This window comes from Gymnodinialimonas sp. 202GB13-11, from assembly GCF_040932485.1.
Classification (GTDB): Bacteria; Pseudomonadota; Alphaproteobacteria; order Rhodobacterales; family Rhodobacteraceae; genus Gymnodinialimonas; species Gymnodinialimonas hymeniacidonis.
Map to the genome: position 1 here is coordinate 3692119 of NZ_JBFRBH010000001.1, position 55477 is coordinate 3747595.

Sequence of the window (55477 nt, forward strand, 5' to 3'; positions counted from 1 at the left end):
GGCTTCGGGGGTCGGAAAGGCGAGGCCTTTGCGTAGCTTCTGCAACTCGAAATCGTTGACACGGCGGGTATGATCGCCGCGCTCCGCACCGGTATGACACAGGGGATGTTTGAGCAAGGCGACGAGCGTTTCCGCTGTCATCGGTTCTGTCCGTGCCTCGGCGACTTGGCGCAGTAAGCGACCGGGTGCGGTTTGGGCCAGCACGTCGCCCGCGGAATCGTCGGGCTTTACCCGCCACCGATCAAGCTGAGCCGTGACCTTCCGCGCCAGCCGTCTATCGGGCGTGACAAGGGCGGCGCGCTGCCCGTGTTCAATCGCGTCGCGCAACCGCAAGGCAATCGCCGTTGCCTCGGCCTGGGGGGAGGGGGCCTCCAGTAATGTGACGCCTGCCATCGCGCCAGTAATGTCGGGAAGTTTTGGGCCCTCCGTGCGCCATTGGTTGGTCACGGGCGCGGGTCGTAGCGCTAGCGAGACAACTGCATTCCGCGCGGGCTGGGCAGGCGCACTCTCGCCCCAAAGCGTGACGGCCGCCGGGTCAATCCCGGCCTCATCCAGCACGCGGGCAAGGCGGTATTGGGGATGATCTTCGCCCGCCAGTTCCCGCTTGCGATCCTCCAGCAGTCGTCGCCACACCGCGCGCGGCAGATCAGTATCAAGCCCCGGCAGGATTACAGCGCCTTGCGGCAGCGCTGCCACCGCCTGCATCAGCCGGAACGTTGCACGGCGTGAGCCGGTAGAGCCCGCAACAATCATCGGATGGTCCGGCGGGTCTTGCCGCCACTGGGCGATCAGTCGGTCCACCACCATGGCCTGCCGCGCTTCGGGGATCAGACGGTCATCTTGCGCCATCAGGGCCGAGGCGATGCCGAGGAACTCCCGCGCGCGGTCCCAATGCTCAGAATGCCCACCCATATCGAGAGCCATCAGGTCGGCGGGGCTGGCACCTTCTTCCACCATCTCGCCCATGAAATCAGCAAGGCTGTCGGCCAGATCATACAGCGCCGCGCGGGGGGCGAGGTCGGGGTTTGCGTCGATCAACTGGGCGATCAACTGCGCAAGCTCTAGCCGCACCTCAAGGGGCGATTTGACCGGGGGAAGCGCGTCCAGGTCAGCCGTTTCGGACAAGGACAGGATCGGCCGGATGCGCGGCAGCAGCCCCGGCCCACGCTGCATATAGAGCGCTTGAAGCCGCCTCTGCATACGGGCGTTTGCGACGAAAATCTCGACGCGGGCGAGTGCCTCTGGCCCCTGGCCCGCCAGACGCGCATCCACGCCGTCCATTAAGCTGGCGCAGAAATCGACGCCTAATGGTGTCGCGTAAATGCGGGGCGTGTCGCTGGGGTCAAACATGGGGTGCCTCCAGCATGGCTTCTGCCAGAGCTATGCCTTCTGGGTGGCCGACATCGGCCCATTGCCCCTCGTACACTAGGCCAAAGAGCCGCCCCTGATCCTCTAGCCGCGCCCATACGTCCCTCAGCGAGAAGACGTCGCGCGGGTCGGTTGCGCAGGGCCTAGGGTCAAGCATTTGCGCGCCCAGATACACGTAGTCGCCGTTTGCTTTATCCAAGGTCAGGCGTCCATCGGCGTCCATGTTGAAATCCCCGCCCTCCTTGCGGCCCACGACCTTTTCGCGCGGCGACAGGAGCAGAAAAGCGCCCATACGCCCCGGGTCAAAGGCTGTGCTGAGGGCAGTCAGTGGGTTTGGTCCGCGCCAGACATTGTCGGCGTTCAGCGTCAGCATCGCATCGAGACCCAGCGTGTTTGCCGCGTTCTTTACCGCCCCGCCAGAATCCAGAATGTTGGGCGCTTCGATTAGAACGTGAACGTCTTCGGCCCCCGTCAGGTGACCCTCAATCTGGTCGGCCCGGTAGTGCGCATTCACTGCGATCTTGGGGCAAGCAGCCTCGCGGGCAAATCCCAAGGCATGGTCCAACAGGCTTTGGCCACCAACCTCGATCAGCGGTTTGGGGCGATTGGCCGTCAGCGCGCCCATACGCGTTCCGAACCCGGCGGCGAGGATGAGGCAGGGAGCGGTCATGGCGCGGCCCAATGGGCTGTCCGCTCCAGCAGCTCCGCCACCGGTACGCGCAATGCTGGCAAATCTTGCGCGGCGCGTTCCATCAGCGTGGCCGTGCGGGGCAGGAAAGTTCGGTAGTGCGGTTTGCCGTACTGCGTGGCGAGACGGTGGAAGATGCCAAGGATGCGCAGATTGCGTTGCAGGGACAGTGTGGCGAACCTCGGGCGGTCGGTCACGAGCGCTGCCTTCCACGTCTCAGGCAAATCGCGGCGCGGATCATCGAGGAGGGAGGCCAGATCATACCCGTCCGGCAACAACATCGCGTCCTGATAATCCAACAGGCCGATCCGGGCGGAACCGTCACGTTCCGGCAGCCAAATCAGGTTGTCCGCGTGCACATCGCGCAGGGACAGGACGGGCGGGCCAGCGGCGTGGCGGGCCAGTGCGTCGGCGAGGGCGGGCATGATCTTTTGCCGAAGCGCGTCACTGTCCGGCAGCAAATCGAAGGTCAGGCCCGTCATCGCGGCCATGCCGTCCGCGTCCGGCGCGTCGAGCCCGTTTGGCGGAGGGTTGGCAAGCAGCGGAAGCATGTCAGCGGTTGCGTGATAGGCTGTTTCCGCAATGCCGATATCCTCGGCCAGCAGACGGGAAAGGGTTTGATCGCCGAGATCTTCCAGCAGAAGCAGAGCATGTTCGTAATCGGCTGCGAGGCTTTGCGCCGCTGAGAGGCCGAGGTCACGCAGATGCGCGCCGATCTTTTGGAACCGTGCGAGGTTTGCCAGATCGGGATCCTCCATCAGGATCGCCTTTCGATCGCCTTCCTGCAGGCGCGTGTACCGACGGGTAGAGGCATCGCCTGCAAGCGGAGCGCGGGCTGCGTCGCCCCAGCCATGCCGTTCAAGGAAAGCGTCGATCATGCCGCGAATGCCTCGATCAGACGGGCAGCCATCGCTTTGCCTTCTGGGGCCAGCAGGACCGCGCGGCGAGTATCATCTGGCTGGCGTTCCAGATGGAGTAGGCATGCATCCGGCCAATCGGGTGCGAGACGGTCGGGCCACTCGATCAGGCATAGGTCGGTGCCAAACGCCTCATCCAGCCCCAATTCATCAAGCTCCTGCGGGTCGGACAGACGATAGAGGTCTGCGTGCCAGATGTCGCCGCGTTTGGTCGCATAGGTCTGCACAAGGGTGAAGGTTGGGCTGGGAACGGGCTCGTCTGCTTTGCCCATCCAGCGTCGGATCAGCGCGCGGGCGATGTGGGTTTTGCCGGCCCCGAGCGCGCCTGACAGAAGCAGGGTATCTTCTGTTTCTAAAACGTCAGAAATACGCTGCGCCAATGCGTTTGATACGTCTTCATCTCCCAAATCAAGCTGTGCGGCAACGGGCCAATCTGGCAGGATCGGCGCATCGTCACTGGGCAGGGAGACTGGGTCGGCAGAGGTCATGGTTCGCCGGAGGTTAGAGCACTTTGGGCGGAACATGAATCGGAAAAGGCAGGATGCGAAATGCTTCGTTCAGCCGAACGCTCAGGCCGTTTTTGCAGCGTCACTGCCCTCAGAAACAGCGCGCGCCGCGTCCAGCAGAGGTGTGGGTTCATTCTCCGCAAGCTCCGCCAACGGATCGCTCAGGCTTTCGTCCATTGGCACGAATTGCACGACCGTGGCGCGCCCCTTGGCAGGAACCATCCGCACCGAAAGGCGAACACCGGCGCGGGAACAGACCTCGTCCAGCCATGGCCCGCGTTCAACTTCGTGAGCAACAAAGGATCGGATGTCAGCCCAAACACCGGAGGGTTCACAATTGGCCGCCCAAAGCGCGGTGCATTCGCCGAGGCTTGGCATATGGTCAAGCGCCGTGGGATCCTGCCCCCAAAGGCGCGCATAGCCACTGTTGCAGCTGAGCATGGAGCCATCGGCTTTGAACACGGCAAGGCCAACGGGCAGTGTATCCAAAACGGCTTGGAACATTGCCAAATCAGCACGAAACTGCCGGGTCAGCGAAACCTCGGCGCTGATGTCTTCGAACATGAAGGCAATGGCCCCGTCAGGATGGGGACGGCCCAACACCCGGAAGGATTTGCCGTCGGGCAGTTCCCATAGCTCCTGATAGGTGCCGTTTTCGGCGCCTTCTTCGAGACGGGTAATCTCATTGCGCCAGGCTTTGTAATCGCGCGGCTCAGGAATGCGCTGGCGTTCGCGAAGGGCATCCAGAAAGCTGCTGAGATCGGGTCGGGTCGACAGGAAATCGAACGGAATCTCCGAAAGGTTCAGGAGGGCGGGGTTGAAAGTGACCAATTCGCGCCGCCTGTCGAATACTGCCAAACCGATGGGAAGGGCGGCGAAGGTCTTGGTGGAGGTTTGCAGAAAGGTCCTGAGTGAGGTCTCAGCGGCAATCAGGCGGTCAATCCGCTGTGCAGTAAACAGGGCTGTGCCACCCGAAAGCGCCTCACGGCTGACTTCGAACCATGCGGGGTCTTCCCTATCGGGAAGGTTCAGCTGACACCTGCGCAAAGTACCGTCTGACGGAGCAGGTTCCAGTTGATCGGCGAACAATTGCGGCAGCGGCCATCCCGGGGTTTCGCCATCACGCATCCGCTCGACCATGGTCACGTAAGCAGCATTGCCCCAGATCACGCGGCGACGCTCATCTTCGCGCCAGATCAGGGCTGAATTGCTGTCGAGCGTCGCCCGCAGATCAGCGAGTTCGGATTGTAGCGTTTCGAGTGTCGCTGTTTCCACAACTTGACGCCCGGCTGTTTCCCCCCCGGGGCCAACGGTCAGAACCAGTTCACCGCTTTCCTCACGCCCACCAATGGACACCAAGTCGGAGCCCATGCGCGCATCAAGCAAGAAAGGTTCACCCCGTTCCTGCAGGGCTTTGATCCGATCCGTCATCTCCGGATTGAGCGGTGTCAGCATGCTTAGGAGTTGTCGGAAGGTGTTCGAACGATCTGCGTCGGCATCCAGAAAGGGATCATCCGGCGAAATATCGGACAGCAGATAGCCTTCGCGAAATTTGTAAGTGTGGAATAAACCGGTGGAGAGGCCCCCATGGCCCGTCGCGAAAGCCTTTGCATCGCGACGCCTCAAAAGGCGTGTCGTAAGCGCAACGGCCACAGCGGCTGTGCAAAGCACGATTGCCAGAAAGATGAGTGTCGCCGCATTGTCCAAGATCGGCACCGTTTTCTACCCCAATCCCGACCATGGGCAGAAACGGTTAATGGGTGGTTAACGCTGGAGCGTCGACGGCAAGTTCATTGTGCCGGAATTGGAAACAATCCAACCGCCTCAGTTGATGATCTGCTCGTTCTCGCCGAGTGCCTCGACTGGTCGATCAGCGTCAAACGCGCCGTCCGGCCAAGTCACCTCAACCATGGCACCGGTCAGCCCGGTCGCGTCATCATCGGTGAGGAACGGATCGCCCGCATTCAGGAAACGGACCTTCGCGCCGGATCTTTCGAGCAGTGTTTTTGCGATGAATAGCCCAAGGCCCATCCCCTCATAGCCCGGGCGTGCGTCACGCGGGCCGGGGCTGCGACGGCGCAGGAACGGGTCGCCCAATCGCCCCAGAAGGTCCGATGGAAAGCCCTTGCCATCATCAGTGATGCGAAGCCGAAGCGACGTGTCATCCCATTCGCCCACGATCCAGACCTGATCCTGGGCAAAATCGACGGCGTTTTGCACCAGATTGCGGACACCGTGGATGACCTCGGGCTTGCGCCAGATATGTGGCTGCTGCGCCGGATCACCCGTGTCGTCCGCATCGACAGAGTGAAAGTCGTAGTGCAGTTCGATGCCCCGGTCGGAATGGGGATCGGCAGCCTCTTTAATCACAGCCCCGAAGGGCGCGCGGCGCAGATGCAGATCGTCTTTGCCCGCCCGCCCCATGGAGTGCAGGATGTCGCGACAGCGATCGGCCTGATCGCGGATCAACGCGGCATCCTCGGCCAGTTCCGGCTGGCCATCCAATTCATCCAAAAGCTCGGATGAGACGAGCTTAATGGTGGCCAGCGGGGTCCCCAACTCATGCGCTGCTGCGGCAACAACCCCGCCGAGATCGGTCAGTTTCTGCTCTCGCGCCAAGGCCATTTGGGTGGCGAGCAAGGCTTGGCTCATCCGGTGGGTTTCCAGCGCGACGCGGCGGGCATAGGCGGACAGGAAGAGGATGCCGATGACGATTGAAGACCAGAAGCCGAGGATGAACAGGCTTGGCAATTGCAACACCTCCCCCGCAACGGTTGTCAGCGGCAAATACCAAAGGCCCAGGCAGGAGATCAGGAAGATCGCCAGTACACCAAGGATAAAGGTGGATCGCAGCGTGAGGGCCGTGGCCGAAATCGTGACGGGGGCGAGGATCAGCAAGGCGAAGGGATTGTTGAGGCCGCCCGTCAGGAACAGCAGGAAAGCCAGTTGTGACAGATCGAACAGCAAGGTCAGCATTGCGTCCCGGTCGCTGAGGCGCTGGTTTTCTGGGAAAATCGTCATGGCAATCAGGTTCGACACGACCGACGCACCAATGGCCATGAAGCAAAGTCCCAGCTCCACCCGCAGCCCCAGATAGAAAGCGGCAATCACAACGGCGATGGTCTGCCCAAGGATCGCCAGCCAACGCAGCACCAGAAGCGTGCGCAGGCGGACCCAATCCACGCGGCTTTCCTGCTGGACCAGCTTCAGGGCCGGATCGTTCAGAGGCTCGGTCACGGCCATGCGGGTCATCCTGTCACATCAACGGGTTCGTGAATTGATAGGGCGGCGTGCTTAGGTATTCAACGAAGCGACACACATGACACGGGAGCGAAGCAGATGACACGGACATATGCACTGGCCTCAGTCGCATTGATCGGCACGCTGTTGGTCGGGACGGGCACCGCGATCTACATGGCGCGGGCCGATGGTGATGATCAGTTCGCCCAATGCCGTCAGGGCGTGGTGGCCGGCGGGGCCGGCGCAATCGGCGGGCCGTTCACGCTGGTCAGCGAAACCGGAGAGACGGTGACGGATGCCGATGTCATCACGGAGCCTACGCTGATGTATTTCGGCTATACCTTCTGCCCCGATGTCTGCCCGCTCGACACGGTGCGCAACGCTGAGGCCGTCGATATTCTGGAAGGGCAGGGGATCAGCGTGCTGCCGACCTTTGTGACGGTGGATCCGAACCGTGACACGCCCGAAGTAGTCGCGGCCTTCACGGACAATATTCACGAGCGGATGTTGGGGCTGACCGGAACGCCGGAACAGACGGATGCCGCAGCAGATGCCTACCGCGTCTATTACCAGAACCACGATGATGGGACCGACCCATATTACCTCGTGGATCACACGGCGTTCACCTATTTGATGTTGCCCGAGATTGGGTTTGTGGAGTTCTTCCCACGCGAAACATCACCTGCCGATATGGCAGCGCGCACGGCCTGCTTTGCGAATGCCGCAAGCTGATCCGTAGCACATCCCGGAACGAAAAAAGGGCGCCCGGTTGAGGCGCCCTTTCAGTTTGATCCGGGCCACAGGGAGGAGTGGCCCGGAGGGTCTGTTTGACCTTAGCGGTTGGTGAAATCCGGATAGGCTTCCATACCAAGCTCGGTCACGTCGAGGCCGTTGATCTCTTCTTCCTCGCCCACACGGATGCCCATGATGGCTTTGAGGATGAACCAGATGATCAGCGAGGCGACGAAGACAAAGCCGCCGATGGCCGCAATGCCGAGGATCTGAGCGCCCCAGCCGCCGGTGTAGAAGGCGACGGCGAGCGTGCCCCAGATACCTGCGAAGAGGTGAACCGGGATGGCACCGACCACATCGTCGATCTTCAGCTTGTCGAGAAGCGGAACGGTGAAGACCACGATCACGCCACCCACAGCACCGGTCAGGAGCGAACCGAAGAGCGACGGCGCAAGCGGTTCAGCGGTGATCGACACCAGGCCAGCCAGCGCGCCATTGAGCACCATGGTCAGGTCCGACTTGCCATACATGATCTGCGTGAGGATCAAGCAGGTCACGGCACCGGCGGCAGCCGCCATATTGGTGTTGGCAAAGATGCGCGAGACGTCAGTGACATCGTTGATCGTGCCCATGGCAAGCTGCGAGCCGCCATTGAAGCCGAACCAACCCAGCCACAGAATGAACGTACCCAGCGTGGCCAGCGGCATGTTGGAGCCCGGCATCGGGTTTACGCGGCCATCTTTGTACTTGCCCAGACGCGGGCCGAGGACGATGGCACCTGCGAGGGCTGCGAAGCCACCTGCGGCGTGCACCAGGGTCGAACCGGCGAAGTCCGAGAAGCCTGCAGCCGACAACCAGCCGCCGCCCCACTGCCAGGATGCCTCGATCGGGTAGATCAGGCCGGTCAGGACAAGAACGAAGATCAGGAAGGGCCACAGCTTAATGCGTTCGGCCAAGGTGCCCGAGACGATCGACGCAGTGGTTGCGCAGAACATCAGCTGGAAGAAGAAGTCCGAACCATCGGAGGCGTAGGACAGATCCACTTCGGTGGTGCCGACGGGCTGGAGTACAGCCGTGCCAAATGCACCAAGATAGCCGATGACGCTTACGGTGCCATCTTCGGCCTCGGACAGCGAATAGAGCGTCCAGTTGATCAGGCTTGTGTCGACCGCATCCATGCTTTCAAACGCCATCTCACCCAGCGGATACATGACATTGTAGCCGACCAGCCAGTACATGATGGCAGCCAGCGAGAAGAGCGCGATGTTCTTGGTCAGCTGCATTGTGACGTTCTTGGAGCGCACGAGGCCTGCTTCGAGCATCGCAAAGCCCGCAGCCATCCAGAACACGAGGAAGCCACCGATCAGGAACAGCAGGGTGGTGAAGATATAGCCTACATCATCAAGCGACGAGGGCGGGTCGTTGGCCCAGGCTGCAGCCGGAAACGCGGCGATTGCAGCGGCCAGCGGAAATAGAATTTTCTTGTTCATGTCTCTCATTCCCCTTGGAGAAATCCGGGCGCTGTTTACAGCGCGTCGTCGTTGGTCTCGCCGGTGCGCACGCGAACCGCGCTTTGCACATCGAGAACGAAGATCTTGCCGTCACCGATTTTGTCGGTCTTGGCGGTGGTCTGGATGGTTTCGACAACCTGATCGGCCATGGACGCAGCCACGACGATTTCCAGTTTCACCTTCGGCACGAAATTCACGGCATATTCGGCGCCGCGATAAATCTCGGTGTGGCCGGACTGAGAGCCGAAGCCCTTGATCTCGGTCACCATCATGCCGCGCACGCCGATGGCGGTCAGGGCTTCGCGGACCTCCTCCAGCTTGAACGGTTTGATTGCTGCAATGATGAGTTTCACGTTTTGTCACCCCTTGCGGTTGTTGACTGTCCCCACGACCAGATGGTCGGGCCTTTTTGTGCGACCCAAGGACCGGGCCGGATACGTGGGTAAGTCAGGCCGATGGTGCGGGAAGGGCAACGAACGGCCCGTGTTTTTGCAGCGCTTCTGTGAGGCATTTGCAAAATTTTTGCGCAAAGAAGCGTAGATGCGTATTTTTTGTGCGACAGGTTAATCGAAGGGTTGGCCCTCCCCCCTTCGCAAGCGACTCGAATTTGCCTATCTTGATGCCCAAATGAGGTTGGCCCCGGCATATGCCGCAATCGGGCCCCCGACAGAGGCAAGAGACAAACATGAGCCCATCAGGAAATGGCAGGCGTCGGCTGGTGGCCGACCGCCGCAGCACACAGACCCCCAAGCGCCCTGCGAAGAAAAAGCGCGCCTCCTCGGGCGGGAGCGGCGGTGGCGGTCGTGGCTCGGGCAACGGCGGACGGCGGCGCAGGCAGCCGCGGCGCAAGGCTCCGCAGCGCGGCGGTATCATGGGGTTCTTCGCCCGCGTGATCCGTTTCTTTTTTCGCGTATTGTGGAGTGTGATCTGGCGCGGCGCTGTCGTTGTGACCCTGCTGGTCGCCATGGGGGTCGCCTACTACTATAGCCAGTTGCCCGAAGTGGACGAGCTGCTGGACGCCCGTGCGCGCGGCTCCGTCACGATGCTGGATCGACATGGAGAGATTTTCGCCTGGCGCGGGGAACAATTCGGCGGCGCGATTGATCCGACCAATACCTCCATCCATCTGGTCAACGCCGTGGTCGCCACAGAAGATCGCCGGTTCTGGTGGCATCTCGGCGTCAGCCCGCGCGGTATTGCCAGCGCCATGCGGATCAACATGCGCGAAGGGCGCAGCCCGTTACAGGGCCATGGCGGCTCCACCCTGACGCAGCAGACGGCCAAATTGATGTGTCTGGGCCGCGATTTCGACCAAGAGATCTGGGACAGCGAGGCCGCGTACGAGGCCGACTGTCGTCGCACGACCTTGTGGCGCAAGGTGCAGGAGATGGTCTTCGCCTTCGCGATGGAACTGCGGTACACGAAGTCGGAAATCCTCTCCATTTACCTCAACCGGGCCTATCTGGGCGCCGGTGCACGCGGGTTCGAAGCCGCATCGCAACGCTATTTCGGCATCTCCTCGACCGAGGTGAACCCGCAGCAGGCCGCGATGCTGGCGGGTCTGCTGGTCGCGCCGACGCGCTATGCGCCCACAAACAACCTCGAACGCAGTCAGGAACGGGCGAACCTCGTCCTCGGCCTGATGGAGCAGCAGGGCTATCTGAGCGAGGAGGCCGCGGACCGCGCCCGCGCCAACCCCGCAACGCTTTCAGCGGCGGCCCGGCAGGAAACGGGCGGCTATTTCGCGGACTGGATCATGTCTGTTGGCCCTGATTTCCTGACTGGTGAAACAACCGAAGACGTCATCATCCGCACGACGTTCGACCCTGAGATTCAGGCGGCGGCCGAGGCCGCGATTGCCAATGTGTTCGCAAATCAGGTGCGCGAAGGGTCCGAGGCGGAAGCCGCGATTGTGGTGATGAGTGCGGACGGCGCAGTGCGCGCCATGGTCGGCGGGCGTGATCTGGAAGGCGGTGGCGTGTTCAATCGCGCGGTGCAGGCGTTCAGGCAGACGGGATCGGCGTTCAAGCCGTTTGTCTATGCCACTGCTTTGGATCTGGGCTTCCGCTTTGACGATCTCGTGTTGGACGCAGAGCTGACGATCAATGTGCCGGGTTCCGGGCCGTACCGACCTGAAAACTACGACGGCCAGTATCGCGGCGAAGTCACCCTAACTGATGCCTTGCGCCATTCGCTGAACACGCCTGCCGTGAGGTTGTCTGAAGAAGTGGGCCGCGATCTGGTGCGCACGGTCGCTTCTCAATTCGGGATCGAAAGCGATCTTGCGGCTGGCCCGGCGCTGGCGCTTGGTGCATCGGAATCGACGTTGATCGAGATGACGGGCGCCTATGCGGGCATCCTCAATGGTGGCTCAGCCGTGCGGCCCTTTGGCCTGACGGAGCTGCGGTTGATGGGGGAAGACACCCCGATGTTCGAGCAAGACACGGGCATCCGCGAACGCGTGATCTCGGAATTCTCGGCACAGCAGCTGACCTACATGATGAGCCAGGTCACGGCAGCGGGTACCGGAACGCGGGCGGCTTTGTCTGACCGGCCGACGGCTGGCAAGACCGGCACTACGAATTCGGCCCGTGATGCCTGGTTCGTTGGCTTCACCGCGGATTACGTCGCCGGTGTATGGATGGGATATGACGACAACCGCCCGCTAAGCGGCGTGACGGGCGGCGGCTTGCCTGCTGAAATCTGGCGACAGGCGATGGAGGAGATCCACGCCGATCTTCCCCCGCGCCCGCTTCCGATGATCGACCCGATTGCCGAGGCCCGCCCGCCGGAACAGCCGCAGGTCTTGAACGCGGATGGCTTGGTGCGGGACGGCACAGGTCAGTTGGTGGGGCCTGTCACGCCGCGCGGCACGCGCATCCCGATTGGGAATGCGCAAGGCCAAGGCAATCTGGGCAACGCAATCAATGATGTGCTGAACCAGATCTTTGGGCCTCGGAACAACTAGGCAGGCGTTTCAGTAACCCAGAGCGATCCCGTCCTTGCGGGGGTCGCTGCCGCCCTCCAGTACGCCATCGGGCCGAATGCGGATCGCCTGCGCGCCGCCCACCGCTGTGGCCGGGATCTGCACGTCATGGCCTTTGGCCGCAAGCCCATCGTGAACAGCTTGCGCGTAGCCACGTTCCACCTTGATATGGCCCGCCTCCGCAAAGCTGCGCGGGGCGTCGATGGCGGCCTGCGGATCAAGCCCGTAATCGACCACGTTCGACACGAAGCGCGCATGACCGGTCGATTGATAGGCGCCGCCCATGACGCCGAAGGGCATCAGGCTGCCATCGCCCAGTTTGAGCATGCCGGGAATGATGGTGTGCATCGGGCGTTTGCCGGGGCCGACCTCATTCGGGTGGCCTTTCTCAAGCGTGAAGCCGCCGCCACGGTTCTGGAACAGCACGCCGAATTTGTCCGAGGCAAAGCCGGACCCGAATGAATGGAAGATCGAATAGATCAAGCTGACCGCGCGGCGATCCTTGTCGACAACCGTGATGTAGACCGTGTCCTTGTGGACATTGTCGGAGGCCGCTCGCGCGTCTGGCATCGCGGCATTGCCGTCGATGAGACCGGCGAGTGATTTCGCGGTGTCCTTTGACAGCATGTGTTCCAGCCGCGTGACATGGTCCATATCCGCGATGAACCGGTCGCGCGCGTCGTAGCCAAGTTTCGTGGCCTCAGCCTCCAAGTGCGCGCGCATCGTGCCGAACGGATCGTCCTGCGGGTCCATCGTTTCGAGGATGTTGAGGATCAGCATGGCCGTCGCGCCTTGCCCATTGGGCGGGAGCTCCAGCAGTTCGGCGTCGCGGTAACTGGAGCGGAGCGGTTCGACGTAGTTGCTTTCGGTCGCCGCAAAATCCTCAAGCGTGTGGGTGCCACCCAGCGCACGAAGAGACGCAACCATGTCTTCGGCAACTTCGCCTTCATAGAACCCGGCCCGGCCTTCGGCGGCGACGCGGCGCAGGACCTCGGCCTGGCCGGGGGCCGTGAAGCGCGCGCCGACTGGTAGGGGCTTGTCGTCTTGCAGGAAGATGCTGCGAGCATGGCCAGAAAGGACGGAACTGCTTTGCTCATAATCGAACGCGACGCGCGGGGCGACGGGTATGCCGGCTTCGGCGTAGTGGATCGAAGGGGCCAGCACGCGGTCGAGCGGCAGTTGCCCGTGATCGGTGTGGAGGCGGCAGAACCCATCAACCGCACCCGGCACGGTGACGGCGGCGACATCATAAAGCGGCATCTCGTCGTGATTGGCCCGAATGGCGTCCGCGTCGATCCCGGCAGGCGCGCGGCCCGAGGCGTTCAGGCCGATGATGTCTCCATCGGGTTGGGCCACAAGCGCGAACATGTCGCCGCCAATGCCGGTGCTTTGCGGCTCGCACAGACCTAGAAGGATTGCAGCGCCGATAGCGGCGTCTACAGCGTTGCCACCTTCCTGAAGTAGGGCAATGGCCGTTTGCGCGGCCAGGGGGTGCGATGTGGCGCACATCCCTTGGTCGGCGTAAACGGTCGAGCGGCCCGGTTTGTGAAAATCGCGCATGGTTTGTCCCCCTCTTTCAGGAGGGGAACCCTAGGCAGCGACGCGCAAAGGACAAGGGCAGAAACGCTTTTGCTGCGACCGAGGTCGCGCGTTGATTGGCGTTGGGGGGATTGTCGCCGCAGAGGACCTCGACGCCACGCACTGGGTGGGGGCTTTGACACGCGACGTCGAGGGAAGCCTCTGCAGCTACATGTCTGGTATCGACCGTCTTCGCGGCTTGCTTTTGCTCGAAATGGGGCATTCTCGTGTCGGGAGGACCGATCTTGTCGACAATGCCTCGCAATTCGCGGGATTGGCCATCAATATCGGCAAACACAGGTCTTTGAACCCGTTTGGCCGGGTCAGTTCAGTGTATTGGGAATCGAAAAGAACAATTCATTGCACCCGTCTTTTCGGGTGTAAGATAGGCCATCAGTCATCATGTGGATCATGGCCCATCCAAAGCCGCCTTCCGGCAGATCGTCGGGGCTATTTGGGTCGATTTCGGGCATCCCACCGTTCGGTGGTTTTCCCTTGGGCATGGCAACACCTTGGTCCACCACGCGGCAGTTGAGCGCCTCTTCCGCAAACGAAAGCGTCACCTCGATCGGGTGGCCGGGCTGAAACCGGTAGGCATGCTCCACGACGTTGTTCAGCACTTCCGCGAGGATGATCTGCGTCGTATCGCCGATGGCTTGGAACTCTGGCATTTCGTTCAGTTTGTCGCGCACATCGTCCAGGGCGCGACGCACATGGTCGGTCTCGGACGACAAAGTGGTGACAAGGTCAGGTCGGGCCAATCTGAATGATCCTTCTTTGGCACCCGGTACGGGCAAACAATCACTCGGCAGCGTGGGGTGCCGCGGCGGCGGCAAGGGCATCGTCCAGCGACGGGAAGATGGCAAAAACGGTATTCATCCGCGTCAGAGTCATCACTTTTTCAACGGCAGGCTGCAATCCGGCCAATGCCATGGCGCGATCCGGGCCCAGACCTTTGAACACCGCGACGATGGAGCCAAGGCCGCTGGAATCGAGGAATTCCACCTGCGACATCTCAAGGATGATGTCGCCACCACCTTCCGTCAGATTGCGAAAGTCTTCCTTGAACTGAATCGCGATGCTCGCGTCGAGCCGGGTGTCATCCACATGGACAACCTGTGCATAGTCATGATCACTGGACGAAAGAGGCATGTCGTGTTCTCCAACAAGTCGATTTGTTGGAAACGCTAGACGCCAAGTCTTACAAATTCGTTGTCATCCCCTCGAATGCAGGAGGCAAACATGGATCAAGTTGTCATTACCGGGGCGTCGCGCACGCCGATGGGCGGGTTTCAGGGAGGGCTGTCACCCCTGGCCGCGTCCGAGCTCGGCGGTGCCGCGATCCGGGCGGCCCTTGATGGCGCTGGCGCAAGCCAGGTTGACGAAGTGCTGATGGGATGTGTCCTGCCTGCGGGCCAAGGGCAGGCCCCGGCGCGTCAGGCCGGGTTCCATGCTGGCCTCGATGACAGCGTGCCCGCCACGACGCTGAACAAAATGTGCGGTTCTGGCATGAAGGCTGCGATGATGGCGTTCGACACGCTGGCGCTCGGGCAATCAGACGTGATCGTGGCCGGTGGCATGGAATCGATGACGAATGCGCCCTACCTGATGCCGTCCATGCGGGGCGGCGCGCGGATCGGGCACCAGAAGACGCTCGATCATATGTTCCTCGACGGGTTGGAAGATGCCTATGACAAGGGCCGCCTGATGGGCACCTTTGCCGAGGATTGCGCCGAGGCGTTTCAGTTCACCCGTGAGGCGCAGGACGGCTATGCGCTTGGGTCGCTGGAAAACGCCGTGCGGGCCATCGAAAGCGGGGCCTTTGAGGCGGAGGTCGCACCGGTCACCGTCACGACGCGCAAGGGTGCGATTGAGGTCGATGTCGATGAGCAGCCCGGCAATGCCCGCCCCGACAAAATCCCGCAGCTCAAGCCCGCGTTCCGCGAGGGTGGCACGGTCACGGCGGCGAATTCATCGTCGATCTCGGACGGTGCGGCGGCCCTGGTTCTGGCCCGTGCGGACGTGGCCGAGGCGCAAGGGCTTCCGGTGCGCGCGCGCATCCTTGGCCATGCCTCCCACGCCCATGCCCCGGCCCTGTTCCCGACGGCTCCGGTTCCGGCCGCGAAAAAGCTGCTCGACCGGTTGGGATGGCGCGTCGAGGACGTCGATCTGTGGGAGGTGAACGAGGCCTTCGCCGTTGTCCCCATGGCCTTCATGCACGAGATGAATATCCCACGCGAGAAGGTGAACGTGAATGGCGGCGCCTGCGCTTTGGGTCATCCGATTGGGGCATCCGGCGCGCGGATCATGGTGACGCTACTGCACGCGTTAGAAGCGCGTGGCCTGAAGCGCGGGATCGCAGCGATCTGCATCGGCGGCGGCGAAGGGACAGCCATCGCGATGGAACGGGATTGAAGGCCATGGCCGATTACGCAACGCTTGCGAAAACCATCGCCGCGCTGACCGAAGGCGAAACCGACACGGTCGCGTTGATGGCAACCTTGGCCTGCGAATTGCACCACGCGGATGACCGGTTCGATTGGACCGGGTTTTACCGTGTGACGGCACCGGGATTGCTCAAGATCGGCCCCTATCAGGGCGGTCATGGATGCCTGGTGATCCCATTCGACAAAGGCGTCTGTGGCGCGGCGGCGCGCACCGGCGAGGTGCAGTTGGTGCCGGATGTCGACGCGTTCCCGGGCCATATCGCCTGCGCGTCCTCCACCCGGTCCGAAATCGTCCTGCCTGTCCGCAACGCGGCGGGAGAAATCATCGCCGTGCTCGACATCGACAGCGACCAGCCCGACGCGTTCACCGAGGAAGATGCGACGGCGTTGGAGGCGATCCTAAGCGCGACCTTTGCGTCTTAGTCTTAGTCGTCGTCGCTGTTGACCACGGTCAGTTCCGGGGCCGATAGCGTGCGCGGGACAGCCTCCACCCTCGGCGCGTCCTTGAGGTCATCCGACGGCTCTTGCACCACCTGCATCGCCTCCAGTTTGCGGGCCGAGGGGAGTACCCGCGCCTCTAGCGAGCCCATGGCCTTGTTGTAGCTATCCACGGAGCGGTTCAGGTTGGTGCCGACCTTCTGCAAATTCGCTGCAAAGGTGGCCAAACGCCCATAAAGCTCTTTCGCTTCCTTGTGGATGGTGACCGCGTTTTCGGCAATCGCCTCCTGCTGCCAGCCGAAGGCAATGGTGCGAAAGAGCGCAACGAGGGTCGACGGCGTTGCGATGACCACACGGGCCTCCAGCGCGCGTTCGATCAGGTTCGGGTCGGCCTCGACCGCCGCAGACAGGAACACGTCGCCGGGGATAAACATCACCACGAAGTCTGGCGTGTTCTCTAGTAGGTCATGGTAGCGTTTCGACGACAGCGCGCGGACATGGTCGGCCACCTGCCGCGCGTGGCGGGTGATGGCGAGGTCACGGGCCTCGGGCGTCTCCGCCTCCAGCGCATCGAGATAGCCGTCGAGCGAGGTCTTGGCGTCCACAACCAACGACCGCCCGCCGGGCATGTTCACGATGGCGTCGGGCCGTTGCAGGCCGTTGTCCGTCTGGTGGCTGACCTCGGTGTTGAAATCCACATGCTCGGTCATGCCCGCCATTTCGCAGACCTGCCGTAGCTGCATCTCACCCCAGCGACCCCGCGTCTTGGGCGCGCGCAGGGCTTGCACCAGCTTGCGCGTCTCACCGGTCAGCGCGGATTGGCCTAGCTTCAATTCTTCCACCTGCGTGCGGATGGTCGAATAGGCCTCCGTCCGTTTCTGTTCCATATCGCGCAGGACGGTGTCAAAGGCGCCGAGCTTTTCGTTCAATGGTTTGACCATGCCGTCGATGGCCTTCTGGCGCGCATCAAGCTCCGCCTTGGCAGTCTCGGAATGGGTCGCGAAGCGCTCAGACACACGGTCGAGGAAGGCCTTGGAATTGCCCTCCAACACCTCGCCCGCAAGGTTTTTGAACTGCGATTTCAGCGCCTCGTTCAACCCGTGCAACTCCTCCAGCCGCGCCTTGTGCGTGGCCTGCTCCGTCTCTAACCGCGCCTCGGCTTGGTTCAGTGCCCCAAGCAGGCGGTCGCGTTCCTCGCGCTCGTCGGACAGGGCCTGTTCCAATTGCGGCAACCGCTCTGCCCTAGCCTCCATCGCGGCCATATGGCGGCGCATATCTTCCAGCCCGGAGAGGTCGCGATTGGCCCGCCGCAAACGCGCCCCGCGCAGGATCCAGGCGACGAACAGAAACAGCGCGGCCAACAGCACCAGCAAAAGATAGGCCGGCAGCGGGTCGACCTCCGGCCCAAACGGGCTGGCGGCGCGCAGGCGGGTGGCGACGCCATCGAGGAAGGCAAAGAAGGGCGCGTTTTCCATGGCTCAGGTCCGCCCGAACAGGCGTTCGATGTCGCTGAGTTTCAGCTCCACATAAGTCGGTCGCCCGTGGTTGCACTGGCCCGACATCGGCGTGGCCTCCATCTCGCGCAGAAGGGCGTTCATCTCATCGGCGCGCATCTGGCGGCCGGAGCGGATGGAGCCATGGCAGGCCACGCGGCTCAACACCGCCTCCACACGAGACTGCAGGGTCTGGCTGTCGCCAAGGTCATCCAACTCGTCTAGCACGTCGCGCAACAAGGCCTCGGCGTTGATCTCACCCAGAATGGCAGGCGTCTCGCGCACGGCCACGGTGCCCGGTCCAAACGCCTCAACCAGCAAACCAGACCGCTCCAACTCTGCCGCGTGATCGAGAAGCCGGTCGGCATCCGCACCAAGTGTGATGATCTCAGGGATCAACAGGGCCTGCCGCGCAACACCGTGCTCGGCCATTTGCGCTTTCAGCTTCTCATAAACCAACCGCTCGTGGGCGGCGTGTTGGTCCACCAGAACGATCCCGTTCGGCGTCTGCGCGACGATGTAATTCTCATGCACCTGCGCGCGGGCGGCCCCCAAGGGGCCATCGCTTTCGATAACCGCCTCATCTACCCGGGCCGACGGCGCGTTGCCCCAATCGGGAGCAGCCTCGGCAAACCCCGCCATTCGGCCCTGCTGCGGGCGTTCCATCTGGTAGACGCGCGGTTCGCCGGAAAATGTCGGCTGCGAGGAGGGGGGCGCCCCTAGCGGGGGCAAGTCCCGAGGAGGGGCCGCGAACGCCTGCAACGTCGCATCGGCCACAGTCGATGAGGCGCGATGCCCGGCCTCGGCCAAGGCATGGCGCAGGCCGGAAACGATCAACCCACGCGCGACGCCCGGCTCCCTGAACCGGACCTCGGACTTGGCGGGGTGGACGTTCACATCCACCCGTTCCGGCGGGCAGTCGATGAACAGAACGGCCGCCGGGTGGCGGTCACGGGACAGCACATCCATATAGGCCGCGCGCAGAGCGCCGATCAGCAGTTTGTCGCGGACGGGGCGGCCATTCACGAACAGGAACTGCGCCACCGCAGAGCCGCGCGAATAGGTCGGCAGGCCCGCATATCCGGTCAGGCGGATGCCCTCACGGTCAGCATCAATCGCCAGCGCGTTTTCGGTGAAGTCCCGCCCCAGGATCGTGGTCAGCCGCCCGCGCAGGGCGTCGAACAGATCGCCGGTTTCCGGATCGGCACGGAACGTCACACGCTCGCCATCGGTCACATCCTTCAGGGTGAAACCGACGGCAGGCTCTGCCATCGCCAGCCGCTTCACGACATCGCTGATCGCCTGCATCTCGGCCCGGTCTGAGCGCAGGAACTTCAGCCGTGCAGGGGTGGCGTAGAACAGGTCGCGCAGCTCCACCACTGTGCCCCTGTTCAAGGCCGCCGGCCTCACCGCCTCATGCGCGCCGCCTGAGACGCGGATGACGTGACCCGCATCCGACGCCCGCGAGGTGATCGACAACCGTCCGACGGAGCCGAGCGACGGCAGCGCCTCCCCCCGGAACCCGAAGGAATGGATGTTGAGCAGATCGCTGCCGTCGATTTTCGACGTCGCGTGACGGCTGAGCGCCATCGGCAGGTCATCCGCCTCCATCCCCACGCCATCATCGGTCACGCGGATCAGGGTTTTGCCGCCATGGGCAACCTCGATCACCACGCGCCGCGCCTGGGCGTCGATGGCGTTTTCCACCAGCTCTTTCACGGCTGACGCGGGCCGTTCCACAACCTCACCTGCCGCGATGCGGTTGATCGCTGCTTCGTCCAGCTGACGGATCACCGGGCGCGCATCTGCGCTTATGTTGGGGTTTGGGGCGGCCATGCCCCTAGGGATAGCATGGCCGCCACTCTCTTGGAACCGATTCCCTGTGGAGAAGGATTAGTTTGAGGGCTCCAACCCATCAGGCCGGCCAACCACAACAAATTGCAGCGTTTCCGGGTCTATCACCCGCTCGGCCACGCGCTGGATATCCTCCAACGTCACGGCCATGACACGCTCATTGCGGGTGTTGATGTAGTCGATCGGCATGTCATCGGCCTGCATCGCGGCCAGTGTCCCGGCGATAGAGCCGTTGCCGGAGAACCGCAGCGGATAGGCCCCGGTCATGTAGCGTTGCGCGGCCTCAAGCTCTTCCGCCGTCACGCCGTTCTCAGACAGGTCCTCCCATTCGGCGAGCACCACGTCGATGGCCTCGGCCACCAGATCGTTGGAGGAACTGAACGCACCCTGATGCATCGCGATATAGTCCGACAGGCCGGTCCACGTGCTGATCCCATAGGTCAGGCCACGCTCTTCGCGGACCTCCTGGTTGAGGCGAGACCGATAGCCGCCTGCGCCGAGGATCTGGTTCATTACGAAATACGGGAAGAAATCGTCATCCGTCCGCGTGATGCCTTCATTCCCGAACAGGACGGAGGATTGCGGGACGGGAAACTCCACCACTTCGATGCCGCCGGGGGCCATGAACTCCGCCTGTTCCGGCAGCGGCAGGTCCGACCCCGGCAGATCACCGAGCAACTCATCCAGCAACGCGCCCAGTTCCTCCGGCGTGATGTCACCGGCAACGCCGACCGACACCCGGTCCCGCACCAAGGCAGAGCGATGCGCGGCAACGATGTCGTCACGGGTCAGGCCCGCCACGCTTTCCACGGTGCCGTCGAGGCTGGTGGCATAGGGATGGTCGCCATAGGCCAACGCATTGAAGGTGCGGCCAGAGATCGTGTCAGGGTCCGTCAGGTCGTATTCGATGCCTGAGATCACTTGCTGCCGCACACGTTCCAGCGCGCCTTCGTCGAAGGAGGGCTCTACGATTGCGCCGCGCAGGAGCGCCAAAGCCTCGTCCCGGTTCTGCGTCAGGACCTCCGCACTCACCACAACCTCATCGCGGTAGGTGTCGAAGCCAAAGCTCGCCGCCAGCCCTTCCTGGGCGGCTGCGAATTCCTGCGAATCCAGATCGCCGGTGCCTTCTTCCAGCAATGCCATCATCAGGTTCGTGGCCCCGCGCGCGCCGGGCCGGTCGAGTGAACCGCCGCCGTCAAACCACATCTCGATGGCCATGAACGGGATGGAATTGTCCTGCACCAACCACGCCTCGATCCCGCCGGGGGAGGTCACAAGCTGGATGTCGATTATCGCCTCGACCGGTTCGATCTCCTCGGTCGCGGGCTGTGCTTGCGCGTGAAGCGTGACCGGGGCCGTCAGCATCGTGGCGGCAAGAAGCGGGGTGACAAAACGGGTGAAGGTCATTGCGACACCTCCTCTTCTTCGGTTTCAGGGGCAGGGCGGGTCAGATGGCCGATCACGGCAGGGTCTTGGGCAAACAGGGCGCGCGCCATCTCCATGACCTCGTCTGTGGTGATGGAGGCCGTGACCTCCAGCCAGTTTTCCCAATCCTCAACGGAATATCCCGTGGTCAAAGCCGTGCCGAGGCTGCGGGCCTGTCCGGCGGCATCGTCCTGCGCGTAGATCTGGCTGGCCTGCCACTGGAACTGGATGCGGTCGAAAGCAGCCTGATCGATCCCCTCTTCAAGGAAATCCTCCACGACGCCAAGAATGTCGGCCTCTGCCTGTTCAAGCGAGCGGCCCGGGATCGGCATGTTCAGCAAGGTGAATGGCCGATTGTCCAGGTTGGTGGAGCTATAATAGGCGGCGGCGAACAGCGAGACCTCATTCTCGATCTGCAATTCACGCGCGAAGACCGAGGTGAAGTCACTGTCGCTCAACACGGCGCGCAACAATTCCAGCGTCGCCTGCGAGCGGAGATCGTAGGCAAGTGTCTCGTCAACTGGGAACAGCATCGACACGTAGGGGTTCGCCACGCGGGGATCTTCGTAGATCACCCGTCGCAGGGCGTTTTGTGGCGGCTCCGCTGGCCGAACGCGCGATTCCTGATCGTCGGTGTCGGGATTAGCCGGGATCGGGCCGTAATGCTCTTCAGCCAGCGCGCGGACCTCTTCCGGGGTCACATCGCCTGCGACAACGACGATTGCGTTATTTGGGTGGTAATGCAGGTCATACCAGTCCTGCAGCATCTCGATCGTCAGTTCCCGGATCTCATGCCGCCAACCGATGATCGGCTGGCCGTAAGGATGGTTGCGATAGTAGGCGGCGGACATTTGTTCGTTGAACAAAGCGCCGGGTGAGCCATCGGTGCGCTGCGCGCGTTCTTCGAGGACCACCGAAATCTCAGTCTCGACCTCCTCGGGCACCAGAACCAGATCGCGCATCCGGTCCGCTTCCATCTGCATCATCAGACCCAGCCGGTCGGCGGCCACGGTCTGGTGGTAGGCGGTGTAATCCCACGAGGTGAACGCATTGTCCGACCCGCCATTGGCCTCAACCGTTTCCGAGAACTCGCCCGGCGCCATGTCGTCGGTGCCGTTGAACATCAGATGTTCCAGCAGGTGCGCAATGCCGCCCTGACCGGGCAATTCATCGGCCGCACCGGCGCGGTACCAGATCATGTGCGTGACAGAGGGGGAGCGGTGGTCTTCGACGACAACAACCTGCAGGCCATTGTCGAGGGTAAAGTCGCTGATCTCACCCGTGGCCTGAACGGCAAGGGGGGTGAAGGCCAGGCCAAGCGTCAGGCCGAGGCGTCGGAACATGTAGGTTCTCCGGCAATAATGGGTCTGCCGGTGAATGTATGGGAATGCAGGGGCGCATCAACCGCCATGACGCAGACGTTATGCGGAAACCGGGTCGGGTTTCCCGCACTGGCGCTGTGCGCGGTTATTCCGGCGGTGGGGCAGACGGCGTCTGCACGCCCATGCGGCGTAGGCGCTCAAGCTCCGCGTAGCGGTCCAACGACTGGTCTTCATAGGCGTCGAAGTAGACGTTGTTGCGGAACAGGCGTTCCAGCAAACGGCCATCGTTTTCGCGACGGAATTGCTCGTCCTCGGCCGCCAATGTCCCGCGAATATCGCTCGCTACGCCAAAGCGCCCTGCGTAAGTAACCAAGCCACCCGCAGACGGCGCGGCATTGATATTGCCGCCAAGTGCCGCGATGGCGTCAGCTTCCGGATTTGGGTCCGCGCGGTTGATGCCGCCCGGCGTTGGTGCAGGCAGATCGCGCGACGAGGGCATTTCCAACTCGCGCGTTGGAACGACGCTGAATTCATCCGGGCCGGATTCCGTGTTCCGCAAATTCATCAGCGTTGGCACACCATTCGAGCATGCCGACAGAGCCAGCACAGCAACGGTCAAACCCAAAATCGTAACGCGCATTGGCATCCCAATCTCTCCTTGCAGGGTCGGTCTAGCGCATCTTCGCAGGGGCGTCACGGGGTATCAGGTCGCCTCTTGGCGAGAATCTGCAAAGAAGATCAGCCCGAACGCACCCGCAAAGATGCCCACATCAGCGATGTTGAAGGCAAAGGGGTTCACGATCCCGCAGCAGGACATGTTCAGAAAGTCGATCACTGCCCCATGGATCGCGCGATCCAGCGAATTGCCAAGCGCCCCGCCGATCACGGCACCTGCGGCCAGCAAAGCAATCGGGCGCGAGAGGCCGGTTTTTGCCCAATATAGCAGCCAGCCGATGATCACGGCGGCCACGCCGATCAAGACCCAGCGCATAACCTCGGGTCCGCCGCCGAAAAGGCCGAAGTTGATGCCCGTGTTCCAGCCCAGGTGGAAGTTCAGAAGCGGCGGCAGCACTTCGAGGTGCCGCAACTCGATCAGGTTGAGGCCATAGAGCACGCCATATTTCGACCCCTGGTCGAGGGCGAACCAGATCAAGGCGCTGAAGAAGACGAGGCGCATAGGTGGGCCTTTCGAAATTCGGTTGCGTCCTAGATAGGTCAGTCTTGCGCGGCTTGCACCTCGGCAATCAGCGCTTCGACCGGGCTGCTGAGGATATGGACCAACGTTTCGCACCCCTGATGTGTCAGGGCGAGGTTTGACGCCCACATCCGTGCACCGGCCTGCGGGTCCCCGTCATAGATCATTCCGATGATCGTATCCGAGTCGCGCAATCCCATGACGTCGCCGATGACCCCATCCAATGCAGCGGCAAGCCCCTGAGGATCCACGGGTTCATCGCGATAGGCGCAGGGGCTGCGCGCGATTTCCTGCAATCCGGCCAGTGCCAGGGCGCCGTCCGCAAAAGCGGGCGACGCTGCGAGGAGGGTCTGCGCTATGAGCAGCGCGGAGCCGAGGAGGGGTAAGGGACGCATGGGACGCTCCTTTAGTGGCGGAAGTGGCGCATGCCGGTGAAGACCATGGCAAGCCCGGCCTCATCAGCGGCGGCAATCACCTCATCATCACGCATGGAGCCGCCGGGTTGGATCACCGCGGTTGCTCCGGCCTCGGCTGCGGCGAGAAGGCCATCGGCGAACGGGAAGAACGCGTCTGATGCCACGACGGAGCCCTTGGCGGGCGTCTCGGCCAGCCCCAGCTCATCGCCCATCCGCGCGGCTTTCAGCGCGGCGATGGTCGAGCTGTCCACGCGGCTCATCTGGCCAGCACCGATACCCACAGTGGCATTGCCCTTGGTGTAGATGATCGCGTTGGATTTCACGTGTTTCGCCACCGTCCACGCAAAGCGCAGATCGGCCATCTCCTTCTCGGAGGGTGCGCGCTTGGTCACAACTTTCAACGCGTCCTCAGACACATGGCCGGTGTCCTTGTCCTGCACCAACAAACCACCCGCGACTTGCTTGAACGCGGTGACTTGGGTGCGCGGGTCGGGCAGACCACCGGTTGTGAGAAGCCGTAGGCTCTTTTTCGCCGCAAATATCGCCTTGGCGTCGTCGTCGGCATCGGGCGCAATCACGACCTCGGTGAAGATCTTCACGATCTCTTCCGCTGTTGCACCGTCGAGCGTCTGGTTGAGCGCGATGATCCCTCCGAACGCACTGGTACGGTCACAATCGAACGCGGCTTTGTAGGCCTCCAGCACGGACTCACCCTTGGCCACACCGCAGGGATTGGCGTGTTTGATGATCGCCACGGCGGGACCGTCTGCTGGCGGGAACTCCGCCACCAGCTCAAACGCCGCATCCGTGTCGTTGATGTTGTTGTAGCTGAGCGCCTTGCCCTGATGCTGTGTGGCCGTCGCAACGCCCGGGCGGTCGGAGCCGTCCAGATAGAAGCTCGCTTTCTGATGCGGGTTCTCGCCATACCGCATTTCCTGCGCCAGCGTGCCCGCGAACGCGCGGTGGGGCGGTGTCTCAATCTCCGCTGCACCCGCCATCCAGCTGGACACCGCTGCGTCATAAGCCGCTGTCCGCGCGTATGCCGCCTGCGCCATGCGTTGCCGGAAGGCGAATGTCGTGCCGTATTGCGCCTCCAACTCTTCCAATAAGCCCGGATATTGTCCCGGCGTGGTCAGCACCGTCACCGCGCCGTGGTTCTTCGCTGCCGCGCGGATCATCGCGGGGCCGCCAATGTCGATATTCTCGATGCAGGTCTCATAATCCGCACCCGCCGCCACGGTCGCCTCGAACGGATAAAGGTTCACGCAAAGCAGGTCGATCGGGCCGATCCCATGCTCTTTCATCGCCGCCACATGGTCCGAATTGTTGCGCAATGCCAGCAAACCGCCATGGATCATCGGGTGCAGCGTCTTCACGCGACCGTCCATCATCTCAGGGAAGCCTGTAACCTCGGAGACGTCCTTCACAGCCATTCCGGCTTCGCGCAGCGCCTTGGCCGTGCCGCCCGTCGACAGCAACTCAACCCCACGATCCGCCAGTGCTTTCGCAAATTCCAGAAGGCCGGTCTTGTCGGACACAGACAGCAAAGCTCGGGTCAGCGGGGCGGGATCTTGCATGGGCAATCCTATTTGGTGGCCGTGTCAGAACGGCAGATCAGGGGCGGGCAATAACGCGGCGGGGCGCGCGATGCTCCAAGACACGGCAGCCCCATAGCCCCTTACGCGGTTGGTTAAAACGATCTGTTTTGTCGCGCGTGGGGTCAGGCGGCCCGCATCGAAGTAGACGGAGGGTTGAATCGAAAGCTCTCCCTCACCGCCATGGCGGAAGACCCAAACTTCCTCGTTCGGCAACGTAAGCGAGATCGCGGAGCCGCCCATATCAAGCTCCACCACCACATCCGGGTGCAGGTGAAACCGCGCGGCGAAACGCAGGCCCACATCGGACGGCAGGTTGCGGTTGATCGACAGGAACTTTTCGCGGTCGGCCGCGTCCAGCGCCGCCAAACCGTCTTCCCCGCGCAGCAGATTGCCGTGATCCTCAAGCGTGAGGGAACGCAAATGCGCTAGCCCATGCGTGCGCCGCCATCCGTCATGGGACAGGATCACGCCCTCGCCATTCGCAATCTCTGCCCATTGCACGGACACGTCTGATGGCCCCTCGGCAAAACCAAGCCGTTCGGGCGGCACATCGCGCGCCTTTTCGGTGAAGCGAGACGATGAATAACCCTGAAGTGAGACCGTCGAGTGGCTGACAGTGGCACGGCCCGCACGCCGCCAGTCAGGCCCAAATGCAGCACCAGAGCCCGCGTTGACGATCAGCGGGTGGTTGGCAGACGTCATCTCAAACGCCAAGGTGCCCGCATGGGCATTGGTCGAACTCGGGCCGATCTGCGGCGGGGCTGCATCGGTGATGACCGTCACGCGACCGGCCGCCATGCGGGCAAAGCCCATGGCCAAACCCTTGATGCGTGACGGGCGAACGCCCGACTGGATCAATGCCCCGATCAACCGCCCCGGCGCGCCGCGCCCGCCGCCATGGGCGCGCACAAGGCTGCCGTCGGCGTGGCGAACCGCGCGCAAGGTGGGCGCAATGCGCATGATGGCCGTGTCGATGGCCGGATCGGCCTGTTTTCCCGTCTCTTGCAGGATCTGCGCGGCCCAGGTGAGCAGTACGAAAACCTCCAACAATTCCTCGGGGTTGCGAGTGACGATACCGCCTTGGCTGTCGATCTCGCGCGCGCATTCCCGGGCGAGGCCGTTCAGGGCCGGATCAAGCTGCGTTTCCATCCCGATCAGCGCGCAGGCGGAATAGATCAGACCAGTCAGCGCCTCGAACCGGGGCAAACCGCTGGAGGTCTTGGTCCATGTTTTCGCAAGGTATGCGGTCTGGCGGGAAAGGGCGGCGTGGAATGCCTTGGAGTCTGTTGGATCCTGCCCATTCATCAGGAACAGCGCCTGGCTGATCCAGCGGATTTGCCGCCGTCCGGTCAGGTCCGGGCTCCACCCCGGACCTTTCCCTGTGCCGTAGCGCACCAGCCAATCGCCAAGCCAGGCTTGTGCTGTGGCGCGGCCACCGCCATCGGGGATGGCCGCCAGATCGTCGAGCCAGTCGAAGCCGTGAAGCGCGGCCTCAAACGCGTCCGTTGGCGGATCAATGTCCCAAGGGCTTTGACCGGCCCCTTCGACCAGCGCGCCACCCAGCCGGAAATTCCCGGCCAAAAGCTGCCGCCCACGCGCGGCGGAGCCGGGAAAGCGCGGCTCAGGCTGCCAAAGAAATCCCTGCATCTGCGGGCCAAAGCCCGCCCGCCAAACAGCCCAACGGTGCCCACGCCGCGCATCGCGCGCGCGGGGCCTTCCGGGGGAGGGGGTTAGCGGCTCGGACATGGGTGAATGGCTGCTCGGGCGTTGGTTTTGGCGCGGAATATAAGGGCTGAGGCGGGCAGAGTCACTTGCGGGTCAAGGCGGCCATGTAGAAGCCATCGAGGCCGCCCTTGTCGGGCCAGTGGGACGGGAAGATGCGTAACCCACCTTCGGGGCTGGCCCACTCCGGATCGCCGCCGAGGCTTGTGGGGTCGGCCGGGACCACGCGCAGATCCGGGTGGCGTTTTAGCGCGGCTGTAACCTGATGCTCGCCCTCAACGGGCAGCAGCGAACAGGTGCAATAGACCAGCGTTCCACCGGGGTTCAGCAGCGTCAGTGCGTGGTCGAGAAGCTGCATTTGCAGCTTGGTTAGCGGCTCAACTTCACGCCCGTTTTTGACGAATGGGAGGTCTGGATGGCGGCGGATTGTACCGGTCGCGGTACACGGCGCATCCAGTAGGACGACGTGATATTTTGCTTTGTGATCAAAGGCATCTTCAGTCACGAGCTTGGCGTTCAGGCCCGTACGTGCCATGTTTTCGGCGACCCTTTCCATGCGCGGTTCGGACACATCAAGTGCGGTGACGTCAGCCCCGGCAGCGGCGAGTTGCATCGTCTTGCCACCGGGTGCGGCGCAAAGGTCGAGGACGGTTTTCCCTTTGAGATCAGGGAAAAGCCGGACGGGCAAAGCGGCGGCGGCGTCCTGCACCCAGAATGCACCTTCGGCGTAGCCGGGCAGGGCAGTGACTTGCGGGTGATTGTGAAAACGGAGGGAGCCGGTGGGCAGGCGTTCGGCGCCCTCAATGGTGAAATCGGGATCTTTCGGCGTGATGTCGAGCGGTGGGGTTATCGCATGTGCAGCTTGGATTGCGGCGAGGCCCTCCTTGCCGATCCGCTTGCGCAAGGCCTTGTCGACCCAGGGCGGCACGCGTTGCGCAGGCGCGTTCGCAAAAGCCTCCGGTCCATCGGCGATGACTTTGCGCAGAACGGCATTGACCATGCCCGAAGCCTTGGCGGTCTTGGGGTGCTTTTTTGCAATGGAAACAAGATCATGGGTCACGCCATGTGCGTCTTCGCCATTGCCCAGAAGCTCCACCACTCCAAGCCGCAGGATGTTCTGCACGGCAAGCTGCGGCTTGCGCATGGCATAGGGTTCCAGCACCGCGTCGGCGGCCCCGATCTGCCGCAAAACTTGCGTGGCAAGGCGGCTGGCGCGAGCGGCTTCGGCCCCCTCAGCCGGGACCTTCACATGCGCCAGCATCCGCTTTTCGCGCAGGACGGCATCGAGAAGGTGAAGGGCGGCTTGGCGGGCCTGCATGGGCGCGGAATCCTTGTTCTGGAACAAGCGCCGCGTATATCAGGGGGGACGGATGAGACAAGCAGAGGCGTGAGCGAATGACCGAACGGAACGATTTGCCGCCCGAAGCGCAACGCGCGCTGGCCGAGGCGGAAGAGCGTCGGAAGAAGGCGAAAGAGCTGGATTTGCCGACCGAATTGGGCGGGCGTGACGGGCCAGAACCCGTGCGCTACGGCGATTGGGAGAAGAAGGGCCTCGCCATCGATTTCTGAGGCCCGATGATCCTCCCGAACGGGAGGAGTTGTTCCCGAACGGGAGGATATTCGTGATTAACGGGTGAAAAAACCCTCCCGAACGGGAGGAGTTTCAGGCCTATCTTATACGGAAATCCGCGATTTCGCCTGTGCCCTGATCGGCGTGGAAGCGGATCGAATTGCCATCCACCGACACAACCTGACAATTCCGCCCGAACTGCCGGTCGCCGGCATCGAGCGTTCGGCAGAACATTCCACCTTCCCAAGCCCAGGTTCCGGTCACATCGCGCCCAAGCGCGCGGCCTGCGATGGATCCATCCGGACTGACGCGAAGCGAAACGCCGATGCGAGTCAACTCGCGGCCCTGCACATAGGATAGGAACGTGCCGCGGTCGCTGACGCGTGTCAGGTCGGCCAGCGCCGGGGCGGTCAGGCAGAGGCTGGCCACGGCGGCGGTGAAAATGGTCTTGAAGGTCATGTCGGTCCTCCGCGCTCTCAAATTGGATGCGGAGGGAGGTAGACCGTTTCGGCTAAAGGCCAAGCACGTCCATCATGTCGAACTGACCCGGACCCTTGCCCTGCCCCCAAAGCGCGGCCTTGAGCGCGCCCCGTGCGAAGATGGCCCGATCCGTAGCCAAATGGCGCAGGACGATGCGTTCGCCGTCGGCTGCGAAGATCACGTCATGCTCGCCCACCACATCGCCGCCGCGAATGGCCGTGAAACCGATATCGCCGCGCTTGCGGGCGCCGGTGATGCCGTCGCGGCCCCGGTCCGCCACATCCGCCAGAGACACGTTTCGCCCTTCTGCAGCGGCCTCCCCCAGCATGAAAGCAGTACCAGACGGGGCGTCGACCTTGTGGCGGTGGTGAGCCTCGACAACCTCGATATCAAAATCCTCATCCAATGCGGCGGCGACCTGTTGGGTGAGTTTCACCAGAAGGTTCACGCCAAGGCTCATGTTGCCCGCGCGGATGATCGTGGCGTGTCGTGCGCAAGGCTCTAGCTGCGCGATTTCATCCTCGTCCATGCCAGTGGTGCCGATGACGTGGACGCAGCGCGCCTGCGCGGTCAACTTTGCGTGAGCCAGCGTGGCGGCGGGGGAGGTGAAGTCGATCACCGCCTGCGCCTTCACAATTGCATCAAGCGGATCGTCACAGACCGGCACGCCCGTTTTTGCGCCGCCCATCGCCTCGCCCAGATCGCGGCCGACCCATTCATGGCCTGCGCGCTCGGTCACTGCGATCAGATGCGCCTTGTCGGATGCATTCACGATCTCGATCAACATCTGACCCATGCGGCCAGACGCGCCCATGATTGCGATTGCGGTGCTGTCCATCTTGCGGCCTCCGGTTTTGTTGGAATGCGTCGTAGCGGAACCCTGCCTGACAGGGAAGCGTCGCTTGCGGGGCGCGCGTGCATGGCCTACCTCTGGGGCTAAGTTAAGGACGACCCGATGGCACGCAACACCCACCATGATGGCCCCGGCCCCTCGCAACGGCAGTTGCGGGTGGGCGAATTGATCCGCCGCACGTTGTCGAGCGTGCTGTCGCGGGGCGATGTGCATGACCCGGAGCTGAACCAGATGTCGATCACGGTGGGTGAGGTGCGGACCTCGCCAGATCTGAAGGTCGCGACGGTCTACGTTATGCCCTTGGGTGGCGGAGCGCGGGAAGAAGCCATCCAAGCGCTCAAGCGCAACAAGGGTGAGCTGCGCCGCGCGCTGATGAAGGATATGACGCTGAAATATGCGCCCGACCTGCGCTTTGTGATCGACGAGACATTCGACCGGATGGACGAAACGCGCGATATGCTGGCCCGGGCGGAGGTGCGCCGGGACGTCGAGAAGGATGCAGAAGAATGATCCGTGCGGTTGCCCTGTTGACGGCTCTGCTGGCCCCGACGGCCTCAAGCGCGCAATGCGAGACGGTTCTGTTTGACGAGGCCGAGTTCACCGCCTGCGCGGTTGATCTGGCGGAGGCCGACGTGCGCCTGTTCCTGCGTGACGGCGAGGGCGAGGTATTCGGCACGTTTGGCCGGGTTGAGGATGCACTGCCGGATGGGCGACGGCTGGGCATCGCGATGAACGCGGGCATGTTCCACGAGGATCGCTCTCCCGTCGGTCTTTATGTCGAGGATGGTGAGCAGGAGATGCGCATCATCACCTCGGATGGGCCGGGGAATTTTGGGCTGCTTCCCAATGGGGTCTTGTGTCTGGGCGAAGGTGAGGCGGCGGTGGTCGAAAGCCGCACGTTTGCCGAAAGCCCGCCGTCCTGTGTGCACGCGACGCAATCCGGGCCGATGCTGGTGATCGACGGTGATTTGCACCCGCGCTTCATCCGAGACAGTGACTCGCTGAATATTCGGAATGGCGTTGGTGTGGACGAGGACGGAAACCGGTTGTGGATGGTGATCTCGAACCAGGCCGTGAACTTTCACCATTTTGCGCGGTTCTTCCGCGATCATCTGGGCACACCGAACGCGCTCTACTTCGATGGCCGTGTCTCGCGCTTGCATGCGCCTGAGATCGGGCGGTCGGACCTTGGCTTTCCGATTGGACCCATTCTGGGTGTCGTGGTGGGCGACGAGGATGCAGCGTCGGGCGACGGCTGAATGGGACGCAAGCGGAAGGGACGGGACGTTTCCGGCTGGCTGCTGGTGGACAAACCGGCGGGGATGACCTCCACCGCTGTGGTCAACAAAGTGCGCTGGTGTTTTGACGCGAAGAAGGCGGGACATGCGGGCACGCTGGATCCGGACGCGACGGGGCTTTTGCCGGTGGCGTTGGGCGAGGCGACGAAAACGATTGCCTATCTGGGTGATGCGCTGAAGGCCTATGAATTCCGGATGCGGTTAGGCGTTTCCACAACAACCGATGATGCCGAAGGCGAGGTGATTGAAGAGCGTGACCTGCGCCCCATTGACGCTGAGATCGAGGCGGCTTTGTCGGCATTCGTGGGCGATATTCAGCAGGTTCCCCCGCAATTCTCCGCCGTGAAAGTGGACGGCGAGCGGGCCTATGACATTGCGCGGGGCGGCGGCGAGATGGAGCTGGCCGCGCGGGATTTGTATGTTGATGAGCTGTCGCTGATCGGCCGTGTCGACGCGGATCATGTGGATTTGCGGTTTGTTTGCGGATCCGGTGGCTATGTGCGGTCGATCGCGCGGGATCTGGGCGAGGTGCTTGGCTGTCTGGGCCATGTGCTATGGCTGAAACGGGTCTGGGTTGGGCCGTTTGACATGGAAGAGGCTGTTGCGCTGGATCGTGTGGAAGCCTTGGCGAAGACGGCTGAAATTGACGCGTTGCTGGAGCCGGTTGGTCTGGCGTTGGACGGCTTGCCAGAAATGCGAGCGACCGAGGCAGGTGCTGTGCGGTTGCGTAATGGCAATCCCGGGCAGGTTCTGCCGGGGGATGTGGACTATGGTGATCTGGCCTGGGCGTCGCTGGACGGGGTGCCGGTCGCTGTGGGGCGGTTTCGGTCAGGGGAGCTTCATCCGGAGCGGGTGTTCAATTTGTGAAGTCCGGACGGGCAGGGTGACGTCGGCCCACCCGCCCGCCCCCGCCGTCCCCCTGCCCAGCGCCCCACGTTCGGGGCTGTGCAAGGGGTGAGGTGGAATTGCATATTTTCGGAACAAAGAGGGCGCAGGCTTGATTGAGCGGGAACATCTGAAAGGGGATGCGGCGTCGGTCGCTGTCTATTCACCTTGCGAGAAGTATCGCTATTCGCTGACGCGCGTTTGGGATGACACTGGACGGAAGGCCTTGTTCATCATGCTGAACCCCTCGACCGCAACGGAAGTCCAGAATGATCCAACGGTCGAGCGGTGCGAGCGGCGTGCGCGCGCCCTGGGGTTTGGCGCGTTTCGGGTGCTGAATATCTTTGCTTGGCGCGCGACGGACCCGCGCGACATGCGGGCGGCGGAGGATCCGGTCGGGCCGGGCAATGATGCGGCGATCCTGGGGTCACTCGATTGGGCCGATGCAGTGATTTGTGCCTGGGGCACCCACGGCGCGCACCGTGGGCGGGGGCCGGACGTTGCGGCGATGCTGCGTGAAGCGGGCGTCGAGATGATGCATCTGGGCCTGTCGAAAGAGGGGCATCCGAAGCATCCGCTTTACATAGGCTACAAGGTGCAGCCGGAGGTGTGGCATGGCCATTGAGGGGTTCACGCAGAGCTTTGTCGATGTCGGCGCGGTGCGGTTGAGCGTGCATCGGGCGGGTGCCGGCGCGCCGCTGATCCTGCTGCATGGCTTCCCGCAGAACCATCGTTGCTGGGAAAAGATTGCGCCTTCCCTGGCCGAGCATTTCGATGTGATCGTGCCAGATCTGCGCGGCTATGGCGAAAGTGACGCGCCGGAGGGAGTCGCGGCTTATGCCAAGCGCGAGATGGCGCGGGATATTGTCGGGCTGATGGATGCGCTCGCGTTGGCGAAGGCCCATGTTCTGGGACACGACCGGGGCGCGCGGGTGTCGTATCGGTTGGCGCTGGATCATTCGGCTCGGGTGGACCGGTTGGGGATCATCGAAATTGTGCCAACCGGGGATTTCTGGGCGGCCTGGGACGCGGAGCTGGCCATGGCGGCCTACCACTGGACCTTCCTTGCGCAGCCCGCGCCTTTGCCAGAGCGGATGATTGCGGCGGACGGGCCGGGATATATCGACTGGACGCTTGCAAGCTGGACCCATAGGCGGTCGCTGGATGTGTTCAGCGAAGCCGCTTTGGAAAGCTACCGCGCGCAGGGGGCTGATCCGCTGCGGGTGGCGGCTATGTGCAATGACTACCGAGCTGGGGCGACGATTGATCGACAGATAGATGCGGAAAGCCGTTCTGCGGGTCTGAAGATCGCAGCGCCGATGTTGTTTCTCTGGGGCGCTGGCGGCTTCCCGGCAAAGACGGGTGATCCTTTGGGGGTCTGGCGCGACTGGGCCGAGGATTTGAGTGGGGTTGAGCTGGAAGGCTCTGGCCACTTTGCTATGGAAGAAGTGCCGGACGCCGTCTTGGCCGCAGTGCTAGGCCACTTTGCCGAGGCGGACTAGGGCTGAATAAAGGCCCCCACAGGCACGATGACCTGTGGGGGCGCACTGCTCGAATTATTGATGTGTCAGGCGCTTGTGCGTAGGTCGATCACGTTAGGATCCAGACCCTGTGCGCCCGTTACGCTGAGGACAACCTGCCCGTTCAACATGATGTCTGCGCCGGAGCCATCCGCGAAGTCCTGCACTTCGATGATTGGGTTAGGAGTTGTGTCGGGATCGTAGATGACCTCAATCCGATCTTCCGATGGATTGAAGTCGGAAACGGTTCCGGCAGACGCGTCATCGACAATATGATCCCCGCTGACAAAGGTGTCCGCCCCCGTTCCGCCTTGCGCGATGTCGCCATTGCCCAGAATGATTTCATCATCGCCGCTGCCACCGAGAAGGACGTCGCCTTGATCCTGATCGCCAGTTCCGTGGCTGAACGTGCCATTCAAAAGGTCATTGCCGGATCCACCATTCAGGGTGTCGGCACCGGCGCCGCCGTGCAGAACGTCGTCTTCGCTGCCACCATAAAGCGCGTCGTTACCATCGCCGCCGAACAAGGCATCACGGCCCGCGCCGCCGTCGAGCGCATCATCGCCCTCGCCGCCATCCAGAAAGTCGATGCCGTCGCCGCCGTGTAGATCATCATCGCCGAAATCGCCGTGCAGCTCATCATTGCCGCCGCCGCCGGACAGTACGTCATCGCCATCATCGCCAAACAGGGCATCCTGCCCGTCACCACCCGACAGCACATCGTCGTTGAAACTGCCGGTCAGGGCATCTTCGCCGCCGGTTCCGAACGCTGCATCTATATCGCCGCGGGCGTCGAGCATGTCAGAAGTGCCGCCAAGGTCCGACAGGTTTGATCCAAGATCATCCATGATGCCTTCCAACACCGCAGCACCGGGAACACCGTCCGTTACGGTTTCGACAACGTCGACGATCGGGTCAATCAAAGGGATATCCCCGAGATCGTCGGGCAAATCGATGGGCAGTTCTGGTATGAGCCCCAGGCCGTCAGTCAGGCCGACAGCATCCTCTTCCACGCCGCTCATCTGGATGAGGACGTCCTTTTCCGTCATGTCAGCGGCGTCCTGCACGATCGTCACAGGTTGGCCGTTTGCGTTGATGACAGCATCATCCGTCTCTGGATCGGAGTCGATGGTGATGACCGGCGCATCTTTTTCGCCGCCATCAAAATCCATTACCAGCATGTCCGTGCCGGGCAAGAAATCGGAAACGAGTGGCACTTCGGCCCCGTCGTCCAGCACCGTGGTTTCCGTCACCTCAAGCAGGGCATTCGCACCTGCCCCCTCGGGCGTTGGAGTGCTTTCGTAAACCTCGCTCTCTACTTCGCTGTCCTCGGCCATGTCGACATCGTCGAGCGGCGTATAGCCAAGGGTTTCGGCGCGCGTCTGCAGAGAGGGGTCTTCCGCATCCTCTTCATTCGGCAGTAACTCATCCAGCGTTGTGATCCCGCCAGACGCCTCCTCAGGCGAGTCTGCCCCATCGGCAGCCTCATTCTCCTCATCCTCCGTTTCGGGGTTGAACAGGCCATCCACGGTGAGGCCCGCGAGCAATAGGGCAAGGACACTTCCGGCGACGAGCATATGGGTTCCCTCAAGGTTGATGGGGCGCGTGAAACAGGTTCAGGAGACATCGACCCCTAAAAGGGGCCTGACCCGGCCTTCTGGCAGAGTTCCGGTCCAGGGCCGCTGCGCGATCACAGCAGGCACAGGCCTGGCCGATCCGGGATAACCGGTGACGTCTTGCCGAACCCTAAAGACCAAGCCCCATAATAGTGAAAATTTGACCCAATGGCCCGGTCCAATTTCGCTCTTGGTTAACGGCGCGGGAACGGAAGGGGTTTTCACAGCGGGGGATTCGGTGTACGGCCCCGCATCCGCCTTAAAGCGGACCCTCCACGGGCCTTGCTGGACGACATCCCGGCTTGCGCCATAACCCTTAATCCTGAAGGAGACCCCGATGTCGATCACAGCTGAAGAAAAGCAGCGCCTCATGAAGGAATTCGCCACGAAAGAGGGCGATACAGGTTCCCCTGAAGTTCAGGTGGCCATCCTCACGAGCCGCATCACGACCCTGACCGAGCACTTCAAGACCCACAAGAAGGACAACCACGGCCGCCGTGGTCTACTGAAAATGGTCGCACAGCGCCGGAAGCTTCTGGACTACACCCGCGCCAAGGATGAGGCCCGCTATCAGGACCTGATCAAGCGTTTGGGCATCCGTCGCTAAGACGGACGTTCAGTTGGCGAAAAGAAGGGGCCCCGGTGGGGCCCTTTTGTTTTCCACCCGATGCAAGGCAACAGTTTCGTTGATTGTGTCGAAAGGGCCATTGTTGCCCAGCACCTTTCGATGCACGCAAAATCCACTGGTAACGGCTTTGGGGATGTTACGAAAATGAAAATCTCGCTCGACCATGACGCCGCCTTGGTGCTGTTCGACTTTCTGTCTCGGACAATTGATGTGGAAAATGGCAAGAAGCTGGAGCCAGCCGTGGCACATGATGGTGAGCTTTGGGCCTTGAATTCTCTGTTGGCGATTTTGGAAACGTCTGTCTCCGACTCTTTTGACGATAACTATCCAGTCAAAGTGTCTGCCGCTCTTCAGGCACTTGTGTCCAAGAGTGGGGCTTGGCCGTCGTCAGACGACGAAAGCTGAGTTTAGTGTGAAGCGTTGCTGCCAAAGCCTCGGGCGTCGTCACTCCGCGAGTTTGTCTTGCGGCAGCTCCGAACACGTCCATTGGATCCCGCATTTCAAACCGCAAACTTATGCGGCCTGAGGATATGCACCGGCTCCACATAGGCGATGCCGGAATAGTGCTCGAAATAGCGGTCGGCGATGGTCTGGATGATCGCCTCGGCCTTTTCGGCATCACTGACAATGGCCTCGATCTTCACGTTCGACAGAACCCCGCCCACACCGGGGCGGTTGGCCGACCGCTTGCCCCGGCTGCCGCGCCCGCCCGCATCGACATGGGTGTAGCCGGTCGCCCCGCCCGCCATGATCAGCGCGGCGACGCCGTCGAGGATGGAGCGTTCGGTGATGATCACGATTTTGGTTGCGTCATACATATCAGGTCTCCGCGTCAAAGGCCGATGGTGAGGTCTGCGAGTGCGATCCAGAGGGGGATCGACAGGATTGCGATGGGGGTGCCGAGGCCGGTGGATGTGCCCACGTAGGACGATGGGTTCGCCTCGGGCAAGGCCCCGCGCAGGGTGGGTGGACCGGAGATGTCCGAGGAGGACGCCGCCATGACCGCGAGCAGGACGACGCCGCCACCGGAGAAGCCGGTGAATTGGTGGACGATCAGCCCTGCGCCGAAGCCGAGTGCGCCGTGGACGAGGGGGGCGAGGAGGCCGTAGGCGATATAGGCGTGGGCGACTCCCTTGAGCTCCGACAGGCGCGACCAGGCCTCCATCCCCATGATCAGCATCAGGATCGACAGGAGGCCCCGGAAGAGGATGTCGTAGAAGCTCTCATAGACGGAGTCGGGCCGGGCGAAGATGCCAAGAGCGAGGCCGAGGAGGAGGGCCGAGATCGCGGCGGAGCGGAACGTGTCGACGAGTATGCCTTTGACCATGCCTTTCGGCAGGCCCTGAGGCCCGGCGGTGGCGGTGCCGTCGGCGTTGATCGTGGCGGCGGCTTTGCGTTCTGCACTGAGGCGAGCGAGGACGATCGCGGTCACAAGGGCGGCGATGTCCATGAAGGGATAAAGCGCGCCGATGAAGCCCTCATAGGCGATGCCATCGCTGTCGAGCATCGCCATGGCAGCGGCGAGGGTGGAGGCAGAGACGGCCCCGAAGAGGCCTGCTGTCGCGTAGCCGTCCATCGGGTTCACACCTCTGAGCCGGGCGAGCGTGCCGGTGCCCAGAAGGACGATTGCGATCCCGACCAGGGCGGCGAAGAGGGCAGGGACGGCGAGGTCGAGTAGGTTGGCCTCCCGCACCGAAATGCCTGCGCCGAGGCCGACCTTCATCAGCAGCAGGAAGACGATCCATTTGTAGACGGGCTCGGGGATTTCCAGCTTGGAGCCAAAGGCCGCCAGCGCCATGCCGCCGATCAGGAAGGCCAGCGTGGGTTTCTGCATCTGCTCCACAATGGTTGTGGCAATGTCGATCAGCATGGGCATGCCCCCTGGTGTGACGGTTCGATGGGGGAGATAGCGATGGGTCGGTGAGAAGAAAAATATATCTTTCTGCACGTAACGTTCTATTTTATCGAATATGGATCAGTTGAACTATCACCATTTGCGATACTTCCGGGACGTGGCCCATGAGGGGAACCTGACCCGCGCGGCGGAGCGGTTGAACGTGTCGCAATCGGCTTTGTCGACGCAGATCAAGGCGTTGGAGGCGCGATTGGGACATGCCCTGTTCGAGCGGGTGGGGCGACGGCTGGAGTTGACCGAGGTGGGCCGGATCGCTCTGGACCATGCGGATCGGATCTTTGCCACGGGTGCGGATCTGATGGCGGTTTTGAAGCAGAGCGGTACGCGGGTGCCGCCTTTGCGGGTGGGGGCTGCGTCAACGCTGTCGCGGAACTTTCAGCGGCGGTTTCTGGGGCCGGTTCTGGGGCGCGAGGATGTGGAGTTGATCCTTCGGTCGGGGTCCGAGGCCGAATTGGTGGACGGGTTGGCCAGCCTGTCTTTGGACGTGGCGCTGATGACGGAGCCGCCGCGTGGCGACGGGCGGGCGGAGCTGCGCGCGCACCGGTTGGCGGAGCAGGCGGTTGGGTTGCACGGGCGACCGAAATTGATGGGCGGGACTTTGGACGTTTTGCTGAGGGAAGGGCGGTTTCTACTGCCGACGGACCCGACGATCAGCGCGGGGTTCGTAGCGTTGGGGGAGCGGTTTGGCGTGACGCCGAAGATCGCGGCGAGTGTGGACGATATGGCTATGGTCCGACTGCTGGCGCGGGAAGGCGCGGGGATCGCGGTGACGCCAGCTGTGGTCGTGGCCGATGAGTTGGAGAGCGGGCGGTTGGTGTCTGCGCCGTTTGATCTGGGCATTGAGGAGCGGTTCTTTGCGGTGACGCTAAAGCGGACGTTCCCGCATCCGCTGCTCGATGGGTTGATTGCGGAGGCGGGGGCTTGAGGTGGATCGCGCTCTTCCTCGGGCTTGCAGCCCTCCTCGCAGCGGTTTTGTGGCAGGTGAGCCGGGCGCGGGAATATCAGTTTTTTGGGGAAATCGTGACGCGTGGAGAGGGCTCTGCGCAGGTCGTCGCGCTGACCTTCGATGATGGGCCGACGGCGGCGCATACGGGGGCTCTGTTGGAGGGGCTTGGCGAGGCGCGGGCGACGTTCTTTCTGGTCGCGCAGGATATTGTCGCCAATCCTGAGGCGGCTGAGGCGATTGTGGCGGCGGGGCATGAGATTGGGAACCATTCGTGGGATCATCCGCGGATGGTGTTGATGTCGCCCGCTGCCGTGAGGGCGCAGGTCGAGGATATGGACGCGGCGATCAGGGCGTTGGGATATCACGGGGCGATCCCATTCCGGCCGCCGTTCGGGAAGAAGCTGTTCGTGCTGCCTTGGGTGCTGTCTCAGATGGGCAGGCCCTCCGTGATGTGGTCGATGGAGCCGGATACGGTGCTGGGGGCGGAGTTGTCGGCGGAGGACCTGACGGCCTATGTCGTGGAGGGCGCGGAGGCGGGGGATATCATCCTGCTGCACGGGATGTTCAGCGGGAATGCGGCGACGCGGGAGGCTTTGCCGGGGATCGTAGCGGGGCTGGCCGCGCGGGGGTTCGGGTTTGTGACGGTGAGCGAGATTTTGGGGGAGTGATCACGCGTGATCAAGGTTGAAACCGGAACCTTGAGCGGGATTTATTGTTTTAAAACAGGGGTCGGCCTTCAAAAACATTTCTATAATTATAGAAATGTTCCGAACATGGTTAACGGGGCCTGACGTGGCGTTTTTGCTTCGGGTTTTCGGGCGGGTCGGGCTAGGGTTTGGCCGAGGAGGGACGGGCCATGATCCCAACATTTCGGGTGTTGATCCACATGGGCGGATTGCAGCGGTTGGCGCCGTTTTGGATCGCGGGCCTCGTGCTATTTGCGCTGAACTTTGGGTGGCTTGCTTGCGTGGCCCTGGCCTATGGCGTGGTGCTGCAATTCTTCGTGGAATATGTGCTGCACCGGTTTGTCTATCACCGCGACCCGCCGGCGGAGCAGTCGCCGTTCAACGCGCTCTACCGGGCGCATATCGGGCACCATGAATTTCCGAATGAGCCGGAATTCTTCACCGGCGGGGACGATTGGTTTGCGGTGAAATTCGGGGTCGGGGCTGTGGTGCTGCATACCCTGCTGCTGTGGGCGGTGCTGGGGTTCTGGGACGCAGGCCTGTTCGGGGCGGTGGCGTTGTTTGTGGGCTCGGTCTCGGCGTTCACGTTCTATGAATATTGTCACACGCTGGCGCATCTGGACGTGCCGAAGGGGTGGTTCGGGAAGCGCGTGACGCACGAACATCTGCGGCATCACTTCAACGACCATGACAGCAATTTCCATGTGAGTTTCGGGATGGGCTGGATCGATTGGCTGTTTGGGACGGGGTATGATCGGGATGTCGCGAAGGCGCGGTTTGATCGGGGGACGGTGATGTCTTTGGGGATGGACCCGGAGGATTTGCGGCTGGTGACGGCGCGGAAGGCGTGGGGGTTGCCGGAGCGTGGGTCCGGGCGCTGAGCACAGGCGTTGACGGGCTTGGGTGCGGCGATCCTTGCCTTTGATGGGGGCACTTTATGGTGGCCAAGCTTTTTTGTCCCTTTCGGGCGGAGCACCAAGCGGCAACCAAATCGCCGGGCCCGGGGGAGGCCCGGCGATGGCGGGGCGGCGTTCGCCGCTGTTAACCCGCTGAGGCTCCAAGTTAGCTACTGAAACAGCTTATTGAGATAAACCCAACGAAGAAAAATCAAGCGGTCTTAGATTTTGACGGAAGCGCCGCCGACCTTTCATGAGGCTTGCTTTACGGCGCGAAGCAAACGAGGCTACTTGTCCATCACACCGCACGCCGGAGAAGATCGAGTTGACTGTTATGATCCGAACCTTTGTTTTCAGTTTCTATTTGCTTTTTCTTCCATTCGCTGCGCGCGCAGAATGCGTGGATTTCCAACCAGCTACGGAAACGTCCGCGGGGCATTTGCAAACCTTCCCAAGTTTCTTGATCCTCGGAATTTCGGCCGCGGTGCGGGACGGGGGCGACCAATATATTTGGAGCTACCCTGATTTGCCAAACGGCGGCATCCAAGGTGAGCACATTTGTGCTCCTGTGTCTTTGGTTCCATTCGCGAACGGACGCACATTTGCATCGATGACTGAAAATGACCAAGCGCAGCGGCAAGCGCTGCAAATATTCGGCTTACAATTGCATGATGGCGTGGATTACCGCGCTACCTATCCAGCGGCGTACGAACAAATCCTTGAGAGAAACCAGTTCTTTCAGTTTCCCGGAGGGGTGATGTGGGTGATGAACTTTGAGGAAGGGTCTGCCCCAGCCGCCGGGTCCGAGGTTTTGAACGGATTGATCTCAGAAAATAGTCAATGCGAGACACACTCAGTTCTGATCGCCGACAATACCGTTCTGATCCCGGTGTGTTAGGTGTAGGGCGCTCGAATGCGCTGCGCTTCAAGCAAATAACCCCTCCCCTTCCCAATCCGCCTCAACCCGTGTATGTGCCGCTCCATCTGAGACGAGGCGCTCTGACCCGGCGTTCGCAACGAGGATAAGGGTCGGCGGCAATGGGGCCGCCATATGGATGAGGGACGCGGGCAAGGGGCCTGCGAGTGCCCTCGAATAGGAAACGCAGATGTTCAACATTGTGAAGAAAGAGATCCAGTGGGGCGAAGAGACGCTGACACTGGAAACCGGGCGTGTTGCCCGTCAGGCCGATGGGTCTGTGATTGCGACGTTGGGGGAGACCTCCGTCATGGCGAACGTGACGTTCGCGAAGGCACCGAAGCCGGGAATGGATTTCTTCCCGCTGACGGTTCACTACCAAGAGAAATACTACGCCGCCGGTAAAGTGCCGGGTGGCTTCTTCAAGCGTGAGGCCCGGCCCACCGAGAAGGAAACTCTGACCGCGCGTCTGATCGACCGTCCGATCCGCCCGCTGTTCGTGCCCGGGTTCAAGAATGAGACGCTGGTGATGTGCACCGTGCTGTCTCATGACCTGGTCAATGACCCGGACATGGTTGCGATGATCGCAGCCTCCGCCGCGCTGACCATTTCGGGCGCGCCGTTCCGTGGCCCGATTGCCGGTTGCCGCGTGGGCTTTGAGGATGGCGAATACATCCTGAACCCCGAGATCGACGACATGCACGATCTGCGCAACAACCCCGATCAGCGCCTTGATCTGGTTGTGGCAGGCACCAAAGACGCCGTGATGATGGTGGAATCGGAAGCCTACGAGCTGACCGAGGCCGAGATGCTGGGTGCGGTGAAGTTCGCCCACGACAGCATCCAGCCGGTCATCGACCTGATCATTGATCTGGCCGAAGATGCCGCGAAAGAGCCGTTCGAGTTCGAAGCCCCCGATTATTCGGAGCTGTTTGAGGTCATCCGCGCGGCTGGCGAAGACAAGATGCGCGAAGCCTATGCGATCACCGACAAGCTGGAGCGTCAGGCCGCCGTGTCTGCCGTGAAGGAAGGTGTGAAGGAAGGGCTCTCCGAAGAGCAGTTGGAAGATCCGAACCTTTCGGCGGCCCTGAAGAAGCTGGAATCGACGGTTCTGCGGTCTGACGTTGTGAAGAACGGTCGCCGGATTGATGGCCGCGCGCTGGACGAAGTGCGTGACATCGTTTCCGAAGTGAAGGTTCTGCCCCGGACCCACGGCTCGGCGCTGTTCACCCGTGGTGAGACGCAAGGCCTGGTCGTGACCACGCTGGGCACGGGCGACGATGAGCAGTTCATCGACGCGCTGCACGGCAACTTCAAATCCAACTTCCTTCTGCACTACAACTTCCCGCCCTATTCGGTGGGTGAAGCCGGTCGCGTGGGCCCTCCGGGTCGTCGTGAGATTGGCCACGGGAAGCTTGCGTGGCGCGCATTGCAGGCGGTTCTGCCCGCGGCGACGGATTTCCCCTACACGGTTCGTGTGGTGTCGGAGATCACCGAGTCCAACGGTTCGTCTTCCATGGCGTCGGTCTGCGGTGGTTCGCTGTCGATGATGGACGCTGGTGTTCCGCTGAAGGCTCCGGTGGCCGGTGTGGCCATGGGTCTGGTGTTGGAAGAAGACGGCTCCTACGGGATCCTGACCGACATCCTGGGTGACGAAGATCACCTCGGCGACATGGACTTCAAAGTGGCGGGCACCGAGGCCGGTATCACGTCGCTGCAGATGGACATCAAGGTCGCTGGCATCACGCAGGAGATCATGGAAAAGGCGCTGGAGCAGGCGAAAGCTGGTCGTCTCCACATCCTTGGTGAGATGAACAAGGCGGTCTCTGAGGCCGGTGAGTTCTCCGAGCACGCGCCACGCATCGAGACGATGCAGATCCCGACCGACAAGATCCGCGAAGTGATCGGCTCGGGCGGTAAGGTCATCCGCGAGATCGTGGAAGTGTCGGGCGCGAAGGTCGACATCAACGATGAAGGCATCATCAAGATCGCATCGCCCAACGGTGACTCGATCAAGAAAGCCTACGACATGATCCATTCGATCGTGGCCGAGCCGGAAGAGGGCAAGGTCTATAAGGGTAAGGTCGTGAAGATCGTCGATTTCGGCGCTTTCGTGAACTTCTTCGGCAAGCGCGATGGTCTGGTGCACGTGTCCCAGATCGAGAACCGCCGCCTGAACCACCCCTCCGACGTTCTGAAGGAAGGTCAGGAAGTGTGGGTCAAGCTGTTGGGCTTCGATGATCGCGGCAAGGTCCGTTTGGCCATGAAGATGGTCAATCAGGAGACCGGCGAAGAGATGGCCAAAGAAAAGGCTGAATAAAGGTGATGCCCCGCGCGCAGCGCGGGGCGTCGAAACCGAGGGTTTCAGCTTATGACATCCAAGATGTCCTCTGCACTGACGGCGGATGTGACCGTCGTCAGTGTTAGCTACAACAGTAGCGATGTTTTACCGACCATGCTTGCCTCCGTCCCTGATGGCGTACGCGTGATCATTGTCGACAATGGTGGCAACGATACGGACACGTTGAAACGTCTCGCCGTGGCGCATCCATTCACGCTGATCGAATCTGCGAAGAACCTTGGCTTTGGGCGGGCCTGCAATGCGGGAGCAGCGCAAGCCGAAACCCCACTTGTCTTGTTCCTGAACCCGGATGCCGAACTGGCGGATGGTGCGTTGGACGCGCTTTTGCACGCCGCCGAGACCTACGGAGAGGCCACGGCCTTTAACCCGTTGTTGGAGGTCGCACCGGGACGATACTACCGCAAGGCAAAGAGCCGCCTTGTCCCGCAGGAAGCCATGCGCGCGGCCGCAGAAAAGCCGTTGCAGGAAGACACGGAACTTCCAGTCTTGTCGGGGGCGGCCTTGCTTGTGCGCAAAACTGCATTTGATGCCGTCGGTGGGTTTGACCCGGCTATCTTCCTCTACTTCGAAGATGATGACCTTACGGTTCGGATGCGTGAGGATGGCGGGCGCCTTATGCGAGTTGCCGATGCTGTTGTCCGGCATGCCGGAAATCAGTCTACAGGGTCGAGTATTGCTGCCATGAAGGCCAAGAATTATCACTGGGCCCGGTCACGGGTCTACGTGAGCCGCAAGCATCGGCAACCAAGCGCTTTTCTGGGAGCCTTCACAGAAGGCTTGAAAGCGGTCACGCGAAAAGAACGGTTTGGCGAGGTTCAACCCGTATCAGCACGCGCGCAGCTTCTTTGGGGCGCGCTGAGCACCATCAGGGACGGGGGCGTATTTCATGAATGAACTGCAACGCGGCATAGTCAACATCCGCCTTGACCTGATCCACCGGTTTCGGGGCGACAGATTTGACTTTCACGGTGCACGCATCCGCGTTCCGAAGTCGATTTCGAAGTCGATCCGGCGAAAGCTCTTGCTTGATGGTGCCTATGAAACCGAGGAAGTCGAGTTCGTGGAGCGCTACGTGGAACCCGGCATGGACGTGATCGAGTTCGGCGGCTCCATCGGTGCGGTTGCGTCGTTGATAGCCACTCGGCTTGGTGCCGGAGATTCCCAATATGTCGTCGAGGCCTCATCGGAGTTGGCGGAGCTGTGCCGCGCCAATGTGGAGTCGAATGCAACGGATGCGCATCACGTTGAGGTGCTGCATCGCGCCGTTAGCTACAATGGAACGGGTGTTGTCCGGTTTGCGACAGGGCGGAACGCGCATATCGGACATATCGCGCGGGACGGCGAAGAGGCCAATGAAGTCCCCGCCACGACGCTGTCCGATGTCGCTGCGCAGCTAGAGGACGGACGTGCGTTTGTCTTTGTGTGCGACATCGAAGGGGGTGAGTACGACCTGTTTGAGAAGGACCTTGCAAGCGTCCAGAAGGCCAAGCTGTCTATTGTGGAGTTTCATCCGCAGGACGTCGAAGGGCGGCCGGTCGATATCGAGGCTTTCTTGCAAACCTTGCCTGCAAAGGGGCTCAAAGTCCTCGAATTCAGGAATGATGTTGCCGTCATAGCCCCAATTTCGGCCGGCTGATACGGGTCATTGAGGGGAACATTACCCGCTGGTAGGGGTTTCCTTACATAGATGTGACTGGAATCGCCGGATAAGGGACTTGTCCACAGGCCCTGCAATGCAAACAATAGGGGCAGCGATTCTACGTAACGTAAGCTGCCAGACGACCGATAAGGACAAGACCATGTTAACCCGCCGCCATTTCATTATCACCACGACGACGCTGTTTTCCGGCGCGATCGCTGCGCCGACGCTTGCGCAGGACGCCGTTGAGCTTGGCGTGGACGAGGCGCCCGATCAGGGCCCGACTGCGGGGGCGAACAACCCTTGGGGTCTGCACCCCCGTTTCATGCCCCAACGTGTGCAAGCCAATTCCGGCCTGACGCCGGGTGACATCCACGTCGACCCGACTGCGCGCTACCTCTACCACATCGAAGACGGTGGCACCGCAATGCGCTACGGCGTGGCCGTTGGACGCGCGGGCCTTTACCAGGCCGGACGCTTCCGGATTGGCCGCACCGCTGAATGGCCGTCCTGGACGCCGACCGCGAACATGATCGCGCGCGAGCCGCACATCTATGCGCAATACGCTGGTGGTGTGCCGGGTGGCCCTGACAACCCGCTGGGTGCGCGCGCGCTGTACCTCTACTCTGGTAGCCGCGACACCTATCTTCGCATTCACGGCACGCCTCAGCCATGGTCGATCGGTACCTCTGCCTCGTCGGGTTGTGTGCGTCTGGTGAATGACCATGTGATCCAGCTGGAAGCGAATGTGCGCGTCGGCGCGACGGCGGTTCTGCACAGCTGATCTGAGCGACAGTTCAAACGAGAAAGCCCCGACCGTTTGGCCGGGGCTTTTTGTTTGGTCGTAGTCAGTTTTTTCGCCCGCTGACGTGGTCGCCCAATGCGGGGGGCGCTGCCCCTCGCGCTCCCCGAAGTATTTCGAACCAGTGGAAGACCGGCGCGGGTTCCTCGCGTGATTACTCTGGCAGTTTCGCCATGCGCAGGTAGGGCAGTTTCTTGTCGATTGCGCCGTACTTGGCGATGGCGTCCTCGTCAGAGACAGCAACTGGGACGACCACGTCTTCACCCGGCACCCAATTGGCGGGGGTGGCGATGTTTTCCTTGGCGGCGGTCTGCAGACCGTCGAGGGCGCGCAGGACCTCGGCGAAGTTGCGCCCCACGTTCATCGGGTAAGTCATGGTCAGCTTCAGCTTCTTGTCCGGCCCGATGATGAAGACCGACCGCACAGTGGCGGTGTCGTTCGGGGTGCGGTTCTCGGGCAGGGCGGTTTCCGCTGGCAGCATGTCGAAGGCTTCGGAAATCGCGAGATCGGTGTCAGCGGCGATGGGGAAGCCGGCCTTGGCCCCGCCAACGGCCTCGATGTCACCTTTCCACTTCACGTGATCTTCGACGCCATCGACGGACACGCCAAGCACCTTGGTGCCCCGTGCGGCCCATTCGTCGGCCAGCTGGGCAACGGCGCCGAATTCGGTGGTGCAGACGGGCGTGAAGTCCTTCGGATGCGAGAACAGGATCATCCAGCTGTCACCGATATAGTCGTGCAGGGTCATGGTGCCCTGATCGGTGGTCACGGTGAGGTTGGGGATTTCGTCGTTGATGCGCAGGCCCATGGGTACATCCTTTTGCGTGCGTTTGAGTCTGTGCCAACATAGGCATTGCTGTGCGGCGCGTGAAGCGGGAAGGGCGAGGCGGGGAAAAGCGTTCTGTGCGCCGCGGATTTCAGCGAACAGCGGGCCTTGCGCAGCCCCCGATCCCCTGTCACGGTCCCGCGCGAATTGCAGTTTCGGGAGGCAGTCATGGACAACGCAAAGAACTTCTACATCGATGGCAAATGGGTGGCCCCGGCCAAGGCGCGGGACTTTGACGTGATCGATCCGTCGACCGAGGAAGTCGGCGCGGTGATCTCGCTTGGCGATCAGGCGGATACGGATGCGGCGGTGGCTGCGGCGAAACGGGCGTTCGAGACATGGGGCTGGAGTGATCCGGCGGAGCGCATCGCATTGGCCGAGAAGCTGCTGGAGATCTACAAGGCGCGCTCGGAAGAGATGGCGCAGGCGATCAGCCTAGAGATGGGTGCCCCGCTCGATCTGGCGCGGGCGCAGCAGGTGGGCGCGGGATCGTGGCATCTGGAAGGCTTCATCAATGCGGCGAAAGAGTTTGTCTGGGATCATCCGTTGGGTGACTGGGCCCCGAGTGAGCGGACGGTCTATGAACCCATCGGCGTTTGCGCTCTGATTACGCCGTGGAACTGGCCGATGAACCAGATCGTGCTGAAGGTTGTGCCTGCGATGCTGGCCGGCTGCACGATGGTGTTGAAGCCGTCTGAGATTGCACCTTTGTCCGGCGTTTTGTTCAGCGAGTTCATGGACGAGGCTGGGGTTCCGGCTGGCGTCTACAACATGGTGAACGGCGATGGCGCGGGCGTGGGCTCCCAGCTGTCGGCGCACAAGGACGTGGATATGGTGAGCTTCACCGGCTCCACCCGGGCCGGGCGCCTGATCTCCAAGGCGGGCGCAGACACGATTAAGCGTGTGTCGCTGGAACTTGGTGGCAAGGGCGCGAATATCATCTTCGCCGACGCCCATGAAAAGGCCGTAAAGCAAGGTGTGATCCGCTGTTTCCGCAACACGGGCCAGTCGTGCAACGCACCCACGCGGATGCTGGTGGAGCGGTCGCGCTATGACCAAGCTGTTGAGGAAGCGACGGCGGCGGCACAGTCGGTGACGGTTGGGCCGGCGAATGAGGAGGGGCGGCATATCGGCCCCGCTGTTTCGGAGCTTCAGTTCAACAAGATCCAGGACCTGATTCAGGTCGGTATCGACGAAGGGGCCAAGCTGATGGCCGGTGGCACGGGGCGGCCCGAGAACCTCAATCGGGGTTACTATATCCGCCCGACGGTCTTTGCCGATGTGACGCCGGACATGACGATCTACCGTGAGGAGATCTTCGGGCCGGTTCTGTCGATCATGCCGTTTGACGATGAAGAGCATGCCATCGCGATTGCCAATGACACGGATTATGGCCTGACGAACTACGTGCAGACCGGTGACGTGGATAAGCTGCGCCGGGTGGCACGACGGCTGCGGTCGGGGATGGTCGAGGGCAATTCCCAAGGCTTTGCGATGGGCTCACCGTTTGGCGGGTACAAGCAGTCTGGCAACGGGCGTGAAGGTGGGCGGTTTGGCCTGCACGAATTCCTGGAGACAAAGGCTGTCAGCGGCTGGGGGTGAATTGGTCGGGCTGGGCGACGCTCGCGCGTTGCGCGTCGCCCCGCCCGCCCTCCCACATTCGCACATAGTTGGCATCCGCCGCGATTGCGGTGGATGTTTTCTTTTGAGGTATTTGAAACCAGTGGAAGACAGGCGACACGCCTAGAACGGCACCGGCGCGCGGAATGTCATACCTATGCCGCCGTCGGGATGGCGGAGTTTGAGGCTTTCGGCATGGAGCATCAGGCGGGGAAAATCGAGCGCCGCACCCGTCGCATAGAACGGATCGCCTAGGATCGGGTGACCAATTTCGCGCATGTGGACGCGGAGTTGGTGGGAGCGGCCGGTTTTTGGGAACAGCCGCAAACGAGTGGTGCCGTCTTCGATCTTGAGCCGGCGCCAATCGGTTTGGGCGGGTTTGCCTGTCTCGTAGTTCACGTGTTGCAGAGGTCGGTTGGGCCAGTCGACGATCAGAGGCAGGTCGATATGGCCCTGTTTCTCGGCCACCTCGCCCCAGACACGGGCGACATAGGTTTTCCTCATGTGGCGCTTTTCGAATTGCAGGCCCAAGTGGCGTTGCGCGTTGGGTGTGCGGGCGAAGACCATCACGCCGGATGTGTCCATGTCGAGCCGGTGCACGAGGAGCGCTTCGGGGAACGGCACTTGCAGGCGGGCGATCAGGCAATCGGCGAGGTGGATGCCCTTGCCGGGCACGGACAAGAGGCCTGCCGGTTTGTTCACGAGGATCAGCTCATGATCTTCGTGGACAATGTCGAGGGGCGTGTCGGGGGGGCTGTAGACGAAGGCGTCTGACATGGGCGCGTGGGTCAGCCGTACACGTTGAGAATGTTCATTACGTTCATGGCGATCAGGACGAAGGTCAAGAAGAACAGCGTCTTGCGTTCCTGCCGGTCTTCCTCGCTTTTCAGCCAATACTTTGCCTGCGCCATGAAGCCGCCCGTGGACGGGAAGGCCCCGCCGGTCTGGTCTTCGTTGCGGCGGCGGAATTTGAACAGAACTGAATACATCATGAAGGCCCACGCGATGAAGACGAGCGCCTGCAGGACGAGGCGGATGATGGCACCAGTGGTCATTCTTGCGGGTCCTTCCAGAGCTGCCATGCGGACCAGAGGGCGGAGCCGCCAAAGAACGCCCCACCAATAATCACGATTTCCATCGAGGCGATACCAAAGATGCCGGTGCGCGCAAAGCCCCCGATCAGGAAGGCGAGGCCCGCGAGGCTGGCGATGAGGCGGAATCTCAGCTCACCCCGAGAAGGGCCGAAACGGTTCATTGGCCTTGAACGGAGAAAGCCCGCCGATCGGGCGGGCTTTTCACATTGCACGGGTAGTGGTGCATCAGATCCCGAGGAAGGGTTGCGCGATGCGGGGCAGAAGACCTTGGAATTTCAGTCGCGCATCGGTGGCCACGAGGCAGATGCAATCTTCGCCCGGTTCTGCGACGGGCGTGTGGCTGACATTCGGGTCGGCCACTTCGATATCGCCGCGTGCGAACACGCCGTCGTCGTCGCGAAATGCGCCTTTGAGAACAAGGGTCATTTCGGTGCCGTTGTGACTGTGTTCCGGCATGGAGCGGCCTGCGGGGATCTTCAAAAGGCGGGCGGTGCCGTTTTCGTCGGAATGCAGCACGCATTGCTTTACGCCGCGGCCCACATAGCGCCAGCGCACAGCCGCTTCATCGCCGCCCACCACGGATTGTAGCGGGGTGGGGAACGTGCCGGGCACGACAATCGGGCGTTCGGCAGGCGCGCCGCCAGTAATCTTGGCGAGCGTTTGCTCAAGACTGTCTTCCGAAACCTCGGCTTGGTCGAGATCTTCCAGAACGGCGCCGCCTACGGCCTCGAACGCTTCCAGCCGAGCGCGCGCGTCATCGCAAAGCGATACGTGGGTCGCGATCACGAGGTCGAACGCCTGCGGCAACGCCCCGGTCGCGTAGCCCATCAGAAGATCATCGGGCGCTTGATGTTGAATATCGGTCATTGGTCTGTTGTCTGTTTGGTCAGTCTGATCTTGTAGAAGTCTGCTTAGCTCATCGAATGTCTTAACCGTTCCAGGGCCAACCTAATGCGGGACTTGATCGTGCCAAGGGGCAGACCGGTTTCCTCAGCAATCTCGGAATGGGAGAGATCGCCGAAATAGGCGTGCTGGATCAGCTCGCGTTGTTTCTCCGGCAATTTGGCCAAAGCGGTGGCCAGACGTCCGGTATCCTGTTGCAGGGCGATGACATCCGCCTGATCGGGGGCCTGTTCGGGCCCCCACGGCAGATCTTCCGGCTCGGGCCGCGCATATCTGCGCAGCAGATCGATCTTCCGATTGCGGGCAATCGTGAAAATCCACGTCGCGACAGAAGCCCGCGACGGATCATACATGTGAGCCTTGTGCCAAAGTGTGGCCATGACGTCCTGCATACATTCTTCAGCGAGGCTTTCATCGGCCCCGGACTTCATCAGGAACGCCTTCACCCTCGGGGCGAAATGCCGAAAAAGCTCGGCAAAGGCCTTCCTGTCTTGGTCCTGCGCGATGGCTGACATGCGTGTCACCCAATGCGCATCTGTGGTTTCATGTGCCGTCACGGTCTTTCCACGCAGCTTAACGCGCACCGGACTTACCGTTCTAGCGGTAGGAATCGGCGCGGCAACTGTCTCTTCAGCGTGGTCGTTCGCGAACAGCATACCCTTCTTACGGGGGATTCCCTAGGGTGGATCACTAATACCCGGGCAAAGAAAAGATTTCACTTGAAAAGGAATAGTTTTCGGAGGTTTTTCTTTGATCTACTTGCGGTTGCGCCCCGTAACCCGATCAACCAGAAACGTGAGGTCAGGGGGAATGAATGCCGTTTGAAACGCCGGGTGCTGTCCCGAAACGCATTGCTGTCATCGGGGCCGGGATATCCGGCATGTCGGCGGCCTATCATCTTGCAACCGACAACCATGTGACCTTGATCGAGGCCGAGGGCCGGTTGGGTGGCCATGCACGTACGGTTGTGGCGGGCAAGAATGGCGATCAGCCGGTGGATACGGGCTTTATCGTGTTCAACCGGGTCAATTACCCCAACCTTTGCAAGTTGTTTGAAGATCTGGACGTACCGGTCGCAGAGTCGGACATGTCCTTTGCGGCGTCGATTGGCGGCGGCCGGATCGAATACGGGCTCCGCAGTGCCAAGGCGCTGTTTGCACAACCCGGCAATCTGGTGCGGCCCGGTTTCCTGCGGATGATCCGCGATCTTGTGAAGTTCAACGCGCAGGCGGAAGAGCTGGCCACGGACAGCACGATCACGTTGCGGGAATTCCTCGACCAGCTCGGCATGGGGCGTTGGTTTCGCGACTACTACATCACGCCGATCTCTGGTGCGATTTGGTCGACCCCCAAGGAAGAAATCATGGATTTCCCCGCGCAGGCGATGATCCGGTTCTTCCGCAATCACCACCTGCTGGCGGCGACGGGTCAGCATCAATGGTACACGGTACAGGGCGGGTCCATCGAATATGTCACCCGGCTGGAACGCGCGATGCGCGAGCGCGGGATCGACATTCGCCTTGGGCGCGGGGTTGAGGCCGTGAAGCGCACGATGGCAGGCGCCGAAGTGCGTATGGGCGGGCATTGGGAGGCGTTTGACGAGGTCGTCTTTGCCACCCATTCCGACCAATCGCTGGCCATGTTGGCAGACCCGACCCCGGCTGAGGAAGCGGCGTTGAGTGCGGTGCGCTATCAGCCGAACCGTGCCGTGCTGCACGCCGATGCCAGCGCCATGCCGAAGCGCCGCGCGACGTGGAGCAGCTGGAACTATACCGAGCGTCCGGGCCATGAAGGCGGGCCGATTGACCTGACCTATTGGATGAACTGCCTGCAACCGATCCCGGAAAGCGATCCGCTGTTTGTCACGCTGAACAGCCGCGCGCCGATCAATGAGGCGCTGATTTACGATGAGGTCGATTTTGCCCATCCGGTCTACGATCTGGCCGCTTTGGCCGCGCAATCGACGATCCGCGATCTGAACGGCGATAATTCGACCTGGTTCTGCGGGGCGTGGATGAAGAACGGCTTCCACGAGGATGGCTATGCCAGCGCGTTGGACGTGGTCCACGGGATGCACACCAAGGATCGGAGTGTACTGGCCGCATGAGCGAAGGCGTCGATCATATCGCGGGTGAGACCTTCCATGGCCGCAAGGGCGCCGTGGAAAACGCATTCCGCTATGGGATCGACTACGTGATGCTGGATGCCGAAGCGGATGCGCGCGGCCCGGCCTTTTTCGGGCGCAATCGGGCGGGGTTCTTCTCGCTCCAGGACAGAGACCATGGTGGCGCTCCGAAAAAGGGGCGCGGTGCACCTTGGGCGCGGGAGGTTCTGGCGGCGCATGACCTGACTGACGTGACGGACGGCAAGCTGATGCTGCTCGCGCAACCACGCGTCATGGGGCATGTCTTCAACCCGGTCTCGTTTTGGCTGGCGCAGGATCGTCAGGGGCGTCTGCGAGCGGTCATAGCCGAGGTGACGAATACGTTCGGCGACCGGCACTCATATCTTTGCGCGCACCATGATCGCCGCCCGATTGAGCGGGAAGATCAGCTGACCGCGACCAAGATTTTCCACGTCTCACCCTTTCAGCCCATCGACGGCGGCTATGCGTTCCGCTTCGATATTCGGCCGGATCGCATTGGCATCTGGATCGAGTTTGTCACAGGCAATGAGGGCGTGTTGGCGACGTTGACGGGGAAGCGGGCGGAATTAACCAATGGCTCGATCCTCAAGGCGGCGTTGCGGCGGCCCTTCGGCTCCCGAAGGGTGCTGGGGTTGATCCACTGGCAAGCGCTGAAGCTGTGGTGGAAGGGCGCGCGCTACCGCGTCCGGCCCGAGCCACCGGTGGAAGAAGTCAGCCGGTAGCACCGGCGATGTTCCGCACGGGTGAACTTTCCCCGGATTGCGGCGTTGCGCCTGTGACATATGTTTTTGAAAAGGTGCACGACACCTGAGATTTTGGTGGCCCGGCGCTTGGGCCGCCGTGACGCACTGGAAAGGACAGAAGATGCGGGAATGGAGCGGGAAACGCTATTGGCTTGTGGGCGCATCGGAAGGGTTGGGACGGAGCCTCGCCCATTGCCTGAGCCGCGCGGGGGTTGAGCTGGTTCTGTCCGCCCGCACCGCAGACCGGCTTGAAAGCCTTGTCGAAGAGCTTCCCGGCCAGGCCCGCATCGTGACCGTGGATGTGGCGGATACCGAGTCCGTGAAAGCCGCTGCGGAAGAAGTAGGCGAGATTGACGGGATGGTTTTCCTTGCTGGCCTCGGCACGCTGATCAAGACGCAGGATTGGGATGCGGAGAAGGTCGAGCAATTGTTCGACGTGAACCTGACAGGCGCTGCCCGAGTCATCGGGCAAGTCATCAAACCGATGGTCGATCGCAATGCGGGGCATATCGTTTTGACAGGCTCCCTTTCTGCCTATCGCGGGCTTCCGGCGGCGGTGGGCTATTCGGCGTCGAAAGCTGGCCTGATGTCATTGGCGGAGTCGATGCATGGCGATCTGAAGGACACGGACATCAACGTGCAGATCGTGAACCCCGGCTATATCGAGACGCGGATGCAGGAGGATAATCCCTACTCCAAGCCGTTCATGATGACGCCCGACGAGGCCGCGCAGGAGGTGTTCGAGCACATGACCACTGACAATTTCCACAAGGCATTCCCCTTTGGCTTTAGCCTGCTATTCCGCCTGTCGCGCTTCATGCCGACGGCATTCTACGAATGGATGTTCTTCCGCCGATAAGGCCCGTGCGGCGCGCAATTTGCGCTGAATCAAGGCGCGTCGTGTATCCTCCTGTTTGAGTGACCCTCGTGAACAGGAGGACGTTCTAATGGAAATCTCAGCACGGGCCGTGGCGCAGGTGATCCTGATGGGCCACGAATTGGAGCGCGCGGAGGGGGAGTTGCGCGGTTTCGTGGAGCGCCTTGGACGGGAAGAGCAGGCCGAACTGGTGGCACTCTTCTGGGTCGGGCGCGGGTCGTTCGAGGCGGAGGACTTCGCCGAGGCTTTATCCACCGCGCGGGCCGAGGCCACCGTTCCAACCGTTGACTACCTGATGGGCAGCCCGCATTTCGCCGACCATCTTGAGGCGGGGGCGGAGGCGATGGGCCTCGACGTGGCGGGGCAGGAGGAAGATCTGCTTTAAAGCGCCTTGCGGAAGGTTTCCTCGGCGCGCGCCCAGACGCCTTTCGTGTCGTTTGGCAGGTCCAGAAGGCTTGGCAAAAGCTGCCCGGCATAATCCTGCGCGCTTTCGAGCGGCAGGAGGGAGGGCAGGTTGTCGATGGCCATGACATCGAGCGGCGGTGTGTCAGCCACGCGCAGGGTCGGCTCGGCCCATGTGGTGGTGCGGTCGTAGACCTTGATCGGGGAAAAGTCGCTGTCGGGGTCGCAGGCAATGTCGCCGATCACAGACAGACGGCGCGGGGCAGCCTTGGCGCTGGCGGGCACGAAGACGGGCACGCCGGGCGTGGCGAGGATGCAGTTCAGGAACAGGTCGTGTTGCAGGATTTCGGGGAACGGCCCGCCATGGGCGGTCTCCGCCATGTCCCACCCCGTCGGGGCGACGCCGAGCGCCTCAAGC

At 62.0% G+C, this 55477-nt stretch carries 58 protein-coding genes (2 of these 58 running past the window's edge); 25 read left to right on the top strand and 33 right to left on the bottom strand.

Annotated features, from left to right (window positions below; translation table 11 throughout):
- From addB to regB, 6 genes are all read right to left on the bottom strand, one after another.
- Positions 1–1350, bottom strand: the 5' end (the start) of a protein-coding gene (gene addB, locus V8J81_RS18865; protein WP_368477292.1) for a double-strand break repair protein AddB. It extends 1611 nt beyond the left edge of the window; the window shows 1350 of its 2961 coding nt (coding positions 1–1350); its start codon is at positions 1348–1350; its stop codon lies off the left edge, out of view.
- Positions 1343–2038, bottom strand: coding sequence for a nucleotidyltransferase family protein (locus V8J81_RS18870; protein WP_368477293.1), 696 nt, complete (start codon positions 2036–2038; stop codon positions 1343–1345). The genes addB and V8J81_RS18870 overlap by 8 nt, the downstream gene beginning before the upstream one ends.
- Positions 2035–2934 carry an aminoglycoside phosphotransferase family protein gene (locus tag V8J81_RS18875; RefSeq protein ID WP_368477294.1) on the bottom strand — a complete coding sequence of 300 codons (900 nt, stop codon included), beginning with the start codon at positions 2932–2934 and terminating at the stop codon, positions 2035–2037. The genes V8J81_RS18870 and V8J81_RS18875 overlap by 4 nt, the downstream gene beginning before the upstream one ends.
- Positions 2931–3461 (bottom strand): tRNA (adenosine(37)-N6)-threonylcarbamoyltransferase complex ATPase subunit type 1 TsaE, encoded by a 531-nt coding sequence (gene tsaE / locus V8J81_RS18880; protein ID WP_368477295.1) that lies wholly within the window; start codon positions 3459–3461, stop codon positions 2931–2933. Before tsaE ends, V8J81_RS18875 begins: the two co-directional genes overlap by 4 nt.
- Before the next feature lie 81 nt (positions 3462–3542).
- Complete coding sequence (locus V8J81_RS18885) at positions 3543–5195, bottom strand: PAS-domain containing protein (protein ID WP_368477296.1); 1653 nt, start codon at positions 5193–5195, stop codon at positions 3543–3545.
- 108 nt (positions 5196–5303) lie between these two features.
- Positions 5304–6722 carry a sensor histidine kinase RegB gene (gene regB, locus V8J81_RS18890; protein ID WP_368477297.1) on the bottom strand — a complete coding sequence of 473 codons (1419 nt, stop codon included), beginning with the start codon at positions 6720–6722 and terminating at the stop codon, positions 5304–5306.
- A gap of 96 nt (positions 6723–6818) precedes the next feature.
- On the opposite strand from regB, the gene V8J81_RS18895 reads away from it, so the two are divergent.
- Positions 6819–7451 (top strand): SCO family protein, encoded by a 633-nt coding sequence (locus V8J81_RS18895; protein ID WP_368477298.1) that lies wholly within the window; start codon positions 6819–6821, stop codon positions 7449–7451.
- Between the two features lie 101 nt (positions 7452–7552).
- Here the strand turns inward: V8J81_RS18895 and V8J81_RS18900 are convergent, their stop codons facing one another.
- On the bottom strand, positions 7553–8941 hold the full coding sequence (locus V8J81_RS18900) for an ammonium transporter (protein ID WP_368477299.1): 1389 nt from the start codon (positions 8939–8941) through the stop codon (positions 7553–7555).
- A 35-nt stretch (positions 8942–8976) separates the two neighbouring features.
- Positions 8977–9315, bottom strand: a complete 339-nt coding sequence (locus V8J81_RS18905; RefSeq protein ID WP_011457169.1) for a P-II family nitrogen regulator — start codon at positions 9313–9315, stop codon at positions 8977–8979.
- Positions 9316–9647: 332 nt separating this feature from the next.
- Between V8J81_RS18905 and V8J81_RS18910 the strand changes: the two genes are divergently transcribed.
- Entirely contained in the window at positions 9648–11930 is a 2283-nt protein-coding gene (locus V8J81_RS18910) for a transglycosylase domain-containing protein (protein ID WP_368477300.1), read from the top strand.
- Between the two features lie 9 nt (positions 11931–11939).
- On the opposite strand, the gene V8J81_RS18915 is transcribed toward V8J81_RS18910, so the two are convergent.
- The 3 genes from V8J81_RS18915 to V8J81_RS18925 form a co-directional block, all read right to left on the bottom strand.
- The gene (locus V8J81_RS18915; RefSeq protein ID WP_368477301.1) at positions 11940–13508 is read right to left on the bottom strand and encodes a gamma-glutamyltransferase family protein; all 1569 of its coding nucleotides are present in this window, start codon (positions 13506–13508) and stop codon (positions 11940–11942) included.
- A gap of 341 nt (positions 13509–13849) precedes the next feature.
- Positions 13850–14287, bottom strand: coding sequence for an ATP-binding protein (locus V8J81_RS18920; protein WP_368477302.1), 438 nt, complete (start codon positions 14285–14287; stop codon positions 13850–13852).
- Between the two features lie 40 nt (positions 14288–14327).
- Positions 14328–14678, bottom strand: coding sequence for an STAS domain-containing protein (locus V8J81_RS18925; RefSeq protein ID WP_368477303.1), 351 nt, complete (start codon positions 14676–14678; stop codon positions 14328–14330).
- Between the two features lie 90 nt (positions 14679–14768).
- Here V8J81_RS18925 and V8J81_RS18930 point away from each other — a divergent pair, with 90 nt between their 5' ends.
- Both V8J81_RS18930 and V8J81_RS18935 read left to right on the top strand, forming a co-directional pair.
- Positions 14769–15941 (top strand): acetyl-CoA C-acyltransferase, encoded by a 1173-nt coding sequence (locus tag V8J81_RS18930; RefSeq protein WP_368477304.1) that lies wholly within the window; start codon positions 14769–14771, stop codon positions 15939–15941.
- 5 nt (positions 15942–15946) lie between these two features.
- Positions 15947–16396 (top strand): free L-methionine (R)-S-oxide reductase MsrC, encoded by a 450-nt coding sequence (locus V8J81_RS18935; RefSeq protein WP_368477305.1) that lies wholly within the window; start codon positions 15947–15949, stop codon positions 16394–16396.
- Between the two features lie 2 nt (positions 16397–16398).
- Here V8J81_RS18935 and V8J81_RS18940 read toward each other — a convergent pair whose 3' ends face one another.
- From V8J81_RS18940 to V8J81_RS18985, 10 genes are all read right to left on the bottom strand, one after another.
- Positions 16399–17886, bottom strand: a complete 1488-nt coding sequence (locus V8J81_RS18940) for a DNA recombination protein RmuC (protein ID WP_368477306.1) — start codon at positions 17884–17886, stop codon at positions 16399–16401.
- Between the two features lie 3 nt (positions 17887–17889).
- Positions 17890–19740, bottom strand: coding sequence for a DNA mismatch repair endonuclease MutL (gene mutL, locus V8J81_RS18945; protein ID WP_368477307.1), 1851 nt, complete (start codon positions 19738–19740; stop codon positions 17890–17892).
- Positions 19741–19797: 57 nt separating this feature from the next.
- On the bottom strand, positions 19798–21123 hold the full coding sequence (locus tag V8J81_RS18950; protein ID WP_368477682.1) for a M16 family metallopeptidase: 1326 nt from the start codon (positions 21121–21123) through the stop codon (positions 19798–19800).
- A 38-nt stretch (positions 21124–21161) separates the two neighbouring features.
- On the bottom strand, positions 21162–22526 hold the full coding sequence (locus tag V8J81_RS18955; protein WP_368477308.1) for a M16 family metallopeptidase: 1365 nt from the start codon (positions 22524–22526) through the stop codon (positions 21162–21164).
- A 124-nt stretch (positions 22527–22650) separates the two neighbouring features.
- Positions 22651–23151: a DUF3035 domain-containing protein gene (locus V8J81_RS18960; protein WP_368477309.1), complete on the bottom strand. Its 501-nt coding sequence runs from the start codon at positions 23149–23151 to the stop codon at positions 22651–22653.
- Between the two features lie 57 nt (positions 23152–23208).
- Positions 23209–23682: a signal peptidase II gene (gene lspA / locus V8J81_RS18965; RefSeq protein WP_368477310.1), complete on the bottom strand. Its 474-nt coding sequence runs from the start codon at positions 23680–23682 to the stop codon at positions 23209–23211.
- A 38-nt stretch (positions 23683–23720) separates the two neighbouring features.
- Positions 23721–24095 (bottom strand): hypothetical protein, encoded by a 375-nt coding sequence (locus V8J81_RS18970; protein WP_368477311.1) that lies wholly within the window; start codon positions 24093–24095, stop codon positions 23721–23723.
- Between the two features lie 11 nt (positions 24096–24106).
- Complete coding sequence (gene purH / locus V8J81_RS18975) at positions 24107–25693, bottom strand: bifunctional phosphoribosylaminoimidazolecarboxamide formyltransferase/IMP cyclohydrolase (RefSeq protein ID WP_368477312.1); 1587 nt, start codon at positions 25691–25693, stop codon at positions 24107–24109.
- A 24-nt stretch (positions 25694–25717) separates the two neighbouring features.
- A complete protein-coding gene (locus tag V8J81_RS18980; RefSeq protein WP_368477313.1) occupies positions 25718–27460 on the bottom strand; it encodes a heparinase II/III family protein in 1743 nt (580 codons plus the stop codon).
- A gap of 61 nt (positions 27461–27521) precedes the next feature.
- Positions 27522–28754 carry an RsmB/NOP family class I SAM-dependent RNA methyltransferase gene (locus V8J81_RS18985; RefSeq protein WP_368477314.1) on the bottom strand — a complete coding sequence of 411 codons (1233 nt, stop codon included), beginning with the start codon at positions 28752–28754 and terminating at the stop codon, positions 27522–27524.
- Between the two features lie 77 nt (positions 28755–28831).
- Between V8J81_RS18985 and V8J81_RS18990 the strand changes: the two genes are divergently transcribed.
- Complete coding sequence (locus V8J81_RS18990; RefSeq protein ID WP_368477315.1) at positions 28832–29005, top strand: DUF1674 domain-containing protein; 174 nt, start codon at positions 28832–28834, stop codon at positions 29003–29005.
- 100 nt (positions 29006–29105) lie between these two features.
- On the opposite strand, the gene V8J81_RS18995 is transcribed toward V8J81_RS18990, so the two are convergent.
- Positions 29106–29465, bottom strand: coding sequence for a dihydrodipicolinate reductase (locus tag V8J81_RS18995; RefSeq protein ID WP_368477316.1), 360 nt, complete (start codon positions 29463–29465; stop codon positions 29106–29108).
- Between the two features lie 52 nt (positions 29466–29517).
- Positions 29518–30324: a 4-hydroxy-tetrahydrodipicolinate reductase gene (gene dapB / locus V8J81_RS19000; protein ID WP_368477317.1), complete on the bottom strand. Its 807-nt coding sequence runs from the start codon at positions 30322–30324 to the stop codon at positions 29518–29520.
- A gap of 117 nt (positions 30325–30441) precedes the next feature.
- Between dapB and rbfA the strand changes: the two genes are divergently transcribed.
- The 5 genes from rbfA to V8J81_RS19025 all read left to right on the top strand — a co-directional run bounded on the left by rbfA (position 30442) and on the right by V8J81_RS19025 (position 34024).
- Complete coding sequence (gene rbfA, locus V8J81_RS19005) at positions 30442–30849, top strand: 30S ribosome-binding factor RbfA (protein WP_368477318.1); 408 nt, start codon at positions 30442–30444, stop codon at positions 30847–30849.
- Entirely contained in the window at positions 30846–31598 is a 753-nt protein-coding gene (locus tag V8J81_RS19010; protein WP_368477319.1) for a phosphodiester glycosidase family protein, read from the top strand. Before rbfA ends, V8J81_RS19010 begins: the two co-directional genes overlap by 4 nt.
- Positions 31599–32504: a tRNA pseudouridine(55) synthase TruB gene (truB, locus tag V8J81_RS19015; RefSeq protein ID WP_368477320.1), complete on the top strand. Its 906-nt coding sequence runs from the start codon at positions 31599–31601 to the stop codon at positions 32502–32504.
- A 130-nt stretch (positions 32505–32634) separates the two neighbouring features.
- Positions 32635–33147 carry a DUF1643 domain-containing protein gene (locus V8J81_RS19020; RefSeq protein ID WP_368477321.1) on the top strand — a complete coding sequence of 171 codons (513 nt, stop codon included), beginning with the start codon at positions 32635–32637 and terminating at the stop codon, positions 33145–33147.
- Positions 33137–34024 carry an alpha/beta fold hydrolase gene (locus V8J81_RS19025; protein ID WP_368477322.1) on the top strand — a complete coding sequence of 296 codons (888 nt, stop codon included), beginning with the start codon at positions 33137–33139 and terminating at the stop codon, positions 34022–34024. Before V8J81_RS19020 ends, V8J81_RS19025 begins: the two co-directional genes overlap by 11 nt.
- Before the next feature lie 65 nt (positions 34025–34089).
- Here the strand turns inward: V8J81_RS19025 and V8J81_RS19030 are convergent, their stop codons facing one another.
- Positions 34090–35619: a calcium-binding protein gene (locus tag V8J81_RS19030; RefSeq protein WP_368477323.1), complete on the bottom strand. Its 1530-nt coding sequence runs from the start codon at positions 35617–35619 to the stop codon at positions 34090–34092.
- Between the two features lie 376 nt (positions 35620–35995).
- On the opposite strand from V8J81_RS19030, the gene rpsO reads away from it, so the two are divergent.
- Positions 35996–36265: a 30S ribosomal protein S15 gene (gene rpsO / locus V8J81_RS19035; RefSeq protein ID WP_368477324.1), complete on the top strand. Its 270-nt coding sequence runs from the start codon at positions 35996–35998 to the stop codon at positions 36263–36265.
- Positions 36266–36430: 165 nt separating this feature from the next.
- Positions 36431–36691 carry a hypothetical protein gene (locus V8J81_RS19040; protein ID WP_368477325.1) on the top strand — a complete coding sequence of 87 codons (261 nt, stop codon included), beginning with the start codon at positions 36431–36433 and terminating at the stop codon, positions 36689–36691.
- A 95-nt stretch (positions 36692–36786) separates the two neighbouring features.
- Here the strand turns inward: V8J81_RS19040 and V8J81_RS19045 are convergent, their stop codons facing one another.
- Together V8J81_RS19045 and V8J81_RS19050 are read right to left on the bottom strand one after the other, a co-directional pair.
- On the bottom strand, positions 36787–37104 hold the full coding sequence (locus V8J81_RS19045) for a P-II family nitrogen regulator (protein ID WP_368477326.1): 318 nt from the start codon (positions 37102–37104) through the stop codon (positions 36787–36789).
- Positions 37105–37118: 14 nt separating this feature from the next.
- The gene (locus tag V8J81_RS19050; RefSeq protein WP_368477327.1) at positions 37119–38156 is read right to left on the bottom strand and encodes a sodium-dependent bicarbonate transport family permease; all 1038 of its coding nucleotides are present in this window, start codon (positions 38154–38156) and stop codon (positions 37119–37121) included.
- 100 nt (positions 38157–38256) lie between these two features.
- Between V8J81_RS19050 and V8J81_RS19055 the strand changes: the two genes are divergently transcribed.
- The 8 genes from V8J81_RS19055 (at position 38257) to V8J81_RS19090 (ending at position 46430) form a co-directional block, all read left to right on the top strand.
- Positions 38257–39126 carry a LysR family transcriptional regulator gene (locus V8J81_RS19055; protein ID WP_368477328.1) on the top strand — a complete coding sequence of 290 codons (870 nt, stop codon included), beginning with the start codon at positions 38257–38259 and terminating at the stop codon, positions 39124–39126.
- Positions 39123–39815, top strand: a complete 693-nt coding sequence (locus V8J81_RS19060) for a polysaccharide deacetylase family protein (protein WP_368477329.1) — start codon at positions 39123–39125, stop codon at positions 39813–39815. Before V8J81_RS19055 ends, V8J81_RS19060 begins: the two co-directional genes overlap by 4 nt.
- 188 nt (positions 39816–40003) lie before the next feature.
- A complete protein-coding gene (locus V8J81_RS19065; RefSeq protein WP_368477330.1) occupies positions 40004–40714 on the top strand; it encodes a sterol desaturase family protein in 711 nt (236 codons plus the stop codon).
- 340 nt (positions 40715–41054) lie between these two features.
- Complete coding sequence (locus V8J81_RS19070) at positions 41055–41627, top strand: hypothetical protein (RefSeq protein WP_368477331.1); 573 nt, start codon at positions 41055–41057, stop codon at positions 41625–41627.
- 208 nt (positions 41628–41835) lie between these two features.
- Positions 41836–43965, top strand: coding sequence for a polyribonucleotide nucleotidyltransferase (gene pnp / locus V8J81_RS19075; protein ID WP_368477332.1), 2130 nt, complete (start codon positions 41836–41838; stop codon positions 43963–43965).
- 63 nt (positions 43966–44028) lie between these two features.
- Complete coding sequence (locus tag V8J81_RS19080) at positions 44029–44901, top strand: glycosyltransferase family 2 protein (RefSeq protein ID WP_368477333.1); 873 nt, start codon at positions 44029–44031, stop codon at positions 44899–44901.
- On the top strand, positions 44894–45643 hold the full coding sequence (locus V8J81_RS19085) for an FkbM family methyltransferase (RefSeq protein ID WP_368477334.1): 750 nt from the start codon (positions 44894–44896) through the stop codon (positions 45641–45643). Before V8J81_RS19080 ends, V8J81_RS19085 begins: the two co-directional genes overlap by 8 nt.
- Before the next feature lie 163 nt (positions 45644–45806).
- Positions 45807–46430, top strand: coding sequence for a L,D-transpeptidase (locus V8J81_RS19090; RefSeq protein WP_368477335.1), 624 nt, complete (start codon positions 45807–45809; stop codon positions 46428–46430).
- A gap of 172 nt (positions 46431–46602) precedes the next feature.
- Here V8J81_RS19090 and V8J81_RS19095 read toward each other — a convergent pair whose 3' ends face one another.
- Entirely contained in the window at positions 46603–47256 is a 654-nt protein-coding gene (locus V8J81_RS19095; RefSeq protein WP_368477336.1) for a peroxiredoxin, read from the bottom strand.
- Between the two features lie 186 nt (positions 47257–47442).
- Here V8J81_RS19095 and V8J81_RS19100 point away from each other — a divergent pair, with 186 nt between their 5' ends.
- A complete protein-coding gene (locus V8J81_RS19100) occupies positions 47443–48876 on the top strand; it encodes an aldehyde dehydrogenase family protein (protein WP_368477337.1) in 1434 nt (477 codons plus the stop codon).
- 141 nt (positions 48877–49017) lie between these two features.
- Here the strand turns inward: V8J81_RS19100 and V8J81_RS19105 are convergent, their stop codons facing one another.
- The 5 genes from V8J81_RS19105 to V8J81_RS19125 form a co-directional block, all read right to left on the bottom strand.
- The gene (locus tag V8J81_RS19105) at positions 49018–49671 is read right to left on the bottom strand and encodes an RluA family pseudouridine synthase (protein WP_368477338.1); all 654 of its coding nucleotides are present in this window, start codon (positions 49669–49671) and stop codon (positions 49018–49020) included.
- 11 nt (positions 49672–49682) lie between these two features.
- Complete coding sequence (locus tag V8J81_RS19110) at positions 49683–49949, bottom strand: hypothetical protein (RefSeq protein ID WP_368477339.1); 267 nt, start codon at positions 49947–49949, stop codon at positions 49683–49685.
- Complete coding sequence (locus V8J81_RS19115; RefSeq protein WP_368477340.1) at positions 49946–50149, bottom strand: hypothetical protein; 204 nt, start codon at positions 50147–50149, stop codon at positions 49946–49948. The genes V8J81_RS19110 and V8J81_RS19115 overlap by 4 nt, the downstream gene beginning before the upstream one ends.
- A gap of 64 nt (positions 50150–50213) precedes the next feature.
- Positions 50214–50855 carry a ChrR family anti-sigma-E factor gene (locus V8J81_RS19120; RefSeq protein WP_368477341.1) on the bottom strand — a complete coding sequence of 214 codons (642 nt, stop codon included), beginning with the start codon at positions 50853–50855 and terminating at the stop codon, positions 50214–50216.
- 44 nt (positions 50856–50899) lie between these two features.
- Positions 50900–51406 (bottom strand): sigma-70 family RNA polymerase sigma factor, encoded by a 507-nt coding sequence (locus tag V8J81_RS19125; protein ID WP_368477683.1) that lies wholly within the window; start codon positions 51404–51406, stop codon positions 50900–50902.
- 299 nt (positions 51407–51705) lie between these two features.
- On the opposite strand from V8J81_RS19125, the gene V8J81_RS19130 reads away from it, so the two are divergent.
- The 4 genes from V8J81_RS19130 to V8J81_RS19145 all read left to right on the top strand — a co-directional run bounded on the left by V8J81_RS19130 (position 51706) and on the right by V8J81_RS19145 (position 55042).
- A complete protein-coding gene (locus V8J81_RS19130; RefSeq protein ID WP_368477342.1) occupies positions 51706–52998 on the top strand; it encodes an NAD(P)/FAD-dependent oxidoreductase in 1293 nt (430 codons plus the stop codon).
- Positions 52995–53759 (top strand): DUF1365 domain-containing protein, encoded by a 765-nt coding sequence (locus tag V8J81_RS19135; protein WP_368477343.1) that lies wholly within the window; start codon positions 52995–52997, stop codon positions 53757–53759. The genes V8J81_RS19130 and V8J81_RS19135 overlap by 4 nt, the downstream gene beginning before the upstream one ends.
- A 142-nt stretch (positions 53760–53901) precedes the next feature.
- Positions 53902–54639 (top strand): SDR family NAD(P)-dependent oxidoreductase, encoded by a 738-nt coding sequence (locus V8J81_RS19140; protein ID WP_368477344.1) that lies wholly within the window; start codon positions 53902–53904, stop codon positions 54637–54639.
- Between the two features lie 88 nt (positions 54640–54727).
- On the top strand, positions 54728–55042 hold the full coding sequence (locus tag V8J81_RS19145; protein WP_368477345.1) for a DUF3775 domain-containing protein: 315 nt from the start codon (positions 54728–54730) through the stop codon (positions 55040–55042).
- Here V8J81_RS19145 and V8J81_RS19150 read toward each other — a convergent pair.
- A protein-coding gene (locus V8J81_RS19150) for a saccharopine dehydrogenase (RefSeq protein WP_368477346.1) crosses the window boundary here: on the bottom strand, positions 55039–55477 show its 3' end. The gene runs 608 nt beyond the window's last position; only the last 439 of its 1047 coding nucleotides appear in the window; its start codon lies off the right edge, out of view; it ends in the stop codon at positions 55039–55041. The two genes, V8J81_RS19145 and V8J81_RS19150, sit on opposite strands and share 4 nt — an antisense overlap.

Coding starts and splice junctions, on each gene's coding strand:
- V8J81_RS18870 (WP_368477293.1), bottom strand. CDS start 2,038: ATGACCGCTCCCTGCCTCATCCTCGCCGCCGGGTTCGGAACGCGTATG.
- V8J81_RS18875 (WP_368477294.1), bottom strand. CDS start 2,934: ATGATCGACGCTTTCCTTGAACGGCATGGCTGGGGCGACGCAGCCCGC.
- tsaE (WP_368477295.1), bottom strand. CDS start 3,461: ATGACCTCTGCCGACCCAGTCTCCCTGCCCAGTGACGATGCGCCGATC.
- regB (WP_368477297.1), bottom strand. CDS start 6,722: ATGGCCGTGACCGAGCCTCTGAACGATCCGGCCCTGAAGCTGGTCCAG.
- V8J81_RS18895 (WP_368477298.1), top strand. CDS start 6,819: ATGACACGGACATATGCACTGGCCTCAGTCGCATTGATCGGCACGCTG.
- V8J81_RS18900 (WP_368477299.1), bottom strand. CDS start 8,941: ATGAACAAGAAAATTCTATTTCCGCTGGCCGCTGCAATCGCCGCGTTT.
- V8J81_RS18910 (WP_368477300.1), top strand. CDS start 9,648: ATGAGCCCATCAGGAAATGGCAGGCGTCGGCTGGTGGCCGACCGCCGC.
- V8J81_RS18915 (WP_368477301.1), bottom strand. CDS start 13,508: ATGCGCGATTTTCACAAACCGGGCCGCTCGACCGTTTACGCCGACCAA.
- V8J81_RS18925 (WP_368477303.1), bottom strand. CDS start 14,678: ATGCCTCTTTCGTCCAGTGATCATGACTATGCACAGGTTGTCCATGTG.
- V8J81_RS18930 (WP_368477304.1), top strand. CDS start 14,769: ATGGATCAAGTTGTCATTACCGGGGCGTCGCGCACGCCGATGGGCGGG.
- V8J81_RS18935 (WP_368477305.1), top strand. CDS start 15,947: ATGGCCGATTACGCAACGCTTGCGAAAACCATCGCCGCGCTGACCGAA.
- V8J81_RS18940 (WP_368477306.1), bottom strand. CDS start 17,886: ATGGAAAACGCGCCCTTCTTTGCCTTCCTCGATGGCGTCGCCACCCGC.
- mutL (WP_368477307.1), bottom strand. CDS start 19,740: ATGGCCGCCCCAAACCCCAACATAAGCGCAGATGCGCGCCCGGTGATC.
- V8J81_RS18950 (WP_368477682.1), bottom strand. CDS start 21,123: ATGCTGACGGCCCCGGTCACGCTTCACGCGCAAGCACAGCCCGCGACC.
- V8J81_RS18955 (WP_368477308.1), bottom strand. CDS start 22,526: ATGTTCCGACGCCTCGGCCTGACGCTTGGCCTGGCCTTCACCCCCCTT.
- V8J81_RS18960 (WP_368477309.1), bottom strand. CDS start 23,151: ATGCCAATGCGCGTTACGATTTTGGGTTTGACCGTTGCTGTGCTGGCT.
- lspA (WP_368477310.1), bottom strand. CDS start 23,682: ATGCGCCTCGTCTTCTTCAGCGCCTTGATCTGGTTCGCCCTCGACCAG.
- V8J81_RS18970 (WP_368477311.1), bottom strand. CDS start 24,095: ATGCGTCCCTTACCCCTCCTCGGCTCCGCGCTGCTCATAGCGCAGACC.
- purH (WP_368477312.1), bottom strand. CDS start 25,693: ATGCAAGATCCCGCCCCGCTGACCCGAGCTTTGCTGTCTGTGTCCGAC.
- V8J81_RS18980 (WP_368477313.1), bottom strand. CDS start 27,460: ATGTCCGAGCCGCTAACCCCCTCCCCCGGAAGGCCCCGCGCGCGCGAT.
- V8J81_RS18985 (WP_368477314.1), bottom strand. CDS start 28,754: ATGCAGGCCCGCCAAGCCGCCCTTCACCTTCTCGATGCCGTCCTGCGC.
- V8J81_RS18990 (WP_368477315.1), top strand. CDS start 28,832: ATGACCGAACGGAACGATTTGCCGCCCGAAGCGCAACGCGCGCTGGCC.
- V8J81_RS18995 (WP_368477316.1), bottom strand. CDS start 29,465: ATGACCTTCAAGACCATTTTCACCGCCGCCGTGGCCAGCCTCTGCCTG.
- dapB (WP_368477317.1), bottom strand. CDS start 30,324: ATGGACAGCACCGCAATCGCAATCATGGGCGCGTCTGGCCGCATGGGT.
- rbfA (WP_368477318.1), top strand. CDS start 30,442: ATGGCACGCAACACCCACCATGATGGCCCCGGCCCCTCGCAACGGCAG.
- V8J81_RS19010 (WP_368477319.1), top strand. CDS start 30,846: ATGATCCGTGCGGTTGCCCTGTTGACGGCTCTGCTGGCCCCGACGGCC.
- truB (WP_368477320.1), top strand. CDS start 31,599: ATGGGACGCAAGCGGAAGGGACGGGACGTTTCCGGCTGGCTGCTGGTG.
- V8J81_RS19025 (WP_368477322.1), top strand. CDS start 33,137: ATGGCCATTGAGGGGTTCACGCAGAGCTTTGTCGATGTCGGCGCGGTG.
- V8J81_RS19030 (WP_368477323.1), bottom strand. CDS start 35,619: ATGCTCGTCGCCGGAAGTGTCCTTGCCCTATTGCTCGCGGGCCTCACC.
- rpsO (WP_368477324.1), top strand. CDS start 35,996: ATGTCGATCACAGCTGAAGAAAAGCAGCGCCTCATGAAGGAATTCGCC.
- V8J81_RS19040 (WP_368477325.1), top strand. CDS start 36,431: ATGAAAATCTCGCTCGACCATGACGCCGCCTTGGTGCTGTTCGACTTT.
- V8J81_RS19045 (WP_368477326.1), bottom strand. CDS start 37,104: ATGTATGACGCAACCAAAATCGTGATCATCACCGAACGCTCCATCCTC.
- V8J81_RS19050 (WP_368477327.1), bottom strand. CDS start 38,156: ATGCTGATCGACATTGCCACAACCATTGTGGAGCAGATGCAGAAACCC.
- V8J81_RS19055 (WP_368477328.1), top strand. CDS start 38,257: ATGGATCAGTTGAACTATCACCATTTGCGATACTTCCGGGACGTGGCC.
- V8J81_RS19065 (WP_368477330.1), top strand. CDS start 40,004: ATGATCCCAACATTTCGGGTGTTGATCCACATGGGCGGATTGCAGCGG.
- pnp (WP_368477332.1), top strand. CDS start 41,836: ATGTTCAACATTGTGAAGAAAGAGATCCAGTGGGGCGAAGAGACGCTG.
- V8J81_RS19080 (WP_368477333.1), top strand. CDS start 44,029: ATGTCCTCTGCACTGACGGCGGATGTGACCGTCGTCAGTGTTAGCTAC.
- V8J81_RS19085 (WP_368477334.1), top strand. CDS start 44,894: ATGAATGAACTGCAACGCGGCATAGTCAACATCCGCCTTGACCTGATC.
- V8J81_RS19090 (WP_368477335.1), top strand. CDS start 45,807: ATGTTAACCCGCCGCCATTTCATTATCACCACGACGACGCTGTTTTCC.
- V8J81_RS19095 (WP_368477336.1), bottom strand. CDS start 47,256: ATGGGCCTGCGCATCAACGACGAAATCCCCAACCTCACCGTGACCACC.
- V8J81_RS19100 (WP_368477337.1), top strand. CDS start 47,443: ATGGACAACGCAAAGAACTTCTACATCGATGGCAAATGGGTGGCCCCG.
- V8J81_RS19105 (WP_368477338.1), bottom strand. CDS start 49,671: ATGTCAGACGCCTTCGTCTACAGCCCCCCCGACACGCCCCTCGACATT.
- V8J81_RS19110 (WP_368477339.1), bottom strand. CDS start 49,949: ATGACCACTGGTGCCATCATCCGCCTCGTCCTGCAGGCGCTCGTCTTC.
- V8J81_RS19115 (WP_368477340.1), bottom strand. CDS start 50,149: ATGAACCGTTTCGGCCCTTCTCGGGGTGAGCTGAGATTCCGCCTCATC.
- V8J81_RS19120 (WP_368477341.1), bottom strand. CDS start 50,855: ATGACCGATATTCAACATCAAGCGCCCGATGATCTTCTGATGGGCTAC.
- V8J81_RS19125 (WP_368477683.1), bottom strand. CDS start 51,406: ATGTCAGCCATCGCGCAGGACCAAGACAGGAAGGCCTTTGCCGAGCTT.
- V8J81_RS19130 (WP_368477342.1), top strand. CDS start 51,706: ATGCCGTTTGAAACGCCGGGTGCTGTCCCGAAACGCATTGCTGTCATC.
- V8J81_RS19135 (WP_368477343.1), top strand. CDS start 52,995: ATGAGCGAAGGCGTCGATCATATCGCGGGTGAGACCTTCCATGGCCGC.
- V8J81_RS19140 (WP_368477344.1), top strand. CDS start 53,902: ATGCGGGAATGGAGCGGGAAACGCTATTGGCTTGTGGGCGCATCGGAA.
- V8J81_RS19145 (WP_368477345.1), top strand. CDS start 54,728: ATGGAAATCTCAGCACGGGCCGTGGCGCAGGTGATCCTGATGGGCCAC.